General features: G+C 66.1%; 55 protein-coding genes and 1 pseudogene (1 of these 56 only partly in view). 37 read left to right on the top strand and 19 right to left on the bottom strand.

What is annotated here, in order from left to right:
* From BM436_RS37240 to BM436_RS25585, 7 genes and pseudogenes are all read left to right on the top strand, one after another.
* Positions 1-486 (top strand): annotated as a pseudogene (locus BM436_RS37240) (DUF2345 domain-containing protein); the annotation flags it as partial.
* A gap of 10 nt (positions 487-496) precedes the next feature.
* Entirely contained in the window at positions 497-2,458 is a 1,962-nt protein-coding gene (locus BM436_RS25560) for a phospholipase D-like domain-containing protein (protein ID WP_229490710.1), read from the top strand.
* A 1-nt stretch (position 2,459) separates the two neighbouring features.
* A complete protein-coding gene (locus BM436_RS25565) occupies positions 2,460-3,488 on the top strand; it encodes an SEL1-like repeat protein (protein WP_229490712.1) in 1,029 nt (342 codons plus the stop codon).
* A 128-nt stretch (positions 3,489-3,616) separates the two neighbouring features.
* Positions 3,617-4,639: an SEL1-like repeat protein gene (locus BM436_RS25570; protein ID WP_229490714.1), complete on the top strand. Its 1,023-nt coding sequence runs from the start codon at positions 3,617-3,619 to the stop codon at positions 4,637-4,639.
* A 16-nt stretch (positions 4,640-4,655) separates the two neighbouring features.
* Positions 4,656-4,934, top strand: coding sequence for a PAAR domain-containing protein (locus BM436_RS25575; RefSeq protein WP_093558362.1), 279 nt, complete (start codon positions 4,656-4,658; stop codon positions 4,932-4,934).
* 96 nt (positions 4,935-5,030) lie between these two features.
* Positions 5,031-6,137 (top strand): DUF4214 domain-containing protein, encoded by a 1,107-nt coding sequence (locus BM436_RS25580; protein ID WP_143133312.1) that lies wholly within the window; start codon positions 5,031-5,033, stop codon positions 6,135-6,137.
* 271 nt (positions 6,138-6,408) lie between these two features.
* Complete coding sequence (locus tag BM436_RS25585; RefSeq protein WP_177307511.1) at positions 6,409-8,061, top strand: methyl-accepting chemotaxis protein; 1,653 nt, start codon at positions 6,409-6,411, stop codon at positions 8,059-8,061.
* Positions 8,062-8,090: 29 nt separating this feature from the next.
* Here the strand turns inward: BM436_RS25585 and BM436_RS25590 are convergent, their stop codons facing one another.
* The 5 genes from BM436_RS25590 to BM436_RS25610 form a co-directional block, all read right to left on the bottom strand.
* Positions 8,091-8,657 (bottom strand): hypothetical protein, encoded by a 567-nt coding sequence (locus BM436_RS25590; protein ID WP_093558365.1) that lies wholly within the window; start codon positions 8,655-8,657, stop codon positions 8,091-8,093.
* On the bottom strand, positions 8,654-9,190 hold the full coding sequence (locus BM436_RS25595) for an RNA polymerase sigma factor (RefSeq protein ID WP_093558366.1): 537 nt from the start codon (positions 9,188-9,190) through the stop codon (positions 8,654-8,656). The genes BM436_RS25590 and BM436_RS25595 overlap by 4 nt, the downstream gene beginning before the upstream one ends.
* Before the next feature lie 143 nt (positions 9,191-9,333).
* Complete coding sequence (locus BM436_RS25600; protein WP_093558367.1) at positions 9,334-10,503, bottom strand: vWA domain-containing protein; 1,170 nt, start codon at positions 10,501-10,503, stop codon at positions 9,334-9,336.
* A gap of 2 nt (positions 10,504-10,505) precedes the next feature.
* Positions 10,506-11,102 carry a GNAT family N-acetyltransferase gene (locus BM436_RS25605; RefSeq protein WP_093558368.1) on the bottom strand — a complete coding sequence of 199 codons (597 nt, stop codon included), beginning with the start codon at positions 11,100-11,102 and terminating at the stop codon, positions 10,506-10,508.
* On the bottom strand, positions 11,102-11,968 hold the full coding sequence (locus BM436_RS25610; RefSeq protein ID WP_093558369.1) for an AAA family ATPase: 867 nt from the start codon (positions 11,966-11,968) through the stop codon (positions 11,102-11,104). Before BM436_RS25610 ends, BM436_RS25605 begins: the two co-directional genes overlap by 1 nt.
* Positions 11,969-12,153: 185 nt before the next feature.
* On the opposite strand from BM436_RS25610, the gene BM436_RS25615 reads away from it, so the two are divergent.
* Together BM436_RS25615 and BM436_RS25620 are read left to right on the top strand one after the other, a co-directional pair.
* Positions 12,154-12,489: a c-type cytochrome gene (locus BM436_RS25615; RefSeq protein WP_093558370.1), complete on the top strand. Its 336-nt coding sequence runs from the start codon at positions 12,154-12,156 to the stop codon at positions 12,487-12,489.
* 11 nt (positions 12,490-12,500) lie between these two features.
* Positions 12,501-12,854, top strand: a complete 354-nt coding sequence (locus BM436_RS25620) for a c-type cytochrome (protein WP_093558371.1) — start codon at positions 12,501-12,503, stop codon at positions 12,852-12,854.
* Between the two features lie 112 nt (positions 12,855-12,966).
* On the opposite strand, the gene BM436_RS25625 is transcribed toward BM436_RS25620, so the two are convergent.
* The gene (locus BM436_RS25625; RefSeq protein WP_093558372.1) at positions 12,967-13,395 is read right to left on the bottom strand and encodes a DUF1841 family protein; all 429 of its coding nucleotides are present in this window, start codon (positions 13,393-13,395) and stop codon (positions 12,967-12,969) included.
* Positions 13,396-13,473: 78 nt separating this feature from the next.
* Positions 13,474-14,151 (bottom strand): RNA pyrophosphohydrolase, encoded by a 678-nt coding sequence (locus tag BM436_RS25630; protein WP_229490716.1) that lies wholly within the window; start codon positions 14,149-14,151, stop codon positions 13,474-13,476.
* A gap of 203 nt (positions 14,152-14,354) precedes the next feature.
* Between BM436_RS25630 and BM436_RS25635 the strand changes: the two genes are divergently transcribed.
* The 4 genes from BM436_RS25635 (at position 14,355) to BM436_RS25650 (ending at position 19,607) form a co-directional block, all read left to right on the top strand.
* Complete coding sequence (locus tag BM436_RS25635; protein ID WP_093558373.1) at positions 14,355-16,079, top strand: proline--tRNA ligase; 1,725 nt, start codon at positions 14,355-14,357, stop codon at positions 16,077-16,079.
* Between the two features lie 56 nt (positions 16,080-16,135).
* Positions 16,136-16,744: a lytic transglycosylase domain-containing protein gene (locus BM436_RS25640; protein ID WP_093558458.1), complete on the top strand. Its 609-nt coding sequence runs from the start codon at positions 16,136-16,138 to the stop codon at positions 16,742-16,744.
* Positions 16,745-16,806: 62 nt separating this feature from the next.
* Positions 16,807-18,192, top strand: a complete 1,386-nt coding sequence (locus tag BM436_RS25645; RefSeq protein WP_229490718.1) for an alkaline phosphatase — start codon at positions 16,807-16,809, stop codon at positions 18,190-18,192.
* Between the two features lie 17 nt (positions 18,193-18,209).
* On the top strand, positions 18,210-19,607 hold the full coding sequence (locus tag BM436_RS25650) for an alkaline phosphatase (protein WP_093558375.1): 1,398 nt from the start codon (positions 18,210-18,212) through the stop codon (positions 19,605-19,607).
* 164 nt (positions 19,608-19,771) lie between these two features.
* Here the strand turns inward: BM436_RS25650 and BM436_RS25655 are convergent, their stop codons facing one another.
* On the bottom strand, positions 19,772-20,143 hold the full coding sequence (locus BM436_RS25655; RefSeq protein WP_093558376.1) for an SWIB/MDM2 domain-containing protein: 372 nt from the start codon (positions 20,141-20,143) through the stop codon (positions 19,772-19,774).
* 202 nt (positions 20,144-20,345) lie between these two features.
* Positions 20,346-21,713: a signal recognition particle protein gene (gene ffh, locus BM436_RS25660; protein WP_093558377.1), complete on the bottom strand. Its 1,368-nt coding sequence runs from the start codon at positions 21,711-21,713 to the stop codon at positions 20,346-20,348.
* 245 nt (positions 21,714-21,958) lie between these two features.
* Between ffh and BM436_RS25665 the strand changes: the two genes are divergently transcribed.
* From BM436_RS25665 to BM436_RS25715, 11 genes are all read left to right on the top strand, one after another.
* On the top strand, positions 21,959-22,945 hold the full coding sequence (locus BM436_RS25665) for an ABC transporter substrate-binding protein (protein ID WP_093558378.1): 987 nt from the start codon (positions 21,959-21,961) through the stop codon (positions 22,943-22,945).
* A 9-nt stretch (positions 22,946-22,954) separates the two neighbouring features.
* The gene (locus BM436_RS25670; protein WP_093558379.1) at positions 22,955-23,770 is read left to right on the top strand and encodes an ABC transporter permease; all 816 of its coding nucleotides are present in this window, start codon (positions 22,955-22,957) and stop codon (positions 23,768-23,770) included.
* A 14-nt stretch (positions 23,771-23,784) separates the two neighbouring features.
* Positions 23,785-24,582 carry an ABC transporter ATP-binding protein gene (locus BM436_RS25675; protein ID WP_093558459.1) on the top strand — a complete coding sequence of 266 codons (798 nt, stop codon included), beginning with the start codon at positions 23,785-23,787 and terminating at the stop codon, positions 24,580-24,582.
* An 80-nt stretch (positions 24,583-24,662) separates the two neighbouring features.
* On the top strand, positions 24,663-25,466 hold the full coding sequence (locus BM436_RS25680) for a cytochrome C assembly family protein (RefSeq protein WP_093558380.1): 804 nt from the start codon (positions 24,663-24,665) through the stop codon (positions 25,464-25,466).
* On the top strand, positions 25,463-25,810 hold the full coding sequence (locus BM436_RS25685) for a PP0621 family protein (protein ID WP_093558381.1): 348 nt from the start codon (positions 25,463-25,465) through the stop codon (positions 25,808-25,810). The genes BM436_RS25680 and BM436_RS25685 overlap by 4 nt, the downstream gene beginning before the upstream one ends.
* A 3-nt stretch (positions 25,811-25,813) precedes the next feature.
* Complete coding sequence (locus BM436_RS25690; RefSeq protein ID WP_093558382.1) at positions 25,814-27,514, top strand: sensor histidine kinase; 1,701 nt, start codon at positions 25,814-25,816, stop codon at positions 27,512-27,514.
* Positions 27,515-27,524: 10 nt separating this feature from the next.
* The gene (locus tag BM436_RS25695) at positions 27,525-29,171 is read left to right on the top strand and encodes a sigma-54-dependent transcriptional regulator (protein WP_093558383.1); all 1,647 of its coding nucleotides are present in this window, start codon (positions 27,525-27,527) and stop codon (positions 29,169-29,171) included.
* A gap of 384 nt (positions 29,172-29,555) precedes the next feature.
* Entirely contained in the window at positions 29,556-32,507 is a 2,952-nt protein-coding gene (locus BM436_RS25700) for a ribonucleoside-diphosphate reductase subunit alpha (protein WP_093558384.1), read from the top strand.
* 144 nt (positions 32,508-32,651) lie between these two features.
* Positions 32,652-33,749 (top strand): ribonucleotide-diphosphate reductase subunit beta, encoded by a 1,098-nt coding sequence (locus tag BM436_RS25705; RefSeq protein ID WP_177307513.1) that lies wholly within the window; start codon positions 32,652-32,654, stop codon positions 33,747-33,749.
* Positions 33,750-33,862: 113 nt separating this feature from the next.
* Positions 33,863-34,921 carry a PDDEXK nuclease domain-containing protein gene (locus BM436_RS25710; RefSeq protein ID WP_093558386.1) on the top strand — a complete coding sequence of 353 codons (1,059 nt, stop codon included), beginning with the start codon at positions 33,863-33,865 and terminating at the stop codon, positions 34,919-34,921.
* Between the two features lie 29 nt (positions 34,922-34,950).
* The gene (locus BM436_RS25715) at positions 34,951-35,334 is read left to right on the top strand and encodes a hypothetical protein (RefSeq protein ID WP_143133313.1); all 384 of its coding nucleotides are present in this window, start codon (positions 34,951-34,953) and stop codon (positions 35,332-35,334) included.
* Here BM436_RS25715 and BM436_RS25720 read toward each other — a convergent pair.
* Complete coding sequence (locus tag BM436_RS25720; RefSeq protein WP_093558388.1) at positions 35,331-35,723, bottom strand: RidA family protein; 393 nt, start codon at positions 35,721-35,723, stop codon at positions 35,331-35,333. The two genes, BM436_RS25715 and BM436_RS25720, sit on opposite strands and share 4 nt — an antisense overlap.
* Before the next feature lie 141 nt (positions 35,724-35,864).
* On the opposite strand from BM436_RS25720, the gene BM436_RS25725 reads away from it, so the two are divergent.
* The 5 genes from BM436_RS25725 (at position 35,865) to BM436_RS25745 (ending at position 40,038) form a co-directional block, all read left to right on the top strand.
* A complete protein-coding gene (locus tag BM436_RS25725) occupies positions 35,865-36,773 on the top strand; it encodes a LysR substrate-binding domain-containing protein (protein WP_093558389.1) in 909 nt (302 codons plus the stop codon).
* Positions 36,770-37,201, top strand: a complete 432-nt coding sequence (locus BM436_RS25730; protein ID WP_093558390.1) for a YeeE/YedE family protein — start codon at positions 36,770-36,772, stop codon at positions 37,199-37,201. Before BM436_RS25725 ends, BM436_RS25730 begins: the two co-directional genes overlap by 4 nt.
* An 8-nt stretch (positions 37,202-37,209) precedes the next feature.
* Positions 37,210-37,629 carry a DUF6691 family protein gene (locus BM436_RS25735; protein WP_093558391.1) on the top strand — a complete coding sequence of 140 codons (420 nt, stop codon included), beginning with the start codon at positions 37,210-37,212 and terminating at the stop codon, positions 37,627-37,629.
* Positions 37,630-38,360: 731 nt separating this feature from the next.
* Complete coding sequence (locus BM436_RS25740) at positions 38,361-39,431, top strand: transcriptional regulator (RefSeq protein ID WP_093558392.1); 1,071 nt, start codon at positions 38,361-38,363, stop codon at positions 39,429-39,431.
* 94 nt (positions 39,432-39,525) lie between these two features.
* Positions 39,526-40,038 (top strand): YggT family protein, encoded by a 513-nt coding sequence (locus BM436_RS25745; RefSeq protein ID WP_093558393.1) that lies wholly within the window; start codon positions 39,526-39,528, stop codon positions 40,036-40,038.
* Positions 40,039-40,107: 69 nt separating this feature from the next.
* Here the strand turns inward: BM436_RS25745 and BM436_RS25750 are convergent, their stop codons facing one another.
* The 8 genes from BM436_RS25750 to BM436_RS25785 all read right to left on the bottom strand — a co-directional run bounded on the left by BM436_RS25750 (position 40,108) and on the right by BM436_RS25785 (position 47,349).
* A complete protein-coding gene (locus BM436_RS25750; RefSeq protein ID WP_093558394.1) occupies positions 40,108-41,046 on the bottom strand; it encodes a carbohydrate kinase family protein in 939 nt (312 codons plus the stop codon).
* A 6-nt stretch (positions 41,047-41,052) separates the two neighbouring features.
* Positions 41,053-42,690, bottom strand: coding sequence for a DUF3426 domain-containing protein (locus tag BM436_RS25755; RefSeq protein ID WP_093558395.1), 1,638 nt, complete (start codon positions 42,688-42,690; stop codon positions 41,053-41,055).
* Between the two features lie 15 nt (positions 42,691-42,705).
* On the bottom strand, positions 42,706-43,641 hold the full coding sequence (gene prmA, locus BM436_RS25760) for a 50S ribosomal protein L11 methyltransferase (RefSeq protein WP_093558396.1): 936 nt from the start codon (positions 43,639-43,641) through the stop codon (positions 42,706-42,708).
* On the bottom strand, positions 43,638-44,996 hold the full coding sequence (gene accC / locus BM436_RS25765; protein WP_093558397.1) for an acetyl-CoA carboxylase biotin carboxylase subunit: 1,359 nt from the start codon (positions 44,994-44,996) through the stop codon (positions 43,638-43,640). Before accC ends, prmA begins: the two co-directional genes overlap by 4 nt.
* 112 nt (positions 44,997-45,108) lie before the next feature.
* Positions 45,109-45,576, bottom strand: a complete 468-nt coding sequence (accB, locus tag BM436_RS25770; protein WP_093558398.1) for an acetyl-CoA carboxylase biotin carboxyl carrier protein — start codon at positions 45,574-45,576, stop codon at positions 45,109-45,111.
* A 79-nt stretch (positions 45,577-45,655) separates the two neighbouring features.
* Positions 45,656-46,093 (bottom strand): type II 3-dehydroquinate dehydratase, encoded by a 438-nt coding sequence (aroQ, locus tag BM436_RS25775; RefSeq protein WP_093558399.1) that lies wholly within the window; start codon positions 46,091-46,093, stop codon positions 45,656-45,658.
* An 84-nt stretch (positions 46,094-46,177) separates the two neighbouring features.
* Entirely contained in the window at positions 46,178-46,723 is a 546-nt protein-coding gene (locus BM436_RS25780; RefSeq protein ID WP_229490730.1) for a TlpA family protein disulfide reductase, read from the bottom strand.
* On the bottom strand, positions 46,723-47,349 hold the full coding sequence (locus tag BM436_RS25785; RefSeq protein WP_093558460.1) for a hypothetical protein: 627 nt from the start codon (positions 47,347-47,349) through the stop codon (positions 46,723-46,725). Before BM436_RS25785 ends, BM436_RS25780 begins: the two co-directional genes overlap by 1 nt.
* A gap of 82 nt (positions 47,350-47,431) precedes the next feature.
* Between BM436_RS25785 and mpl the strand changes: the two genes are divergently transcribed.
* The 8 genes from mpl to BM436_RS25825 all read left to right on the top strand — a co-directional run bounded on the left by mpl (position 47,432) and on the right by BM436_RS25825 (position 55,006).
* A complete protein-coding gene (gene mpl, locus BM436_RS25790) occupies positions 47,432-48,802 on the top strand; it encodes a UDP-N-acetylmuramate:L-alanyl-gamma-D-glutamyl-meso-diaminopimelate ligase (RefSeq protein WP_093558401.1) in 1,371 nt (456 codons plus the stop codon).
* On the top strand, positions 48,799-49,383 hold the full coding sequence (locus BM436_RS25795) for a YqiA/YcfP family alpha/beta fold hydrolase (protein ID WP_093558402.1): 585 nt from the start codon (positions 48,799-48,801) through the stop codon (positions 49,381-49,383). Before mpl ends, BM436_RS25795 begins: the two co-directional genes overlap by 4 nt.
* Positions 49,380-49,985 (top strand): chorismate--pyruvate lyase family protein, encoded by a 606-nt coding sequence (locus BM436_RS25800; RefSeq protein WP_093558403.1) that lies wholly within the window; start codon positions 49,380-49,382, stop codon positions 49,983-49,985. The genes BM436_RS25795 and BM436_RS25800 overlap by 4 nt, the downstream gene beginning before the upstream one ends.
* A 2-nt stretch (positions 49,986-49,987) precedes the next feature.
* Complete coding sequence (locus BM436_RS25805) at positions 49,988-52,057, top strand: ribonuclease catalytic domain-containing protein (RefSeq protein ID WP_093558404.1); 2,070 nt, start codon at positions 49,988-49,990, stop codon at positions 52,055-52,057.
* An 86-nt stretch (positions 52,058-52,143) separates the two neighbouring features.
* On the top strand, positions 52,144-53,028 hold the full coding sequence (locus BM436_RS25810; RefSeq protein WP_093558405.1) for a TonB family protein: 885 nt from the start codon (positions 52,144-52,146) through the stop codon (positions 53,026-53,028).
* Entirely contained in the window at positions 53,028-53,858 is an 831-nt protein-coding gene (aroE, locus tag BM436_RS25815) for a shikimate dehydrogenase (RefSeq protein WP_093558406.1), read from the top strand. The genes BM436_RS25810 and aroE overlap by 1 nt, the downstream gene beginning before the upstream one ends.
* On the top strand, positions 53,855-54,577 hold the full coding sequence (gene mtgA, locus BM436_RS25820; protein ID WP_093558407.1) for a monofunctional biosynthetic peptidoglycan transglycosylase: 723 nt from the start codon (positions 53,855-53,857) through the stop codon (positions 54,575-54,577). Before aroE ends, mtgA begins: the two co-directional genes overlap by 4 nt.
* A gap of 24 nt (positions 54,578-54,601) precedes the next feature.
* Complete coding sequence (locus BM436_RS25825) at positions 54,602-55,006, top strand: hypothetical protein (protein WP_093558408.1); 405 nt, start codon at positions 54,602-54,604, stop codon at positions 55,004-55,006.
* Positions 55,007-55,046: 40 nt separating this feature from the next.
* Here BM436_RS25825 and BM436_RS25830 read toward each other — a convergent pair whose 3' ends face one another.
* A protein-coding gene (locus tag BM436_RS25830; RefSeq protein WP_093558409.1) for a methyl-accepting chemotaxis protein crosses the window boundary here: on the bottom strand, positions 55,047-55,467 show its end. Its footprint extends 1,283 nt past the window's final position; the window shows 421 of its 1,704 coding nt (coding positions 1,284-1,704); its start codon lies off the right edge, out of view — the gene reads right to left on this strand; its stop codon occupies positions 55,047-55,049.

Consider the following 55,467-nt stretch of genomic DNA (forward strand, 5'->3'; position numbering starts at 1 on the left):
TTCAGTGAAGGCGGCATCGAGCTGGGCACGACCGGCGACTTCGTCGCGCACGCGGCGAAACACAGCCTGCCGGGGCCGAAGAACGTGGCGGTGTCGATGGCGATGCCGGAGCTGTCAGATCCGAAGGGAGAGGGCGCCCTGAACCTGGGCAGTCATCCCACCGCCGGGGGACGGGCATTCGGCGGCGCGCCTTACAAACTGTTCAAGGACGACGTCTTGCTGGAGCAAGGCCAGTTCGACGAAGAGGGCAACTTGGTTTTCACGCATGACCTTGAGGCGCAAGCGGCCTACAAGCTGGAACTGGCCAATGGCCAGCGCTACGCCATCGATCCGGACGAGCAGGTGGAGCAATCCAGAATCAGCGCGGCGATCGGTTTCCATGGCTACCAGAACGCCGGCGGATATTTGAACGACGACGCGATGTCCCTGGACGAGGACAGATTGGCCTGCAACCCCGCCGCGTGCGGCAAGAAGCGGGCGTCTTGAAGGAGAAAACATGGCCAGCATGAACGAGAACGCGGATCTCTACGACCTTTCGCTGTACTACAACCGCCACGCGGCGCCGTATCAATGCCTGGTGCTGCCATGGTGGGTACGTGCGCCCCACCCTGTGTATTCGCCACGCCATCGCTGCCAGATCGAACTGCTGAATTGCGGCCAGAAAGTGTTCGGGCGGATCGCCGAGGATATTCGCAAGGCCAAGCACAGCGTGGACATTATCACCTGGGGTTTTGATCCAGGCATGGTGCTGGAGCGCGACTCCACCGCCGAAGCGGGCCAGCGGTTTGGCGATTTGCTGAAGGAAGTCGCACTGTGCAGGGCGCCGGAGGTGCAGGTCAGGCTGCTGGTATGGCACGACGATCCCTTGTCGCAGATGAAAATGAAAAACATACCGGGCTATTATGGCCGGCGCTTCTCCGCCTATGGCTCCGGGGCCACCAGCTTTTACAGCGAACAGCACATGCGATACAACGCCGAGTGGTTCGAGCAAATATGCGCCGGCGAGATCCCCAACATCCGCTTTCATGTGCGTTCGGTTCCCGGCAGCGCGAGGGCTCCATGTCTGCGGGGCGAGTCGGTTCCGAAAGGCCTGATGGCCGACGTGAGCAAACTGTACGCGGCGCATCACCAGAAGATGATCCTCATCGACTACGAGCGGCCGCCGCTCGCGGTCGGCTATGTGATGGGCCACAATTCGACCACCGATTTCTGGGACACCGAGGAGCATGTGTTTCGCGATCCCAGGCGGGAACGCCTCTACTACAACGACCCCATCAGCACACACAAGGAGGCCTGGGAGCAGGGACCATCGCTCAACCCCTCGGCGCCGGGGTATAAACCCACGGAATACGAACTGGCTCAGAAGGAACGCGCGGTCAAGGCTTATCTGGACAAGCATAGCTTTGTCGCCAAACCCTATCAGGACGTCTCCTCCCGCTTGCGGGGGCCGGTGCTGGCGGACATCAACCATAACTTTTGCCAGGCTTGGGAAGAGTCGGAGCCTCCCAGCTCGATGTTTCTTGACGCATTCCGGATCGTGGCCAGAGTGCCGCTTATGCAGAAATTGAAGGATGCGACGAGCAAGGTGGCCGCCAAGATTTATGGCGATGCCGAGGAGCCGTTTATCCAGCGGCGCAAGGCGATTCCAGCGGAAAAATTCCAGGTGCCTGGTGGCCAGCACAGCGTCCAACTGCTGCGCACGCAGCCGATGCATGGCGAGAAGGCCATCAAGGAATGCTACGCGAATCTCACACGGCAAATGCATCACTACATGTTCATCCAGAACCAGTACGTGCAGTACGAAACCTGGGCGGAGCACTTGTGCGAATGTGTGGAACGGATGCGGGCCGGTGGATACAGGAAGCAGGTCTACGTCTTCATCTTGACTTCCACTCCCGAGATTAATGGCATGGATTTGCCGACCTACGATGTGGCCAGGACGATCGGACTAAGCGACGCCATGGTGCAGGAGCACAACGAGGCCCTGGCAAAAGAGCGCAAAGGCAAGGGGCCCAAGCCCATCTCTCCCAAAGATATGGCGAGGCGTGGCATCAATGTTGTTATGGGGTCTCTGTGGACATGCGCCGAGCCGCTGGCGAATGGCCGGCTGCGCCCGGACCAGTATGAGGAAATCTACATTCACGCCAAAGTCGCCATCGTCGATGATGCGGCGTTCACGATCGGTTCCGCCAACTTGAATTTGCGCAGTATGGCGTTGGACAGCGAACTAAACGTTCTGAGCGACGCGCGGGAGGTCGCTTATCAGCTTCGCTGCGACCTGTTTCGGCAGTGTACTGGTCAAGCTGGTCCACAGCAGTTTGCCGATATGGATGAAACATTCCGGGAATGGACAGCATTGACGGCCTCGAATTTCGCTCTTAAAAAGAAAAACGAACTGATTTCTTCCCAACTATTGTCTTTTTACGTCGACAGAAAACCTGGTTCTCCAGTGGTGTGAGATGGTTTCTAACCCTAAATGTTATTTTTTTGCGAGCGTTCTAGCTGCTGCGGTTATTGGTGGCGGCCATTTCTTTGATTTCTATATGGAGCGCAGATCTATGCATGCTATCCCACAGGGGCTAACCCGCTTCAACGTAACTGATCCTATCCCGCATTGTGGCCGCTGGAAGGAAAACATGCCCGCCACTCGTGATCCGGAAGTTTATCGCCTATATATTCAAGCGCGCAAGCTTTGGCGAAGCAAGATCGAATGGGAACTTAGCCGTACTGAAGCTCAGCAGATACTGGCTGATGTTGAACTGGCATCGAAAAAAGGTGATTGGGGTGCACGGGCGTTGCTGGCATATTTTTATCGAAGCGGCTTGGGGCCTCTCTCATCAAACAAGGTACTCGACCAGGACGCAGACAAGACAGTGGCTATTGCGCGCGAGGCTGCGGCCGCAGGTCAACCGTGGGGACTCTACGATTTGGGTGTCGCTCACGAGCATGGCTATGGTGGTGCTGCCAAAGACCTGGAAATCGCTTGGGCCTACTACTTGAAGGCCGCACGACTTGGCAGCCCGGATGCGCAACTGGCTTTGGCTGATGCCTACAGCGAAGCAGGCCGGTCGGATGCTGAGGATGCCATGGTGCAGTGTGCTTATCAGCAGGGGCATGGGGCTGCCGCATACAGGCTGGCGATTGATGCGAAGGTTCGAAAGCAATATCGCGAAGCGCTTGCGACGTACCAGGCTGGGATTACGTTTGGTGACAAAGACTGCGCCGATGCGCTTTTCCTGCTGTTCTCCAGAGGATATTGGACTGGCGCCTCATCAAAAGAAAGAGAGGCGCTGAGTGCGATAGGAATTGCAGCAGATCCAGAACGGAAGGCTAGGTATGACGCGATCAGCAACGCGCTTCAAATCAACCCCGATCTGAAGTTAGGTCGGCTGGATGAGTTCCTGCCGCTGCCTCCAGCGAAGCTTCCGGAATGGCGAGGTGTTTCCGATGTGGTTACGCCAGAATCGGACGGGCCGCCGACCTATTAATTAGCGGAGGACACACACATGCCTTTGAAAATCATCACAGTCGGCAATTGCTCCGACCATGGCGGTAAAGTCATCGGTGGCTCACCCATGCGTGGCATAGTCTGCTTCCCAGGAAGTCCTGTGACCTGATGAACCATATCAAGCGGAACGGTTGGTTGATAAAGGGCGGCCTCATGCTTGTCATGGGGATCGCCATCTTTTCTTTCATCGATTATCTGAGGGAGATGGCTATGCACCGCATGCCAGAAGGACTTCATGAATTCCGAGTGGCCGATCCAATTCCTGATTGCAGTCGCTGGAAGCAGCATATGCCTGCTACTCGCGATCGGGCTACGTATGATTTGTATATGCAAGCGCGCAAACTTTGGCGGAGCAAGATTGAATGGGAACTCACCCATTCTGAAGCTCGGAAGATATTGGATGATGTCGATCTGGCATCGAAAAGAGGTGATTGGGGCGCGCGTGCTTTGATGGCCTATTTTTATCGAACTGGACTAGGGCCTCTTTCGTCAAACAAGGTGCTCGACAAGAATGCAGACAAAGCAGTTGAGATCGCGCGTCAAGCTGCGGCTGCAGGTCAGCCGTGGGGATTTTACGATTTGGGTGTCGCGCACGAACATGGCTATGGCGGTGCGATATACGACCAGGATATCGCGTGGGCCTACTATTTGAAGGCGGCGCGGGTCGGCAGTCCCGATGCGCAGATGGCGCTGGCCGAGGCGTATCAGAATGCTGGTCGCTCAGACGCTCACGATGCGATGTGGCAATGCGCGTTTCAGCAAGGGCACGGCCCTGCCGCCTATAAGCTGGCTCTCCGCGCAGAGGTGAGGGGGAAGTACTGGGAATCACTTAATTTATACCAAGAGGGCGTGAGGTTTGGTAGCCGAATATGTGCCGATAATTTATATCTGATGTTCAACCCAGATGTGCGGATGGCAGAGAGAAAGGAGATATTCGAGGCCACGGGAATAACGACGGATCAGGAACGAGGCCGACGTTATCTAGCCATCAGCGAGGCTTTACAAGTTAACCCTGACTTGAGGCTAGATAGACTGAATGAGTTCCTGCCACTGCCACCAGCGAAGCTTCCGGAGTGGCGGGGCGTTTCCGATGTGATCACGCCCGAATCGGACGGGCCGCCGACCTATTGATTAGCGGAGGACATACATGCCTTTGAAAATCATCACAGTCGGCGACAGTACCGACCATGGCGGCAAGGTCGTCAGCGGATCGCCCACGCACGACATAGCCGGCCGCGCCATCGCCCGACTTGGCGACGAGGTCGCCTGTCCCCAGTTCTATCCCGGCGGGCGGCCCCACGGCGTCAACAAAATCATCACCGCGCACGCGACGCTGACCGCCGGCGGCATCCCCGTCGCCGTGCACGATTGCCGGACCGAATGCGGCTGCAAACTGATAGGCAGCGTCGGCGCGACGGTGGGATAGCCACCCCCGCGAAACAAAATGTAATTGTTTCCATCCGGACCAGAAGCGCATCCTAAGATTAGCCATCGGTTGTCAAAGCACGCACTTCTGGAGACCATGATGAGCTACAGCATACTTCCCAACTACGGCAGCCTGACCGCGCGCGAGATGGCGGACGCGTCGTACCTGCCGCTGCCGGCCTACACCCCCAGCAGCGGCAACGGCGCCGGTTACGACAACGCGGCGCTGTTCCGCGCCGACTACGCGGGCGCCGAGAACGACGCCGTGTTCAGCTGGACCGGCATCGCCGGCGCCGTCTATTCCATCACGTCCAGCAGCCACTTCGACCCGGCCGTCCTGCTGGTGTTCGACGCCTACGGCGACCCGATCGCCGAGGACGACCGCGGCGGCTGGGCCGGCGAGGACCATCTGACCTTCGTCGCGCCGTATTCCGGCACTTATTACGTGGACGCCTCCTGGGACCAGGGCGGCTTCTCCAGCCAGCAGCGGGTCAGCCTGCAGATCCTGGAGGACGTGAGCCCCGCCAACGTGCAGGTGATCAGTGGCACCTCGCGCGCCGATGACCTCGACGGCACGGCCGGCGCCGACGACATGTTCGGCTTCGGCGGCGACGATTCGCTCTTCGGCGGCCGCGGCGACGATTACCTCGACGGCGGTTCCGGCATCGACGAGGCCTTCTACAACGGCAGCCGCGCCGAATACACGGTGCACGCGGACGGCGACCGCTTCTGGGTCTACGACAACTACGGCACGGATGGCGACGACCTGCTGTCGGACATCGAGCGCATCGACTTCAAGGACGTGTCGCTCGCGCTGGACATCAACGGCGAGGGTGGCCAGGCCTACCGCCTGTACCAGGCCGCCTTCGACCGTGTGCCGGACAAGGTGGGACTGGGTTACTGGATCGCCCAACTGGACCAGGGCGCCAGCCTGCGCGAGGTGTCCGGCGCGTTCGTGGCATCGGACGAGTTCCGCGCGCTGTATGGCGCGCGCCCGACCAACCTGGCGATCGTCAACGAGTTCTACGAGAATGTGCTGAACCGCGCGCCCGACCAGGCTGGCCTGGACTACTGGGTGAACATCCTCGACACCCGGCAGGACACGGTCGCCGGCGTGTTGAGCTATTTCAGCGAGAGCCGCGAGAACTACGCCCAACTGGTCGGCGCCATGGTCAACGGTGTCGAATACCAGCCCTGGGCTTGATCGGGATTTGTATCGCGCCATATTTCTTGCCTTTGTTACAAAGCGCGTATTTCTTTTCGAAATGAAATACTAGAATGAATTCTTGCGGCTGGGAATGATCTCCCGCGCCGCCACGATGGCACGCGCCGGCGGCTTCGCGCTCCGGCCCCACGCTTTTCCAGTTTCGTCCTGTGTCCGCCGCGCGCTTCGCGCGCGCGGCACGCCGTCGTCCAGTTCCGGCAATTCCGTTTTTTCTACCGATCAGTGCTTAACCTCGGCAAGGAGTAATGCGATGAATTGGTCCAATTTACGTATCGGCGTGCGACTGGGCGGCTGCTTCGCCCTGGTGCTGGTGTTGATGACGGTGTTGATGGGAACGGCCGTGTGGCTGCTGGCGCGGTTGGGGAGCGCCACCGATTTCATGCTCAATGACGCCGTCGCGAAGGAGCGCCTGGTGGTCGAGTGGTACCACGCGACCCGCTTGAACAGCATGCGCACCCTGGTGGTGGCGCGCAGCGGCAATCCAGAGGAGCAAGAGCGCATCGAACGCGATATCAAGGCGACCAGCGCCACCATCAGCCAATTGCAAAAGCAGCTGGAATCAACGCTTCTCAGCGCCGCTGGCAAGGAACTGTACGCGGCGGTGTCATCGCGCCGGCAGGACTACGTGCAGGCGCGCGCCACCGTGTTCCGCGCCAGGCAGGATGGCAGGCTCGCCGAGATGAACCAGTTGATAGAAAGCCGGTTCGCACCCACGCTGGCCGCCTACCTCGCCAGCATCGATGCGTTGGCGCGGCATCAGCAGGACAGGGCGGCGGGCGTCGCGCGCGAGGTCGGGGCGCAAAACGCCGGTGGCCAGGCCTTTCTCGCCGGCGCCTGGCTGTTCGCCTTGCTGGCGGGGACCGCGGGCGCGGCGTGGACCACGCGCTCCATCACCCGCCCGCTGCGGCGCGCCATGGAGATCGCGCAGACCATCGCGAAGGGGGACCTGACGTCGCGGATCGTCGCGCCGTCGCGCGACGAGACCGGCCAGCTGATGGCGGCGCTGGCGGAGATGAACAACAGCCTGGTGCGCATCGTCGGCGAGGTGCGCGTCAGCTCCGACACCATCTCCGCCGCCTCGAAACAGATCGCGTCCGGGAACATGGATCTGGCGACGCGCACCGCCGAGCAATCGAGTTCGCTGGAGGAGGCGTCGGCCTCGCTGGAAGAGCTGGCGTCGGCTGTCAAGCACCATTTCGGCATCGCCAGGAACGCGCAGGACATCGCCCGCTCGTCGTCCGACATCGCCCTGCGGGGCGGTGCCGTGGTGGCCGAGGTCAGGGCCACGATGGCCACCATCAACGAATCGTCCAGGAAGATCGCCGACATTGTCGGGGTGATCGATGCCATCGCGTTCCAGACCAATATCCTGGCCTTGAACGCGGCGGTGGAGGCCGCGCGCGCCGGCGAGGAGGGGCGTGGTTTCGCCGTGGTGGCCTCGGAGGTGCGCAATCTCGCGCAGCGCTCGGCTGTCGCGGCCAGGGAGATCAAGGCGCTGATCGCCGATTCGGTCGCGCGGGTGGAGGCTGGCGGCCGGCTGGTCGACCAGGCCGGCGCGACGATGGACCAGATCGTCGACAGCACGGGCCATGTCAACCGCATCATGGGCGAGATCACGTTGGCCGGCGCCGAGGAAAGCTCGGGCATCGAGCAGATCAGCCAGGCCGTCATGGAACTGGACAGCACCACCCAGCAGAACGCGGCGCTGGTCGAGGAGGCCGCGGCCACGGCGGACGGGCTGCAGGAGCGGGCGACGCGGCTGGTGGCGCTGGTGGGGCAATTCGAGTTGGGCTCGGCGCGCCAGTCCGGCGCCGCCATTCCCCTGCCCCGCGCGGGCGCGGGCAGGAAAGCCATCGCCGCGCCGGCCGGCCAGTCGGACCAGGGATGGGCGCGCGTCGCCTGATCCGGCCCTTGAATGTCCTCCCCCGGCGGTCAGCTTTCGGCGTCCAGCTGGTCGATCTCGCGCTGCAGGCGGCGGGCGGAGTAGAGGTTGATCAGGAAGATGGACAGCAGCACGCCGGCGATCCCCAGGTTGGCCCCGAGGCCGCGGGCGAAGGGCGCGGAGGCGTCCAGGCTGGTTTCCACGCCCCAGCGGAACAGCGCCATGCCGGGAACGAAGGGCGCGATGTACCAGAGCCACACGGAGCGCAGCGCGTCGCGCTGGCGCACCAGTTGCGCGCGGTGGAAGTCGCGGCTGGGCAGGGCGGCGTCCGCGCTTGGCGGCGGGCCGCCGGACGTCCTGCGGTACAACTGGTGGATCACGACGAAGGTGGCGAGGATGATCAGCGCGCTGCCCAGCTGTATCAGCGGCTGCGGGTAGGTCCAGATGTAGCGCCCGAAGCAGTAGACCACGAAGACGGCGGCCAGCACCTCGATCAGGTTGCGCAGCCTGATCCCGCGCTGGAAACCGCTGGCGCGTTTTTTCAATTCCTCTTCGGTGAGAGGAGCGGTTGCCGCGGGCTGGGTTTTCCACAGCTGTTTCGGATCCTGGTCGTTCATGTCTTGCTCCCGATTTGTTTGGCCAGCAGGGCCTTGATGCGGTGCACCTTGGTGGCGACGTTGCGCGCCGAGATGCCGGTGATCTCGCCGATGCCGGCCGCGTCCAGGTCCTCCAGGTACAGCAGCATGACTTCGCGGTCCAGCGGCGCGAGGCGGTGGATCAGGGCGAGCAGGCGCTCCATGTCGAGGCGGCGTTCGGTGTTGGCGATGTCGGCCCGTTCGTCGGCGACGGCTTCGGCCTCGTCGAGGTCCAGACTGATGCGGTCGGCCGCGCGGAAGCTGCGCTGGATGTGGGTGACGCCGATGTTGTGGGCGACGCGGTAGACCCAAGTGCGCAGCGAGCACTGGTCCTTGAAGCTGGCGAAGCTTTGCCACAGGGCGACGTGGATTTCCTGCAGCAGTTCCCGGCGCTTGGCGGCGTCGCGTTCGTAGCCCATGGCGAAGCGGGCGATGTCCGGGCCGTGGCTGGCGATGGCTTGCCGGTAGCGGCTGTCCTGGCCGGCGGCGGCGGCGGAGGGCGGGCGTGCTGTCATGGTGTGGTGTGTAAGAGCTGTTCTTAGCAAGGTAGTCACTCGCCGGACGGGTTTCTTACAGCGGCGGCGTTTTTTTCGCCAAACCCAAGCGCAAAGGCCGGGGTCAGACCCGCCGGGTCTGACCCCGGGGGGAGGTCCCGGGTTTATTTGCTCAGCATGCGCATGGCCCGCTCCAGGCCTTCTATCGTCAGCGGGAACATGCGGTTGTTCATGATCTGACGGATCACGGCGATCGATTGCCGGTATTGCCACAGGCCTTCCGGTTCCGGATTGAGCCAGATGAACTTGGGGAAGGCGTGCGTGAAGCGCGCCAGCCATTCGGCGCCGGCCTCCTCGTTGTTGTACTCGACCGAGCCGCCCGGTTGCAGGATCTCGTAGGGGCTCATGGTGGCGTCGCCCACGAAGATCACCTTGGTGTCCGGCGTGTACTTGCGCAGCACGTCCCAGGTGGGGAAGCGTTCGGCGTTGCGGCGGCGGTTGTTCTTCCACAGGTAGTCGTAGACGCAGTTGTGGAAGTAGAAGAACTCCATGTTCTTGAATTCCGTCTTCGACGCCGAGAACAGCTCCTCGGTGCGCTCGATGTGGTCGTCCATGGTGCCGCCCACGTCCAGCAGCATCAGCACCTTGATGTTGTTCTTGCGCTCGGGCTGCATCTTGATGTCGAGGAAGCCGGCGTTGTTGGCGGTGGCGCGGATGGTCTGGTCCAGCGCCAGTTCGTCCTCGTGGCCCTCGCGCGCGAACTTGCGCAGGCGCCGCAGCGCGACCTTGATGTTGCGCGTGCCCAGTTCGCGCTCGGAGTCGTAGTCCTTGTAGGCGCGCGCCTCCCACACCTTGACCGCGGTGCGGTTGCCGCCCTTGCCGCCGATGCGGATGCCTTCCGGATTGGTGCCGCCGTTGCCGAACGGGGAGGTGCCGCCCGTGCCTATCCATTTGCTGCCGCCCTCGTGGCGCTCCTTCTGTTCCTTCAGCAGCTCGTTGAGGCGGTCCATCAGCTTGTCGTAGCCGAACTTCTCCAGCGCGGCCTTCTGCTCGTCGGACAGTTCGCGTTCCATGCGCTTGATCAGCCAGTCCAGCGGGATGGCGCTGTTGGTCTCGAAGGCGCCGTTGATGCCCTTGAAGTACTGGGCGAAGGCGCGGTCGAACTTGTCGAAGTGGGCCTCGTCCTTCACCAGCGTCAGGCGGGACAGGTAGTAGAAGTCGTCCATCGAGGAGTCGATGACGTTTTTTTGCATCGCCTCCAGCAGGGTCAGGAACTCCTTGATGGAGACGGGGATCTTCGCGTCTTTCAGCGTGAAGAAGAAATCGATCAGCATGATCAGTCCCTGCTTAACTTGTAGCGCAGATGCGCGCGCACCTCGGGCCATTCGCCGCGCGCGATGCTGTACATGACGGTGTCGCGCACGGTGCCGTCGCGCCGCGGCGCGTGGTGGCGCAGCACGCCATCCTTTTTCGCGCCCAGACGCTCGATGGCGGCCTGCGAGGTGTGGTTGTAGTTATCGGTGCGGAAGCCCACCAGCGCGCAGCCCAGCGTGTCGAAGGCGTGCGACAGCAGCATCAGCTTGCAGCTGGTGTTGACGTAGGTGCGCTGGCGGCTGCGCGCGTACCAGGTGTAGCCGATTTCGAGGCGGTCGATGGCGGGCACGATATCGTGGTAGCTGGTGGTGCCGATCACGGCGCCGGCGCCGTTGCCAACACCTGCGTCGATCACGGCGAAGGCCAGCCGGCCCGGTCGCATCGCGAGCGCGGTGGCGATGTAGTCCTCCACGTCGGCCGGTTCCGGCACGGACGTGATGCGCAGCCTCCATAGTTCGCCGTCCCTGGCGGCCGCGCGCAGGCCCTCGGCGTGGCGCGGCTCCAGCGGTTCCAGCCGCACGCCGTCCAGTTCCAGCGTGATCGCTTTGACCTCGTCCATCAGCGGTTGGTCCGGTTCATGAACACCAGGCGCTCGAACAGGTGCACGTCCTGCTCGTTCTTCAGCAGCGCGCCGTGCAGCGGCGGCACGACGGCCTTGGCGTCCTTGCTGCGCAGCGCCTCGGGCGGGATGTCCTCGGCCAGCAGCAGCTTGAGCCAGTCCAGGAATTCGGAGGTGGACGGCTTCTTCTTCAGGCCCGGGACGTCGCGCACCTCGTAGAAGGTCTGCAGCGCCTGGGCCAGCAGCTCCTGCTTCAAGGTCGGATAGTGGACCTTGACGATGGCCTCCATCGTGTCCTTGTCCGGGAACTTGATGTAGTGGAAGAAGCAGCGGCGCAGGAAGGCGTCCGGCAGTTCCTTCTCGTTGTTGGAGGTGATGATGACCAGCGGGCGGTGCTTGGCCTGCACCATCTCGCGCGTCTCGTACACGTAGAACTCCATGCGGTCCAGCTCGCGCAGCAGGTCGTTCGGGAACTCGATGTCGGCCTTGTCGATCTCGTCGATCAGCAGCACCACCGGTTCCGGCGCCGTGAAGGCCTGCCACAGCACGCCCTTGACGATGTAGTTGTGGATGTCGCGCACGCGCTCGTCGCCCAGCTGGGAATCGCGCAGGCGCGACACGGCGTCGTATTCGTACAGGCCCTGCTGCGCCTTGGTGGTGGACTTGATGTGCCACTGCATCAGCGGCATGTCCAGCGCGGCGGCCACTTCCTCGGCCAGCATGGTCTTGCCGGTGCCCGGTTCGCCCTTGATCAGCAGGGGGCGTTGCAGGGTGAGCGCCGCGTTGACGGCGAGTTTCAGGTCGCCGGTGGCGACGTAGTTGTCGGAGCCCTCGAAACGCTGGCCCTGGCCCTTGTTAGCATGCATACGTGATATCTCATAATGGGAAACGATCCCTTGAGTATATGCCAGAACGCTATACCACACTGCGGGCGGATGATGTGGACTCGCCCCCTGTAAACGTTTAGAATCGCGAGTTGGTAGCGTAAAAGTCAACTTTTATGCCCTCGCGGTATCACATTTTACTGACGCTCGTTAACCTCGCCATCACCATGAAAAAAATCTACGCAGTTCTCGCGCTTGCCGGCATCGCCAACGTGGCCGCGGCAGCGGACATCGTTGGAGACGCCAAGGCGGCTCCAGCCAAGATCGAAATGTGTATCGGTTGCCACGGCATTCCAGGCTACAAAGCAACGTTCCCTGAGGTGTTCCAGGTGCCCATGATCGGCGGCCAGTCGGCGAAGTACATCGAGAACGCGTTGAAGGGCTATCAGAAGGGCGAGCGCAAGCACCCGTCGATGAAGGGCATCGCCGTCAGCCTGTCGGACCAGGACATCGCCGACATCGCCGCTTACTACTCGCAGCAAACCAAAACCGCGCAGAAATGAGGCACCGAAACATGAATAACAAGGTAAACAAGCTGATCGTCGCTCTGTTCTGCTCCGCCGTCTCGTTCGGCGCCTCCGCCGGCGGCAATGTGGACGCGGGCAAGGCCCTGGCCGAGAAATACAGCTGCGCCGCCTGCCACGGCAAGGACTACAATTCGCCGATCGACCCGAGCTATCCGAAGCTGGCCGGCCAGCACAAGGACTACCTGCAGCACGCGCTGACCGCCTACAAGCGCGGCGACGCCGCCAACGGCCGCAGCAACGCCATCATGACCGGCCAGGTCAAGCCGCTGACCAACCAGGACATCAAGGACCTGGCGGCCTACCTGCACAGCCTGCCGGGCACCATGGCGGTCCATCGCTGATCGCCGCCGCCGCAAGGAAAAAAGCCACGCATCGCGTGGCTTTTTTTTACCCCAACCTGAAGCGAAGGCTGGGGACAGACCCGCGGGTCTGTCCCCGGATTCCGCCTTTGGTTTAGCGGATCCGGCGCTTGACGGCCTCGACGTAGGCGTCGCCGTCCAGCGGCAGGCCGTTGCGCTGGGCGTTCCAGATCATCTCGCCCAGGCATTCCATGATCTGGTGCTGCGCCTCGTGCGCGGAGTCGAGCCTCAAGGTCAGCGCGGTGGCCGCCTCGCGGATGCCGGGCGGCTGGTCGATCGAGATCTGCTCGTCGATCGACAGGTGCATGGACAGGTGCAGGAAGGGGTTGGTCTGGCCGCCGTCGACCGGAAATTCGCGCGCCAGCGCGGCCTCCTCGTCGGCCAGCACGTCCTCGTACTCGGGGTGGTGGCGGATCCAGTCGCCGGCCATGGTTTCGAGCGGGGTCAGCACTTCGCGGGCGCGCTGCTTGCGGAACACGCCGCAAAAGAAGCGGCGCACGTCGTCGGAGGAGGGATTGAACATGGGTTGCTGGCCGGACCGGGGAAACAATCCGCCATTGTACCGCGCATGAAAAACGGACGCCGCGGCGTCCGTTTTCGCTCACTCCTTGCCGGCCTCCGCGATCCCGGGCGGATCGCAGTCGCACGGCGCCTCGCCGCTGGCCGCCACCAGTTCCGGCCGGGTGGCGGCCGTGGCGCCGCTTGCCTTTCCGGCACTGTTGCCGTTCTGGCCATTGATGCCGCGCGGCGCGTGCGGCTGGCGCAGGTAGCGCGAGGTGTGGTGCCGGTGCCCGTTGCCGTGCGCCGGCCACGTCAGGAAGCGCGACAATTCCTGCAGCGCGCGCTGGTAGACGTCGCGCTTGAACTCGATCACCACGTCCAGCGGCACCCAGTACTCGTGCCAGCGCCAGGCGTCGAACTCCGGGTGGTCCGTCAGGCGCAGGTTGACGTCGTTGTCGCGCGCGCACATGCGCAACAGGAACCAGATCTGCTTCTGGCCACGGTAATGGCCGCGGATTTCCCGCTTGATGAAGTGGTCCGGCACCTCGTAGCGCAGCCAGTCCCGCGTGCGGCCGATGATCTTGACGTGCTCCGCCCGCAATCCTATTTCCTCTTCCAACTCCCGGTACATTGCTTGTTCTGGCGTCTCTCCATACTTGATCCCGCCTTGCGGGAATTGCCACGAGTGCTCGCGCACCCTTTTGCCCCACCACACCTCGTTATGGGCGTTGAGCAGGATGATGCCGACGTTGGGCCGAAACCCTTCACGGTCGAGCATAGTGCACCTCAAACTTTCTGCCGCCGTGCGCCCTTCTTATATTTTTGCCCACAAACATGCGTGCCGATCCAGCTTTCCGGGTACGAAAGCCGTCGGCAAGCCATCTAATGAACGCATTTGTATAAAGTTTGGACGCATCAGCCAGCTAATCCTTTAAAATTAGGTTGATTATAACTCTCTCTTTTTAAAAAAGAATTCACCGTATGCGTGCCTCCCGATTTTTTATTTCAACTCTCAAAGAAGCACCGTCCGACGCCGAGATCGTCAGCCACCAGCTGATGATGCGCGCGGGCATGATCAAGCGGCTCGGCTCGGGGATCTACACCTACATGCCGATGGGCTTGAAAGTGATCCGCAAGGTCGAGGCCATCGTGCGCGAGGAAATGAACAACGCCGCCGCCATCGAGCTGCTGATGCCGCTGGTGCAGCCGGCCGAGCTGTGGCAGGAGACCGGCCGCTGGGACAAGATGGGGCCGGAGCTGATGCGCGTGAAGGACCGTCACGGCCGCGAGTTCGCGATCCAGCCGACGTCCGAGGAGGTGATCACCGATGTCGTGCGTTCGGAAATTAAGTCCTACAAGCAGCTTCCGTTGAATTTTTACCACATCCAGACCAAGTTCCGCGACGAGCGCCGTCCCCGCTTCGGCCTGATGCGCGGCCGCGAGTTCACCATGAAGGACGCCTATTCCTTCGACCGCGACCTGGCCGGCATGCAGCAATCGTACAAGGTGATGTTCGACGCCTACACCCGCATCTTCACGCGCTTTGGCCTGAAGTTCCGCGCGGTGGCGGCCGACAACGGCGCCATCGGCGGCACCGGCTCGCACGAGTTCCACGTGATCGCCAGCACCGGCGAGGACGCGCTGGTCTACTGCCCGGACTCGGACTTCGCCGCCAACATGGAGGCGGCCGAGGCGGTCGCCACCGGTGAGCGTCCGGCCGCGTCGGCCGCGCTGGTCAAGACCTCCACGCCGAAGGCGCAGAAATGCGAGGACGTCGCGGCGCTGCTGAAGATCGACCTGAAGCAGACCCTCAAGACCTTGGCGCTGACCGTCGAGAAGGATGGGGGCGGGAAGGAATACTTCATGCTGCTGTTGCGCGGCGACCATGAGCTCAACGAGATCAAGGTGGGCAAGGTGGCCGGCCTGGCCAACCACCGCTTCTCGACCGAGGCGGAAATTCTGGAAGTGTACGGCTGCGTGCCCGGCTACCTGGGCCCGATCGGCACCAAGGCGCCGGTCACCGTGGTGGCCGACCGCACCGTCGCGCTGATGGCGGACTTCGTCACCGGCGCCAACGAGGCGGACTACCACTACACCGGCGCCAACTGGGGCCGCGACGTGGCCGAGCCGGCCATCGTGGCCGACCTGCGCAACGTGGTCGAGGGCGACCCGTCGCCGGACGGCAAGGGCGTGCTGGCGATCGAGCGCGGCATCGAGGTGGGCCACGTGTTCCAGCTGGGCACCGCCTACTCGGAGGCCATGAAGGCCACCTTCCTGGACGAGAACGGCAAGGCCGCGCCGCTGCAGATGGGCTGCTACGGCATCGGCGTGACCCGCATCCTGGGCGCCGCCATCGAGCAGAACTTCGACGACAAGGGCATCATCTGGCCGGCGTCGCTGGCGCCGTTCGAGCTGGTGCTGTGCCCGATGGGCTACGACCGCAGCGAGCTGGTCAAGGAAGCCACGGACAAGCTGTACGCCGAGGCGCAAGCGGCCGGCGTCGACGTCATCGTCGACGACCGCGGCCTGCGTCCGGGCGCCATGTTCGCCGACTGGGAACTGATTGGCGTGCCGCACCGCGTCGTCATCGGCGAGCGCGGCTTGAAGGAAGGCAACCTGGAATACCAGGGCCGCCGCGACACCGAGGCGACCGCCGTGCCGGTGGCCGACACCATCAACTTCGTCAAGGCTAAAGTGCAGCGGTGAACCGTCGACAACACCAGCGGAGTGGCGCCGAGCGGCGCCGGTTCTGGGCGCGCCCCCTGCGCTGGTGGCATGTGCTGGCCTTCGCCGGCGGCGTGCTGTCGGCGCCGTTCGGCTTCGCCGGCAACCAGCAGGAGGAGGCGCTGGCCGATTCGGTGCGGCTGGCGCTGTCGAACGCCATCATGGACGCCCGTCCGCCCAAGCCGGCCTTCACCAGCCTGGCCGACCGCCAGCGCTACGAGCAGTGGCTGGCGCAGATGTCCGAGCGCCTCAGGCGCAAGCTGCCGGACGAGCAGATGCGCACCGAATTCCTCGAAACCGCGTGGTACGAGGCGCGCCGCGCCGGACTCGATCCGGGCCTGGTGCTGGGCCTGATCCAGGTGGAGTCGGCCTACCGCAAGTACGCCGTGTCCGTCGTCGGCGCGCGCGGCTACATGCAGGTCATGCCGTTCTGGACCAACGTGATCGGCGACAGCGACCGCCGCAAACTCTTCAACATGCAGACCAACCTGCGCTACGGCTGCGCCATCCTGCGCATGTACCTGGACATGGAGCGCGGCAACCTGTTCCTCGCGCTGGGCCGCTACAACGGCTCGCGCGGCAAGCCGGACTACCCGAACGCGGTGCTGGCGGCGTGGAACAAGTGGAAGCATTCCCCCTCGTTTTAGCGCTGTATTCCGCGCCCCGGATTTCAGCTAAGATGACAGCCTTTGCGACACAAGGGCCCCACATGAAACACAAGGTATGGTCGGCGGGTTCCGCCGCGATGGCCGCCGCGCTGACGGCCGGCTTGCTGGCCGGCTGCGCGGGCCCCGGCGCCAACAAGGGCGGGCCCGCGCCCGCCGCGCCGGTGCCGCCGTCCATGGCCGGCGAAGAGCAATCGCTCAGGCACATCATCCTGCTGGTCGGCGACGGCATGGGCTTCAACACGCTGACCGCCGCGCGCACCTACGCCGTCGGCGAGGACGGCGACCTCACGCTCGACACGCTGCCCGAATCGGCCTACGTCAAAACCTATTCCAGGGACATGCAGGTGACGGACACCGCCGCCGCGATGTCCGCCTACATGACGGGCGTGAAGACCAACAACGGCCAGCTCTCGATCGGCGGCTGCGGCACCGCCGCGCCGCACACGCCGGCCACCTTGCTGGAGACGGCGCGCAAACGCGGCTGGTCGGCGGGCGTCGTGAACGCGGCCAGCGTGACCGATCCATTGACGGCGGCCGGCTACGCGCACGCCTGCCAGGCCGCGCGCGGCGACGACATCGCCGCAGCGCTGGTGCCCGGCGGCGCCGGCTACAACGAGCAGCTGACCGGCGGCCTGGACGTGGTGCTGGGCGGCGGCGCCCAGCATTTCCACAAGCGCGCCGACGGCCGCGACCTGCTGGCCGAGCTGCGCGCGCAAGGCTACACGTCGGTGGCCGACGCGGCCGCGCTGCAGGCGCTGCGGCCCGCCGCCGCGCAGCGCGTGGTGGGCGTGTTCGGCGCCGGCAAGCAGCCCACGCTGCCGCAGATGACGGCGAGCGCCATCGACGTGCTGGCCGCGCGGGGCGCGGGCTTCCTGCTGGTGGTGGGCAACGGCCAGATCGGCCAGGCGCAGCGTTCGTCGACGGCGCGCCGCGCGCTCGATGAAACCGTGGCGCTGGACGCCGCGCTGAAAACCGCCATCGCCAAGATGCAGGCCATCGACCCCGGCCTGAAACGCACGCTGATCGTGATGACGGCCACCAGCGACAGCACGCTGATCCTGAACGGCTACTCCATCCGCACCGGCAAGACCACGCCCACGCAGCCGGGCGTGCTGGGGCTGGTGCGCAAGTACACCAACGGCGCCTACTACAAGGACCTGGACGACGTGCCCTACACCATCATCGGCTACGGCAACGGCACGCACCGGGTGCAGGGCAGCCGCGCCGGCGGGCAGGTGCTGAGCGACGCCATCGTGACGGAGGCCGAATACCGGCAAGAGGCCACGGTGCGCATGGCGCCGGGCGCCACCACCAACGGCGGCACCGACGTCTACCTGGGCGCCATCGGCGCGCGCGCGGCGGACTTCCGCGGCACGCTGGAGAACACGCAGGTGCACACGATGATCAAAACCGCGGCCGGCTGGTGAGGCGCAGGAACCCACACATGAAGAAAATCGCATCCATCACCGGCCTGCTGCTGGCCTCCGCGTCCCTGCACGCCGCCGCCGCCGGCGAGGCGAAAAACGTCATCTTCTTCCTCGGCGACGGCATGGGGCCGACCATCATCACGGCCGCGCGCATCCACCAGTACAAGGAGGAGGGCCTGCTCAAGTTCGAGCGGCTGGACCGCGTGGCGCGCGTCAAGACATATTCGCAGGACGCGCAGACCACCGACAGCGCGCCGTCCATGGGCTCCTACATGACGGGCGTGAAGATCCAGAACGAGGTGATCTCCATGTCGTCCGACACCAAGGCCAGCGCGCCGAAGAAGGACGCGCACGGCAACAACACGGTGGACACCTGCGCCCCCGCCAACGGCAAGCCCGCCGTGACGATACTGGAACTGGCCAAGGCGCGCGGCAAGGCCGTGGGCGCGGTCACCACCACCGAGGCGACCCACGCCACGCCGGCCTCCACCTACGCGCACAGCTGCCACCGCGACAGCGGCTACGCCATCGCCGCGCAGGCGGTGCCGGGCGGCGCCGGCTACAACGCGGCGCTGGGCGACGGGCTCGACGTGCTGATGGGCGGCGGCCGCCACCACTTCACGCCGTACGACGCGCAGGCCAATCCGCGCGGCCGCGCGGACGGGCGCGACCTGCTGGCCGAACTCGCCGCGCGCGGCTACCTGGTGGCCACCGACAAGGCGCGGATGGCCGAGGCGCGCCCGGGCCGCAAGTTCGTCGGCCTGTACGCGAGGCAGGGCCACCTGGCGTACGAGAACGAGCGCGCCGCCGCGAAGGCGGGCTCGGAGGCGGCGGGGCAGCCCAGCCTGTCGGAGATGACGTCCAAGGCCATCGACCTGCTGTCGGCCAAGCGCGAAGGCTTCTTCCTGATGGTGGAGGGCGGCAAGATCGACCACGCGCTGCACGACTCGCAGGCGAAGAACGCCGTGGTGGACTTGGTGGCGTTCGACGACGCGATCCAGACCGCGATCGACCGCATGCAGAAGCTGGACCCGGGCCTGCGCGAGACGCTGATCGTCGTCACGGCGGACCACGACCACACGCTGGCCTTCAACGGCAACGCGCGCCGCGGCAATCCTATCCTGGACATCGTGCGCGACGCCGCCGGCGCGCCGGCGCGCGACGCGGACGGCCGCAGCTACACGGCGCTCAACTTCGGCAACGGCCCGAACCGCCCGAACGAGCGCGCGGAGCTAAGCAGCGAAAAGGTGCTGGCGGACGGCTACCACCAGGAGACCGGCGTGCGCCTGAACGGCGAGACGCACGGCGGCGGCGACGTCAAGCTGTACGCGGTGGGCGCGGGCGCGCGGGACTTCAAGGGGACGATGGAGAACACCAGGGTGTTCGACCTGATGAAGGCGGCTTTCGGCTTCTAGCCTAAACCGCGGACAGACCCTCCGCGCCACGCATCGTCGCAAGTTCATGGGACAGTGAACGCGGGTCTGTCCCCTATGCCGCGACGTCGGTTTTGCTTGGGCGAAAAAAAGGCCCCGGCCGCTCGGCGCGACGGGGGCTTGGCGCGTTGCGCAACGCGCGTTCTTCAGGACAGGTGGTCGGAGATCAGCTTGGTCATCTCGAACATCGAGACCTGCGCCTTGCCGCCGAATACGGCTTTCAGCTTGTCGTCTGCGTTGATCATGCGGCGGTTGGCCGCGTCTTGCAGATTGTGCTTCTTGATGTAGTCCCACACTTTCTTCGTCACTTCGGTGCGTGGCAGCGGATTGGCGCCGACCACGGGAGCCAGCGAGGCCGATGGCTTCATCTCTTTCATGAACGCTGCGTTGGGCTTGCGTGGCGCGGCGGCCTTTTTTGCCGCAGCCGCCGGCTTTGCCGCTGGTGCCGCCTTCGCAGCCGGTTTTGCCGCTGCTGCTTTCTTTGCTGGTGCTGCTGGGGTTTTCTTGGCTGTTGCCATATTCGAGCCTCCTTAACGAACACAGGGAAAAGTTGCGCAATTCAATCGCACGGCTAATATTGGTGGGGATTTGCCCACGATGCAAGTGTTTTTCGTGTTTTTTCTCGGAAACGACACGTAAAGCCCGCCATTGCTGGGCCGCTGGCCCGCGGCGGGCGAAAAAAAGCCGGCGCGCGGCCGGCTCCCATAGGCAAAACCCGTATCAGCGCAGGCCCGGCATCATGCCCTTCATCGAGCGCATCATCTTCATCATGCCGCCGCCGGACAGCTTTTTCATCATGGTCTGCATCTGCTCGAACTGGTTCAGCATGCGGTTCACCTCCTGCACCTGCACGCCGGCGCCGGCCGCGATGCGGCGCTTGCGGGTGGCCTTGATCAGCTCCGGCTTGGCGCGTTCGGCCGGCGTCATCGAGTCGATGATGCCGACCATGCGGCGCACCTGCTTGTCCGCCTGGTCCATGTTGGCGCCGCCGGCGGCCTGCTGGAACTGGGCCGGCAGCTTGTCCACCAGGCCGGCCATGCCGCCCATCTTCTTCATCTGGCCCAACTGCGACTTGAAGTCGTTCATGTCGAACTTGCCGCCGGACTTGACCTTGGCCGCCAGGTCGGCCGCCGCCTTCTGGTCCACGCCCTTGCGCGCCTCCTCCACCAGCGCCAGGATGTCGCCCATGCCCAGCACGCGGTTGGCCATGCGGGCCGGGTCGAAGGCCTCCAGGCCGTCCAGCTTCTCGGACACGCCGGCGAACTTGATCGGCTTGCCCGTCACGTGGCGCACCGACAGCGCGGCGCCGCCGCGCGAGTCGCCATCGAGCTTGGTGAGCACGATGCCGGTCAGCGGCAGCGCGTCGTTGAAGGCCTTGGCGGTGTTGATGGCGTCCTGGCCCAGCATGGCGTCGACCACGAACAGCGTCTCGATCGGCTTCACGGCCGCGTGCACGGCGGCGATCTCGCGCATCATCTCCTCGTCGATGCCGAGGCGGCCGGCGGTGTCGATGATCAGCACGTCGTGGTAGTGCTTCCTGGCCCAGTCCAGCGCGGCCAGCGCGATGTCGACCGGCTTGTCCTGCGCGGTGGAGGGGAAGAAGTCGGCGCCGACCTGGCCGGTCACCGATTGCAGCTGGGCGATCGCGGCGGGACGGTACACGTCGGCCGAGACGGTCAGCACCTTCTTCTTCTTTTCCTCCTTGAGGTACTTGGCCAGCTTGCCGACGGTGGTGGTCTTGCCCACGCCCTGCAGGCCGGCCATCAGGATGATGGCGGGCGGCTGCTGCGCGAAGCTCAGTTGCGCGGCCTCGGGACCGAGGTCCGCGCCCATCAGCGAGGCCAGCTCGCGCTGCACCACGCCGACCAGCGCCTGGCCCGGCGACAGCGACGAGAGCACCTCCTCGCCCAGCGACTTTTCCTTGACCTTGGCGATGAACTCGCGCACGGCGGGCAGGGCGACGTCGGCCTCGAGCAGCGCCATGCGCACCTCGCGCAGCATCTCGGCGGTGTTGGCCTCGGTCAGGCGCGCCTCGCCGCGCATGGTCTTGACGACCTTGGCGAGGCGTTGAGTCAGATTGTCTAGCATGTTCTACCTACTATATATATAGATGGATGCGGTGGCCGCGGCCGGAACGAAAGCGCCATTCCAGGATGGATGCGGTGGCCCCGGCCGGGACGAAACCGCCATTCTACCTTAGTGCGGCGGCGCCAGTTTCGGCATCCGCGTTCCCGGTTTCCCCACTGTTCTTGCTTTTTGTCTACAGTCGCCTCCCGCGATCTGGGCACAATCCGGCTTGGCGCAAGGCATTCATCGATAACCGGGGAGGCGGCATGGGACTGATAGCGATCGGCAAGGCACTGGCGGTGGCGGCATGGGTGGCGGGGGTGGCGGCGGCGGCGCCGGCCCGGGCGCAGGAGGTGGTAAGGCTGGGCAATCTGAAGTTCGCGCATTTCGGCGCGGTGTCCTATATGAAGGAGCTGGGGCCGAAATGCGGCATCCGGGTCGAGGAGCACATGTTCGCCAAGGGCCTGGACGTGATGCAGGCGATGATCGCCGGCGAACTGGACGCCGGCGCCACCGCGTCGGAGGCGGCCATCTCCGGCCGCGCGGGCGGCGCGCCGATCTATGTGGTGGCCGGCTTCGCCAAGGGCGGCGCGCGCCTGGTGGGCCGCGCCGACCTGAAAATGACGGCGGTGCGGGACTTGCGGGGCAAGCGGGTGGGCGTCACGCGCGGCGCCATCCAGGAGGTGCTGCTGCTGGCCGAGCTGCAGCGCGCCGGCTTGACGGCGTCCGACCAGCCGGGCAAGGACGTGCAACTGGTGTTCCTGGCGTACGCCGACCTGAACCAGGCGCTGCTGGGCAAGAACATCGACGCCATGATGCAGTCCGAGCCGCAGTCGTCGCAGGCGCTGAACAAGGGCTTCGGCAACGAGATCGTCAAGCCCTACGGCACGCCGATCGGCGAGCCGGTGCGCACCATGGTGATGACCGAGCGCTTCTACAAGGACAAGCCGGCGCTGGCCGCGAAGTTCATGCGCTGCTTCGTCGAGGCCACCCGGACCTTCATCGAGCAGCCCGCCACGGCCGAGAAGTACGTGCGCGAGGTGGTGTTCAAGGGCCAGATCAGCGGCGACGACTTCCGCGACGCGATCGGCAACGCGCCGTATTCCTACGACATCACGCCGGAGCACATCCAGGTCACCACCGACGTCATGGTCAGGACCGGCGTGGGGCGCATGGCCAGGCCGCCGGTGGCCAGCGACTGGGTCAAGACCGACCTGCTGCTGGCGGCCAAGAAAAGCCTGAACGTCAAATAGGGGGCGGCCATGGCGAACATCGAATGGCGTGAAATCGGCGTGGGCATGGTGGCGCCGGCGCTCGTCGTCGCCTGCTGGCAGGCGGTGGCGATGCTGGGCTGGGTCAACCCGCAGGTGCTGCCGGCGCCGCTGGCGGTGGTGGAGAAGTGGTTCGGCTACCTGCTGCCGACGCAGGCCTACGCCGGCGGCGGCTGGCTGGCGTGGGCGCTGTCGGGGGAGTTGATACACGACGCGCTGGGCAGCTTGTACCGCGTCGGCCTCGGCTTCGCCATCGGCGCCGGGCTGGCGCTGCCGCTGGGGCTGGCGATGGGCGCCAGCCCGCGCGCGTACGCCTGGATGAATCCGCTGGTGCAGCTGCTGCGGCCGATTCCGCCCATCGCCTACATCCCGCTGTCCATCCTGTGGTTCGGCCTGGGCGATCCGCCGGCCGTGTTCCTGATCGCGCTGGGCGCCTTCTTCCCGGTGTTGATGAACACCATCGCCGGCGTGCGCCAGCTGGACGGCATCTACATCCGGGCGGCGCGCAACCTGGGCGCGTCCGGCCGCGTCATGTTCCTGCGCGTGATGCTGCCGGCCGCCGTGCCTTATATCTTGTCGGGCGCGCGGATCGGCATCGGCACCGCCTTCATCGTCGTCATCGTATCCGAGATGATCGCCGTGAACAACGGCCTGGGCTTCCGCATCCTGGAGGCGCGCGAGTACTTCTGGTCCGACAAGATCATCGCCGGCATGGCCACCATCGGCATGCTGGGGCTGGCGATCGACGCGGGCGTGAACCGTTTGAACAACCATTTGCTGCGCTGGCACCGCGGCCTGGAGCACTGATGAGGGACCCGCACATGGACGCGCCGCATATCGTCATCGACAATGTCAGCAAGGTGTACCAGAGCGGCGGGCGCGAGGTGGTGGCGCTGCGCGGCATCGGCCTGGCGGTCCCGCGCGGGCAGTTCGTCTGCCTGCTGGGGCCCTCCGGCTGCGGCAAGTCGACCCTGCTGAACGCGGTGGCCGGCTTCGCCCCGCCCAGCGCCGGCCGCGTCGTCGCCGACGGCCGGGAGGTGGCCGGGCCGGGGCCGGACCGGGGCATGGTGTTCCAGGAGTACGCGCTGTTCCCGTGGATGACGGTGGCCGACAACATCGCCTTCGGGCTGGAGATCAAGGGCGCGCGCCGGGCCGAGATCGACGCCACCGTGGCGCGGCTGCTGTCGATGCTGTCGCTGGGCGACTTCGGCCAGCGCTATCCGAAGGACCTGTCCGGCGGCATGCGGCAGCGGGTGGCGATCGCGCGCGTGCTGGCGCTCGATTCGCCGGTGATGCTGATGGACGAGCCCTTCGGCGCGCTGGACGCGCTCACCCGGCGCAACCTGCAGGACGAGCTGCTGCGCATCTGGGCCGAACTGGGCAAGACCATCCTGTTCGTCACCCACAGCATCGAGGAGGCGATCTACCTGGCGGACCGGGTGGTGGTGATGACGTACCGGCCCGGCACCGTCAAGCGCGACCTGATGGTCGAACTGCCGCGGCCGCGCGATCCGGCCGCGCCCGGGTTCAACGCCCTCGCGCGCGAGCTGGGGACGCTGGTGATGGAGGAGCAGCGGCGCCACCAGCACGACGAGCTGCGGCGGGAGGCGGCGGACTAGCGCGCCGCGGGGGGCGGGAGGGGCCGGCGGGCGGCGCGGGCGGACCCCGGCCGGCCGATTCTGGTTTAAACTCGACCCCCATGCAGACTTACTTTCTGATCGCAGCCACGCTGCTGTATATATTGTGCGCCGTCCTGCCGTCCCGCCTGGGGGCGGCCATCTCCGCCGCCACCGCCGCCGCCTGGCTGCTGCACGGCGCCAGCCTGTGGCTGGGCGTGCTCACGCCGGGCTTCCTGCGCATCGGCTTCGCCACCATGCTGTCGTCGGCGCTGTGGATCTCGGTGGGAGCCTACTGGCTGGAGAACCGCAACTTCTCGCTGGACGGCCTGCGCCGCATCGTCATGCCGCCGGCCGCCGCCGCCGTGGCGCTGCAGGGCCTGTTCCCCGGCGCGCTGCTGGCGCTGGACGACAGCTCGGCCACCCTGGGCTGGCACGTGGCCATCGCCACGCTGGCCTACAGCACGCTCACCATCGCCGCCTTCCACGCGGTGCTGATGGCGCTGCAGGAGTCGCGCCTGCACACGCGCGGCGAGGGCGCGTCCTTCTTCTCGGCCGCGCTGGACCAGCTGCCGGCGCTGCTGACGATGGAAAAACTGCTGTTCCGCCTGATCGCCTTCGGTTTCGCGCTGCTCAGCCTGACCGTGCTGTCGGGGATCGTTTTTTCCGAGCAATTGTTCGGCAAGGCGCTGAAGTGGGACCACAAATCCGTCTTCACGCTGTTGTCGTGGCTGCTGTTCGCGGCCTTGCTGGCCGGCCGCCATTTCCGCGGCTGGCGCGGCAAGACCGCGCTCAGCTTCACGCTGGCCGGTTTCGCCACCTTGCTGCTGGCCTATGTCGGCAGCCGTTTCGTGCTGGAAGTGGTCCTGCACCGGGGTATCGCATGAGTCGTATTCTGTTCTGGCTGGCGCTGGCCTTCCTGGTCGTCGCCGCCATCCGCACCAAGCTGCGCCAGGCCAAGCGCCAGCAGCAAATGAGGGACGACCCGCGCGAGGCGGCCCGGGTCGAGGCCGAGCGCGCGGCCGCCGCGCGCGCCGAGGCCATGCGCGACGCGGCCGATCGCGGCCCGTCGATGCGTGCCGGCGCCCGCGCCGCCGTCGACCAGGCCGGGCCGGCCGAGACCATGCTGTGCTGCGCCCACTGCGGCGTGTATTTCCCCGCCTCGGAGAACGTGGCGGTGGACGGCCGCGACTTCTGCAGCCAGGCGCACGCCCCGCTGCCGGCGCGCTGAGCGGTGGTCGCGCGCCTGCACGCACTGACGGCCGAGTCGCGCGAGACCTTCTGGCGCTCGCTGCAGACCCTGAACGGCACGCGGGTGGTGATCGCCGTCGTGCTGCTGGTCTATCTGAGCTTCGACGCGCGCGGCCTGCGCGTCAGCGGCCAGTTCATCTACGCCGAGGTGTGCCTGGTGTACCTGCTGCTGGCGGCGGTGTTCGCGCTGCTGACGGTGTACGCGCGCCGGCGCTTCCTGCTGCAGCTGCTGGCGCAGATCGCCTGCGACCTGGCCATCATCTCGCTGCTGTACCTGGCCGCCGGCGGCGTGCGCAGCGGCCTGGCCATTCTGTACCTGTTCCCGCTGGCCGGCATGGCCATCCTGGCGCCGCTGCTGCTGGCGCTGTTCTCGGCCTCGCTGGTGGCGCTGTTCATGCTGGGCGAGAGCGCCTGGCAGATCGTCACCGACGGCGACACCACCATGCTGCTGGCCGGCCTGTCCGGCGCGGCCTTCCTGGCGGTGGTGGTGGTGGTCAACCGCATGGCGGCCAAGCTGATCGGCCAGGAGGAGCTGGCGGTGCGCCGCGGCGTGGAGATCGGCGTGCAGCAGGCGGTGAACCGGCTGGTGATGTCGCACATGAGCGACGGCATCGTGGTGCTGGGCGTGGACGGCCAGGTCCTGGCCGGCAACCCGGCCGCGCAGCAGATGCTGGGACTGGTGGGCCAGGACTTGAACTTCCGCCTGGCCAGCGCGCCGGCGCTCGAGCCGCTGGCCCAGGCCTTCGACGAGTGGCACGCCGACGCCACCCAGCACACCGCCTTCGTCACCATCAAGCCCTATATGGACCCGGCGCTGCAGGGCGTGACGGCGGCGTGGAGCGCGCGGCGCGACCTGGCGGCGCACCTGAAGGCGCGCTTCGCCGCCGTCGACACCTCGGGCCTGGGCGTGGAGCGCAGCGTGATCTTCCTGCAGGACGTGACCGGCATCGAGAACCAGGCGCAGGAACTGAAGCTGGCCTCGATGGGCCGGCTCACGGCCAGCATCGCGCACGAGGTGCGCAACCCGCTGTCGGCGATCGGCCACGCCACCTCCCTGCTGAGCGAGGACCTGGCCACGCCGGTGCAGCAGCGGCTGCTGCGTATCGTCGGCGACAACGTGGCGCGCGTGAACCGCATGGTCGAGGACATCCTGCAGCTGTCGCGCAAGGTGCAGCCGCACAGCGAGCCGCTGGCGCTGGACGGCTTCCTGGCCGAGCTGGTGGCCGAGTTCGAGGAGACCCACGCGCTGGCGCCCGAGGTGGTGCGCCTGGGCGGCGCGGCCAGGGTCATGGTGCGCTTCGACGCGCTGCACCTGCGCGAGGTGGTGCTGAACCTGCTCAACAACGCGGTGCGCTACGCCAGCGGCGCGGCCGGCAGCATCCGCCTGTTCGTGGTGCACGACCGCGTGCGCCGGGTGGAGCTGCACGTGCAGGACGACGGCCCCGGCATCTCGTCCGAGGTGCGCTCGCACCTGTTCGAGCCGTTCTACACCACCTCCAGCAAGGGCACCGGCCTGGGACTGTATCTGGCGCGCGAATTGTGCTTGAATAACGAGGCCATGCTGGACTACGAGTACCGCTTCGACTCCGACGCGCAGCCCGACGGCAGCCGCAAGTCCAGCGGCCGCTTCGTGATCACCTTCGCCCGCGCCGCCGCCAAGCCGGGCCCGCAACCATCCATATAGAGAGACCGACATGAACGCTCCCCGCGGTTGCCCGCGCGTGCTGGTGGTCGACGACGAGGCCGACCTGCGCGAGCTGCTGGAAATCACGCTGCTCAAGATGGGGCTGGACGTGGACGGCGCCGAGAACCTGGCGCAGGCGCGCGCGCTGTTGGCGCGCGCCGAGGGCCTCGGCGGCTACGCGCTGGTGCTGACCGACATGCGCCTGCCGGACGGCCTGGGGCTGGAACTGGTGCGGGAGGTGTCGGCCGCCTTCCGCAACACGCCGATCGCGGTGGTGACGGCCTACGGCAGCACCGACAACGCGGTGGTGGCGCTGAAGGCGGGCGCGTTCGACTACATCAGCAAGCCGGTGGCGCTGGACCAGCTGCGGCTGATGGTGCAGTCGGCGCTGCGCCTGAACGCGCCGGCCGCCGACGCGCCCGGCGCCGGCGAGGGCAGCCGGCTGAAGGGCGAGTCGGCCGTGATCCAGGCGCTGCGCGCGCAGATCGGCCGGCTGGCGCGCTCGATGGCGCCGATCGCCATCACCGGCGAGTCGGGCAGCGGCAAGGAGCTGGCGGCGCGCGAGATCCACGCGCAGTCGTCGCGGGCCGGCAAGCCCTTCATCGCGGTCAACTGCGGCGCCATCCCCGAGGCGCTGATGGAGGCCGAGTTCTTCGGCTACAAGAAGGGCGCCTTCACCGGCGCCAGCGACGAGCGGGACGGCTTCTTCCACGCCGCCAACGGCGGCACGCTGATGCTGGACGAGGTGGCGGACCTGCCGCTGGCCATGCAGGTGAAGCTGCTGCGCGCGATCCAGGAGCGGCGCGTGCGCAAGATCGGCGCCACGGCCGAGGAGCCGGTGGACGTGCGCCTCATCAGCGCCACCCACAAGCACCTGGAGCGGCTGGTCGAGCAGGGGCTGTTCCGGCAGGACCTGTTCTATCGCCTGAACGTGATCGAGCTGGCGCTGCCGCCGCTGCGCGACCGGCTCGACGACCTGGGCGTGCTGACCGACGCCATCCTGGAGCGGCTGGGCACCTTCGACCAGAAGGTCAGGCTGGGGCCGGGCGTGCTGGAGGCGCTGCGCGGCTATTCCTTCCCCGGCAATGTGCGCGAGCTGGAGAACATCCTGGAGCGGGCGCTGGCCTTCGCCAACGACGGCGTGATCGAGGTGCGGGACTTGGCGCTGAAGGGCGCGCGCCTGGCCGAGGCGCCGCCCGGCTACCTGCCGCCGCCGCACGAGCCGGATCCGGCGGGGCGGGGCGCGGCTCCGGCCTGGGCCAGCGCGCCGGAGGCCGCCGCCGCCGCGATCGCCGGGCGGCACGCGGCCGTCCATGCGCCGGCCGGCCAGCCGGCGGCGCCGGCGTTCGGCGCGCACCAGGCGTTCGGCGTGCACCAGGCGTTCGGCGTGCCGCCGGTGGCGCCGTCCGCGCCGCCCCCCGCGGCGCCCCCGGTGCCGGAGGAGGCGCCGCCGCGCGCCATGCCCCCGCTGCCCCTGCTGGACGTGCTGCCCAGCAACCTGCCCGAATACCTGGCGGCGGTCGAGCGCGAGATCATCCAGCGCGCGCTGGCGCAGACCCAGTACAACCGCACCCAGGCCGCCAGCCTGCTGGGCATCAGCTTCCGCCAGTTGCGCTATCAGATGCAGAAACTCAACATCCAGGAACCGGACGGCTGACGCGCCGCGCCGATCCGCCGGCTTGGACTATAATGCTGACCCGTCCCGGCCCGGGCGGCGGGAAACACGGCGTGAGCGCTTGCTATCCCGCTACGCCCCGGCGCGTATGGCGTCCCCAAAAGTCAACAGAAAAATCGTCCGTTTCGGTCAATTTCCCTCTTGTCTACCTTGGGGATGGTCACTACAATTAGTGCCAACTTTTGTACTCCTTACTAGATGTAGTGCAAAAGCTTGCCATAACTTCAAAGCTGCTTTTCGGCAATGAATGAACTTTATTCGCAATAATCGCTGTACAGCCAGCTGAAGCACGGGTTGGCCGTTTCATATTGTCTTTTTAAAACAAATACGCCGCGCTCGCGCAACGGCGGTTCCTCGGGAGCTTAAATGCAATCAACTCAAGACATCACCACGAACCAGGCACCGCATGTGCCGACGTCGACGGGCGCCGCCAGCGGCCTGGCCACGACCGCGAGCGCACTGGGCGATTACCGCATCATCCGCCGCAACGGCGCCGTGGTCGCGTTCGAACCGTCCAAGATCGCCGTCGCCATGACCAAGGCCTTCCTGGCGACCCACGGCGGCCAGAGCGCGGCTTCCGCGCGCGTGCGTGAGATCGTCGAGGAGTTGACCAACAACGTGGTGTCGGCCCTGGTGCGCCGCCAGCCATCGGGCGGCACCTTCCATATCGAGGACGTGCAGGACCAGGTGGAACTGGCGCTGATGCGCTCCGGCGAGCACGACGTGGCGCGCGCCTACGTGCTGTACCGCGCCAAGCACATGGAGGAGCGCCGCGCCAAGAACGCGGCGCAAAGCGCTGCGACCGGCGGCGCGGGTTCTATTGAGCCCGAACTGAGCGTGACCGAGAACGGCGTGCGCCGTCCGCTGGTGATGCAGGAGGTGCGCGACCTGATCAACGCCGCCTGCTCCGGCCTGGAAAAGCACGTCGACGCCGACGCCATCCTGGCCGAGACCGTGAAGAATCTGTACGACGGCGTGCCGGTCGAGGAACTGCACAAGTCCGCCATCCTGGCCGCCCGCGCGCTGATGGAAAAGGACCCGGCCTACTCGCAGGTGACGGCCCGCATCCTGCTGCACACCATCCGCAAGGAGGTGTTCGGCCACGAGGTGGCGCAGGCCAAGGCCGCCGCCGAGTACGTGACCTATTTCCCGCAATACATCGCCAAGGGCATCGAGGCCGAGCTGCTGGACCCCAAGCTGGCCGAGTTCGACCTGGCCAAGCTGGCCAAGGCCCTGGTGGCCGACCGCGACCTGCAGTTCGGCTACATCGGCCTGCAGACCCTGTACGACCGCTACTTCCTGCACGTGCGCGAAGTGCGCATCGAAATGCCGCAGGCCTTCTACATGCGCGTGGCCATGGGCCTGTCGCTGAACGAGGCGAACCGCGAGGCGCGCGCCATCGAGTTCTACAACCTGCTGTCGACCTTCGACTTCATGTCGTCGACCCCGACCCTGTTCAATTCCGGCACCCTGCGTTCGCAGCTGTCGTCGTGCTACCTGACCACCGTGTCGGACGACCTGGAGGGCATCTACGACGCCATCAAGGAAAACGCGCTGCTGGCCAAGTTCGCCGGCGGCCTGGGCAACGACTGGACCCCGGTGCGCGCGCTGGGCGCCCACATCAAGGGCACCAACGGCAAATCGCAGGGCGTGGTGCCGTTCCTGAAAGTGGTCAACGACACCGCCGTGGCGGTCAACCAGGGCGGCAAGCGCAAGGGCGCGGTGTGCGCCTACCTGGAAACCTGGCACATGGACATCGAGGAATTCCTCGACCTGCGCAAGAACACCGGCGACGACCGCCGCCGCACCCACGACATGAACACCGCGAACTGGATTCCCGACCTGTTCATGAAGCGCGTGATGGAAAAGGGCGACTGGACGCTGTTCTCGCCGTCCGAGACGCCGGACCTGCACGATAAAGTGGGCAAGGCGTTCGAGCTGGCCTACACCGGCTACGAGGCGCGCGCCGCCGCCGGCGACATCCGCGTGTTCAAGAAGATCGCCGCGCTGGACCTGTGGCGCAAGATGCTGTCCATGCTGTTCGAAACCGGCCACCCGTGGATCACCTTCAAGGACCCGTGCAACATCCGCTCGCCGCAGTCGCACGTGGGCGTGGTGCACTCGTCCAACCTGTGCACCGAGATCACGCTGAACACCGGTCCGGACGAGATCGCCGTCTGCAACCTGGGCTCCGTTAACCTGCCGGCCCACATGAAAGAGGGCAAGCTGGACCACGTGAAGCTGCAGAAGACCATCCGCACCGCGATGCGCATGCTCGACAACGTGATCGACATCAACTACTACGCCGTCGACAAGGCCCGCAACGCCAACATGCGCCACCGTCCGGTCGGCCTGGGCGTGATGGGCTTCCAGGACTGCCTGCACATGATGCGCGTGCCGTTCTCGTCGGACGCCTGCGTGTCCTTCGCCGACACCTCGATGGAGGCGGTGTGCTACTACGCCTACCTGGCCTCGACCGAGCTGGCCGAGGAGCGCGGCCATTATGAATCGTACAAGGGTTCGCTGTGGGACCGCGGCATCCTGCCGCAGGACTCGATCGCGCTGCTGGCCGAGGAGCGCGGCGGCTACCTGGAGCAGGACCGTTCGGAATCGATGGACTGGTCCGTGGTGCGCAACCGCATCAAGCAGTTCGGCATGCGCAACTCGAACTGCGTGGCGATCGCCCCGACCGCGACGATCTCGAACATCATCGGCGTGTCGGCCTGCATCGAGCCGACGTTCCAGAACCTGTACGTGAAGTCCAACCTGTCCGGCGAGTTCACCGAGATCAACTCCTACCTGGTGCGCGACCTGAAGGCGCGCAACCTGTGGGACGAGGTCATGATCGCCGACCTGAAATACTTCGACGGCTCGCTGACCAAGATCGACCGCGTGCCGCAGGACCTGCGCGACATCTACGCCACCGCGTTCGAGGTGTCGCCGACCTGGCTGGTGGAAGCCGCCTCGCGCCGCCAGAAGTGGATCGACCAGGCGCAGTCGCTGAACATCTACATGGCCGGCGCCTCGGGCAAGAAGCTGGACGAGACCTACAAGCTGGCCTGGCTGCGCGGCCTGAAGACCACCTACTACCTGCGCACCATCGCCGCCACGCACATGGAGAAATCCACCTCCAAGACCGGCGCGCTGAACGCGGTGGCCGTGGACGGCGGCATGTCCGCCAGCGCGATCGCCGCCGCCGCCTCGGCCGCGCCGGCCGTGTCGGCAGCTCCAGCCGCCGCGCCGGCGGTGGAGGACGGCGCCGCCTGCTACCTGCGTCCGGGCGACGACGGTTTCGAGGAATGCGAAGCCTGCCAGTGATGGCGAGGTAAAGGCCACACGGCGGATCGCGCGCGGGTGAGTCCACCCGGCCGATCCGCCAAGCCGGCGCCCGAGGGCGCGAGAATTCAACGGGACCGCGCCACGTGCGCGGTTCGGCTACTATATTAGAAGAGGAAAACCATCATGCTATCCTGGGACGAAGAAACCGCGCCAGCCGCGCCCATCCACGCGCTGAACGCCGAAGGCACCGCCGAGCAGATCGCCCGCCGCGTGAACGCCGACGACAAGCGCGTCATCAACGGCCAGACCGACGTCAACCAGCTGGTGCCGTTCAAATACAAATGGGCCTGGGACAAATACCTGGCCGGCTGCGCCAACCACTGGATGCCGCAGGAAGTGAACATGCAGCGCGACATCGAGCTGTGGAAGAACCCGAACGGCCTGTCCGAGGACGAGCGCCGCCTGGTGAAACGCAACCTGGGCTTCTTCGTCACCGCCGACTCCCTGGCCGCCAACAACATCGTGCTGGGCACCTACCGCCACATCACGGCGCCGGAATGCCGCCAGTACCTGCTGCGCCAGGCGTTCGAGGAGGCGATCCACACCCACGCCTACCAGTACATCGTCGAATCGCTGGGCCTGGACGAGCAGGAGATCTTCAACGCCTACAACGAGGTCAAGTCGATCCGCGACAAGGACGAGTTCCTGATTCCGTTCATCAACACGCTGACCGACCCGGCCTTCACCACCGGCACCGTGGAAAACGACCAGAAGCTGCTGAAATCGCTGATCGTGTTCGCCTGCCTGATGGAGGGCCTGTTCTTCTACGTCGGCTTCACCCAGATCCTGGCGCTGGGCCGCCAGAACAAGATGATGGGCGCCGCCGAGCAATACCAGTACATCCTGCGCGACGAATCGATGCATTGCAATTTCGGCATCGACCTGATCAACACGATCAAGATGGAAAACCCGCAGCTGTGGACGCCGGCCTTCAAGGAAGAGATCAAGGGCCTGTTCATGAAGGCCGTGGAGCTGGAATACGCCTACGCCGAGGACACCATGCCGCGCGGCGTGCTGGGCCTGAACGCGGCCATGTTCAAGGGCTACCTGCGCTTCATCGCCAACCGCCGCGCCACCCAGATCGGCCTGGAAACGCTGTTCGACCAGCCCGAGAATCCATTCCCATGGATGAGCGAGATGATCGACCTGAAGAAGGAGCGCAACTTCTTCGAGACGCGCGTGACCGAATACCAGACCGGCGGCGCGCTGAACTGGGATTAAGTTCCAGCCTTGGATTTGCATCTGGAAGCCCCGCACATGCGGGGCTTCTTGGTTTTCAGAGGTGTTTTTTCTACTGTATGCTAGATTCAATACGTCTCGTTCAAGGTGAATGCATGACAGAGAGAAATCTGGTTTCCGCTAACGCTCTAGCGTCGCTGCATGCTGAGCTGCGAAGCTTGATTGCCGCCAGTCGTCAGCGCTTGGCGGGAGCCGTCAATGCGGAGCTCACGTGCCTGTACTGGGCAGTGGGGCGGCGCTTGGTTACCGAAGTGCTGGGCGGCGACCGTGCGCAATATGGCACGCAACTAATGGATCGGTTGGGTGAACAGCTGGCCCAGGAGTTTGGCCGTGGTTTTGAAACCAAAAACCTGCGTCGTATGGTGCAGTTTGCCCAAGGGTTTGCGGAGTCCGAGATTGTCGTGACGCTGTCACGACAATTAAGCTGGAGCCATATCGTGGCGTTGTTGCCTTTGAAGGTGCACGAGGCTAGACGGTATTACGCAGAGCAAGCCGCGCTGGAGCAATGGAGTGTGCGCGAACTGCGTGTTCAGATCGAGCGCAAAGCCTACGAGCGCCGAGTGATTGCCAGTGTACAGGCGCCAGAATTAACCACCTCGATGCCGGCCGGGAGTGGTCCGGCCCTGGTGTTCAAGGATCCCTATTTCCTGGACTTCCTGGGCTTGAACCAAGGTCATGATGAGGCCGACCTCGAATCGGCTATCCTCCGCCAGTTGGAGGCATTCATTCTGGAACTGGGCCGTGGTTTTGCCTTTGTCGAACGTCAGAAGCGGATGGTGATCGATGGTGAGGATTTCTACCTCGACCTTCTATTTTTCCATCGCCGCCTGCGTCGGCTAGTGGCTATCGAACTCAAGCTCGGCCGCTTCAAAGCCTCCCACAAGGGCCAGATGGAGCTGTATTTGAAATGGCTGGACAAGCACGAACGCCAGCCTGGGGAGGAGGTCCCCATAGGCTTGATCCTGTGCGCGGAGTCCAGCCGTGAACAAGTGGAGTTGCTGCAAATGCATAAAGACGGGATCACCGTGGCGGAATACTGGACGGAACTTCCACCCAAGGATGAACTGGAGCGCAAGCTGCATGCCGCGCTCACGGAGGCGCGCGAGAGCTTGGCCCGACGAGGAGTGCTGTTGGCTGTAAGTGAGGATGACTAAACTGCCACGAGTCCGGCAGCCGCGTGAGGATGCACCATGATGCTCGCTGTCACTACGCCGAAGTGAATGGCGAGGACTTGCTCTACCTGGGCCGGCCGGTGTCGCCCAGGCAATTCACCCTCATGGTCGCCGGCCCCGGCCGCAACGCCTGGCGCGAGCTTTGGGTGCGTCTGAACGGCGAAAAGAACTGGGTGCGGGCGTCCAAACTGCGGAGCGACCTGGAACAGCGCGCGACGCCCGCGTCGCCGGCCGAGGTGATGGCCGTCGCCGCGAGAGGCATGAGCGCGGCCTTGCACACCACCTTGGCCCTGATGGAGCACGCCAGCCACGAGGCGGCGAAGATACCCGAGCGCCGCCTGCCCAAGCATCGGCGGCTCGAAGACTACATGATCGACGACTGCAAGGCCGATTAGCCGCCGGCCACCGCCGCGATGGCCTCGATCTCTATCATCGCGTCCGGCGAGTACAGCGCCGAGACCTCGACGATGGTGTCGGCCGGGTAGGGCGGGGCGAACCAGCGGCGGCGCAGTTCGACGATCTTGCCGAAGTTCGCCATCGAGGTCAGGAAGATCGTCACCTTGACCACGTGCCGCAAGCTGGACCCGCCCGCCTCCAGCGCGCGCCGCAGATTGCTGAAGGCCTGCTCGGCCTGCGCGTCGAAATCGTCCGCGCCGACGATGGCGCCGTCATCCCCCACGCCGGCCTGGCCGGACACATACACCAGCCCTCCCGCGCGTATGGCCTGCGACAGCAGGTAGGGCGCGTACGGGTCCGGCCGCGTATGGACTTGTTCGATTTTCATGGCTGCTCCTTGCGATAGTTGAGATAGAATCAACCGAACATCCCTGCGTTCGGTCGCCTGCACCCATTATGGAAAAGCGCTGAAACGCCGGCAAATGATCGTTTCTCACCATATAGATGAGAAAAACTAATCCATGACGCCATGAGGAAATTGCCAGCGCTCGGTGCCCTGCGCGTGTTCGAAGCGGCCGCGCGCCGCCTGAGCTTCAAGGACGCGGCCGAGGAATTGAGCGTCACGCCCACCGCCGTCAGCCACCAGATCAAGCATCTGGAGCAGGCCATCGGCGTCCCCTTGTTCGAGCGCACGCCGCGCAAGGTCGCGCTCACCGCCGCCGGCCGCCTGCTGTTCCCGACCCTGCGCGACGGCTTCGACGGCTTCGAGCGCGCCATCGAACAGGTGCGGCGCGCGCAGGGATCGCAGGTGGCCACCTTGTCGTCCACGGTGGCCTTCATGGCGCGCCGCCTCGCCACCCGCGCCGGCTCGTTCCGGGACGCGTACCCGGACTGGACGCTGCGCCTGGACGCGTCCAACAAGCTGGTCGACCTGGACTCCGACGCGGACGCGGCGATTCGTTATGGCAATGGCCGCTATCCCGGCCTGCTGGTCGAGCACTTGTTCCAGGACCGCTTCGCGCCCGTGTGCAGCCCGCGCCTGAACATCCGTACGCCGCGCGACCTGCGCAAGGCGACGCTGATCCATTTCGAATGGGGCGAGGGCGCGCGCGACGACGAGCGCGCCGTCGTGTGGCGGCAGTGGCTGGACGGCGCCGGCGTGCAGGGCGTGGACGCGGACGCGGGCCTGGCCTTCACGGAAGAGCTGCACGCGGTGCAGGCCACCATCGCCGGGCAGGGCATCGGTCTGCTCAGCCTGACGCTGGTGGCGGAGGAGCTGGCCGCCGGGGTGCTGGTGCGCCCGTTCGAGCTGTCGCTGGAGAGCTTCCATTACGACCTGGTGTGCAGTCCGCGCGCGGCGGCGCGGCCGGCGGCTATGATATTGAGAGAGTGGGTGGCGCGCCAGTTCGGCGGCGCACAAAACGAGGAGCTGGCATGAGCATCGATTGGACTGGTTTCACACCACTGGCCGCGGCGGCGGGCGGCGTGTTGATCGGGAGCGCGGCGGCGATGATGCTGCTGCTGAATGGACGCGTCGCCGGCGTCAGCGGCATCGTCGCCGGCGTGCTCGCGCCGCGCAAGGGCGACACGGGTTGGCGCGTGGCCTTCGTGCTCGGCCTCGTCGCGTCGCCGCTGCTGTATAGCGTGTTCGTGGCCTTGCCGCCGGCGCGGATCGACGCAGGCTATGGCGCGCTGATCGCGGCCGGCCTGCTGGTGGGCGTGGGCACGCGCTACGGCGCGGGATGCACCAGCGGCCACGGCGTGTGCGGCGTGTCGCGCTTGTCGCCCCGCTCGGTGGTGGCGACGCTGGTGTTCATGGCGGCGGGCTTCGCCACCGTCCATGTGCTGCGTCACCTGATCGGATGAGGCGCGCCATGCTGATCGTGACCGCCTTGCTGGCCGGCCTCGTGTTCGGCTTCGGCCTGATCGTCTCCGGCATGGCCAACCCCGCCAAGGTGCTCGGCTTCCTCGACCTGGCCGGCGCGTGGGACCCGTCGCTGATGTTCGTGATGGTGGGCGCGATCGCCGTCGCGTCGTGCGCCTTTCTCGTCGCGCGGCGGCGCACGGTGTCGCTGCTGGGCGCCGACATCGCGATACCGTCGCGGCGCGATATCGACCGCCGCCTCGTGCTCGGCAGCGTGGCGTTCGGCGTGGGCTGGGGACTCGCCGGCTATTGCCCGGGACCCGCGCTGGTGTCCTTGGGGACCGGCGAGATCAAGGCCATCGTGTTCGTGATCGCCATGCTCGCGGGCATGGCGATCCACGCGTTGATCGAGCGTCGCGGGGCCGCTTAGGCAATCGATTTTTTTCGCGCCTCGATGCCTCGTCGCGCGCGCAAGCGCGCCTTTTCGCGCGCGTGTTTTGAGCGCGGACACACGCCGCTCGCGCATGCTTGAAGAGCGCGTCGCGCGCCGCGCGTGAACGCCTTCATCGATCATCGCGCGCGCGCTTGACGACGCGCGACACGTCTATTTGACGCGCGAATGTGCGATAGGGAGCTTATCGTGTAAAAAACAGTGTGAAAAGCTATCGTGCTGGTTGCGCATTAACAAGGTTTTCGTGTACTTTACGAATTTGAATTTGCGTGAATTTTCACGCGCGGTTTTTGAAGCTGCGCGAGCCCGCAAAACGATGAACAAAATGGGATACAGACACGCACAAGTATGCACAAGACCACACCGTTTTCATTAAGCCGCCTCGCCTGAAACTTGCTCAGGTCGGGCGGTTTTTTCTTTGAAAAAGAAAACCGTGATGTGGCTGCGATGTGGAGATCGGCGCTGAGCGCACGCCCGTGACGACACATGCATCGAACAAGATTTAGATAGCCGCCGCGTGCCTGTGAGTGCCGCGTCGGTATCGATGGCTGAAGTGCTGCAGACGTGAGGAGTTGCAGCAGTTCAGCTGGTGCCGAATTCATTAGCGCAAACCGTCGTTTGTGCCGATGAATAATTCGCCTGGCCCATGGGGGCCGGACGGGTTTAAATCTTGTGCGTAATTCTCATCTCTAGATGAAGGAGAGACCAAAATGGCTACAGCAAAAAAAGAAGTGAAGAAACCGGTGGCAGCGAAAGCTGCCGCTCCAGCAGCGGCGAAGAAAGCCGCCGCCAAACCAGCGGCCAAAGCGGCTGCGAAACCAGCGGCAAAGCCCGCGGCGAAAGCGGCGGCTAAACCTGCGGCCAAGCCTGCGGCGAAGAAAGCGGCGGCCAAGCCTGCGGCGAAAGCGGCGGCAAAGCCAGCGGCCAAACCGGCAGCGAAGAAAGCAGCAGCCAAACCGGCGGCTAAACCGGCAGCGAAGAAAGCAGCCGCCAAGCCAGCGGCTAAACCGGCGGCGAAGAAGGGCTCGACTGACAAGCCGAGCGCCAAGCCAGCGGCTAAACCGGCAGCGAAGAAAGCCGCCGCCAAGCCAGCGGCCAAACCGGCGGCCAAGAAAGCCGCCGCCAAGCCAGCGGCTAAACCGGCGGCCAAGAAAGCCGCCGCAAAGCCAGCGGCCAAACCGGCAGCCAAGAAAGCCGCCGCCAAGCCAGCAGCTAAACCGGCAGCCAAGAAGGCCGCCGCCAAGCCAGCGGCCAAACCGGCAGCGAAGAAGCCCGCCGCCAAGCCAGCAGCTAAACCAGCAGCCAAGAAAGCCGCCGCCAAGCCTGCGGCCAAGCCAGCAGCTAAATCAGCCGCCAAACCAGCGGCCAAACCAGCGGCCAAGCCAGCGGCCAAGAAAGCCGCCGCCAAACCGGCAGCCAAGCCAGCGGCTAAACCGGCCGCCAAGCCGGCCGCCAAGAAAGCCGCCGCCAAGCCAGCAGCGACCGTAGCCGCCACCCCGGCAGCCGCGCCAGCCGCCAAACCCGCAGCGAAGCCTGCAGCAAAAAAAGCCGCGGCTAAACCGGCTGCAGCACCGGCCGCCGCACCAGCACCAGTAACCGCTGCCGCACCAGAAGCAACCGCCCAACCGGCGGAGAAGAAAGCCGCGCCGAAGAAAGCCGCCGCTCCCAAGAAGGAAGCAGCTGCCAAACCGGCCGCCGTCCCAGCACCAGCTCCAGCCGCCAAAACCGTGCTGACGCCCGCTGCCGCATGGCCTTTCCCAACCAGCACCCGTCCTTCCTGAGCTTGAGCCCAGGAGCCTTACGGGGCGAGGCCGCTGTGTGAGACAATCGCACAGCGGTTTTTTTTATGGAGGGACCTTTGTGCTAAGTATCGTCATGCTGATTGTAGACACCATCGCCGGTTTGCTCGGGGCGGTGCTGTTGCTGCGCTTCTGGATGCAAGCCATCCGCGTCCGTCCGCCATCGTCGGTGGCCCAATTCACGTTTCAATTGTCAGACTGGCTGGTGCGACCGCTGCGCCGCCTGGTCCCCGGTGTGGGCGGCTACGACTGGGCCAGCCTGATCGGGGCTTTCCTCATCGTCTTCCTGGCCACGTCGGTGCTGTTCATCGCCGGCCTGTCGCTGCAGACCGTGCTGCTGATGGCGCTGCACCGCTTCCTTCAATGGGTGCTGTACGGCTTCATGGCCATGCTGGTGATCGAGGCGATCTTCAGCTGGGTCAACCCGCACGCGCCGCTGGCGCCCTTCATCCGCGCGCTCAACGAGCCGCTGCTGCGTCCCCTGCGCAAGGTGGTGCCGCTGGTCGGCAACCTGGACCTGTCGCTGCTGGTGGCGCTGATCCTGCTGCAGATCGCGCAACTGGTGCTGACGATGCTGTTCAAGGGTTAGCGGCCAGGGACACGAGACACGCATGAAAAAAGGGCAGCCGAGGCTGCCCTTGTTTTTGGCGCGCGCCGCTTAGTAGCGGTAGCCGAAGGCCGCCTCGAAGCGGTCGCCGATTTCCTCCTTGGTCAGCGCGTGGTTCTGGCCGCCCTTGTGGGCGATCTTGATCGCGCCCAGCAGGCTGGCCAGGCGGCCGGTGGTTTCCCAGCCCAGGTCGTGCGTGATGCCGTACAGCAGGCCGGCGCGGTAGGCGTCGCCGCAGCCGGTCGGGTCCAGCACCGCCTCGGCCTTCACGGCCGGGATGTCGATGCGCTTGCCGCCCGTGTGGATCTCCGAACCCTGCTCGCCGCGCGTGACGATCAGCGCCTCCACGCGGCCCGCGATCTGCTCCAGCGACAGGCCGGTGCGCTGCACCAGCAGTTCGATCTCGTAGTCGTTGCAGGTCACGTAGGTGGCCTTGTCGATGAAGCCAGTCAGCTGCTCGCCGTTGAACATCGGCAGCTGCTGGCCCGGGTCGAACATGAACGGGATCTCCAGCGCGGCCAGGTCCTCGGCGTGCTTGAGCATGCCCAAGTGGCCGTCCGGCGAGATGATGGCCACGCGCGCGGGACCGGCGTTGGCCACCGGGTTCTCGTGCGCGAACGACATCGCGCCCGGGTGGAAGGCGTTGATCTGGTTGTTCTCGCTGTCGGCGGTGACGAAGCACTGCGCCGTGTAGGCGTCGCCCTTGACCAGGATGTTGGCGGTCGAGATGCCCAGCTTCTGCAGGCGCGCCAGATAGGGGCCGCTGTCCTGGCCCATCACGCCGACGATGCGGCCCTCGCCGCCCAGCAGCTTCAGGTTGTAGGCGATGTTGCCGGAGCAGCCGCCGAATTCGGTGCGCATGGTCGGCACCAGGAACGAGACGTTCACTTTGTGGAGCTGGTCCGCCAGCAGCGTGTCGGAGAAGCGGCCTTCGTGCGTCATGATGAAGTCGATGGCGAGCGAGCCGCAAATCAGGGAGGTCTGGTTCATAGTTTCTTAAGGGTAGAAAACAGCGATGTGATAGCCCGATGCTTTGACCTGGGCCAGTTCGAAGTACAGTTTGACCGATTGTTCGGAGCGGGGCAAGAAGCCTTGCTCCACCTCGGCCCGCGACGACAAATATTCGCGCGGCGCGAACACGCGGCGCAACACCGGCTTGTCGGCGCCGTCGTTGAGGATCAGTTCTATGTGCGGCCAGGCCTGCGCGCTGGCCGACTGGTTGCGCAGCGAGGTGGCGAAGCTGAACACGTTGTCGGCCATGGTCTGCAGCTCGCCCTGTTCGATGCTGAGCGCGTCGATCTGCGACGGCAGCTCGACCTTGCAGCCGGCCAGCGCGCAGGCCGACACCAGCGCCGGCTTGAGCGCCGGCACGGCGGCGGCCAGCGGGTTGCGGAAGGTGCCCACCACCTGCGCCGCGATGCCGGCCAGCAGCAGCGGGATGGCGCAGATCATCAGCACGCGGCCGGTCTTGCCGAAGCGCTCGCGCCGCCGGCTGCGCTTGACGAAGCCCGGTTCCTCGGGCGCGCCCGCGGAGACCGGCGTGGCGGCGGCGGTGGGATCGGCGGCGGCCGGCGCGTCGTCGGCGGCGTCCCGGCCGAGGTCCGCGCCGTCCGTGTCCGCGCCGTCCAGTGCGGCGGCCAGCGCCGTGCCGCCGGAGAGCGTGACCACGTGGGCGTCGTCCTCGTCTTCCTCGTCGTCATGGATGGCGGGCGGGCGGGCGTCGCCGTCGTCCTCCGCGTCTCGTCTCTCATCGCGCTGTTCATCGCGCAGATGCGGATAGGCGTCCAGCTCGAAGCTGTCGTGCAGCGCCACGGCGGTCAGGTGCTCGTCGGGGATGTCCAGCGTCGGTTCCACGCGGCCGTCGTAGGCGGGGACGGGGGAGGCGTCGAACGCGGCGTCCATGTCGCGCGTGGCCTCGGTGCTGGCGTCGGTGTCGGCGCCGGCGTTGGCGTGGTCGGCGTGGTCGGCTTCGGCGGGGGCGCTCGGGTGCGTTGGCGCGTATGGCCACGCGCTATGGGCGCCCTCGGGCTCGGGAAGCGCCGCGTCGCCGTCCGGCTCCACGTCGAGCTCCAGGACGTCCTCCAGGGGCTCCGGCACGGTCTCGCGCTCCTCGCCGATGGATAGCGCGTCCTCCGGCTCTGGCTCAACGTCCAGGTCCAGGTCGAAGACTTCCTCCTCCGGCGCGGCGGCCACGGGCTCGGGCAGGTCGAGCCGCGGTTCCGGCTCGGGCATGGAGTTTGTCGCCGGCTCGGGCGTCGGCTCGAGCCCGGACCGGGACTCCGACCGGGACTCGGACGCGGGCGCCGGCTCGGCCCCGGAGGCCGGCTCCGGCTCGAACCCGGGCGCGGCCACGGCCATCGGGCCGGCTTCCGGCTCGCCATGCTCCTCCGCCGCGTGGATCGTATCCAGCGTCGAGATCAGGGCGTCGAGTTCTGGGGAGGTGGCGGGCGTCGGGGACGCCGCCGGGATGTCGATGATGACGGGCTGCTTGGGCGTGGGATCGACCAGCGCGGCGTTGCCGTCGAAGACCTCATTGCAGGCGCCGCAGCGCACTATGCCCCCGCGCAGCTTGAGCTGGTCGTGCGCGACGCGAAATATCGTGTTGCAGTGGGGGCATTTGGTGGCGAGCGCCATCGTTGCTGGCTGTGCTTAGCGCGCCGGCGGAACGGTATCGGCGCCCAGCACGCCGTGCAGCGCGACCCAGCCGTCGTGCTCGGCCCAGACGCCCAGCTTGATGAACGGCGCGTAGGCGGCCGCCACCTCCTCGGCCTGGCGCGCCAGCACGCCGGACAGGATCAGCGCGCCGCCGTCGGCCACGCGGCCGGACAGCATCGGCGCCATCAACTTCAATGGGCTGGACAGGATGTTGGCCACCACCACGTCGAAGCGCGCGTTGGCGTGCGCCGACTGCGCGAAGGCGTCCGGCAGGAAGTACTCGATCTCGCCGACCTTGTTGCGCTCGGCGTTGTCGCGCGCCGACTCGATCGCCTGCGGATCGATGTCCACGCCGGCCACCGCGCCCGCGCCCAGCTTGCGGGCCACCATGGCCAGGATGCCGGAGCCGCAGCCGTAATCGAGCACGGTCTTGCCCGGCGCCGGGTGCGCCTCCAGCCACTCCATGCACAGCCGGGTGGTGGGGTGCGAACCGGTGCCGAAGGCCAGGCCGGGGTCCAGTTCCAGGATCAGCGCGCCGGGGTCCGGCGCCTCGTGCCAGCTCGGCACCACCCAGATGTTCGTGCCGATGTGGATGGGATCGAACTGCGACTGCGTCAGGCGCACCCAGTCCTGCTCCTCCACGCCGCGCAGCGCGTACTTCGGCGCCTCGGCCAGGCCGACCGACGCGGCCGCGTCGGCCACGATGGCGGCCTGGTCGGCGTCCTCCGCCGTCAGCGCCACCACGCGCGAATGGTCCCACGCCGCCTCTTCCGGCTCCATACCCGGCTCGCCGAACAGGGGCTTCTCGGCGTCGGTGCCCTCGTCGGCGTCCTCCACCGAGACCGACAGCGCGCCCGCCTCCATCAGCGCGTCCGACAGCGCCTCGGCGTGGTCGCGCGCGACCTCGATGACGATCTCGACGTAGTTCATGCGCCCGCCTTGGGCATCGCCGCCAGTTTCTGTTCCAGGTAATGGATGTTGGTGCCGCCCTCGATGAAGCGGGCGTCGACCATCAGCTCGCGGTGCAGCGGGATGTTGGTCTGGATGCCCTCGACCACCATTTCCGACAGCGCGATCTGCATGCGGCGGATGGCCTGCTCGCGGGTCGCGCCGTAGGTGATGACCTTGCCGATCATCGAATCGTAGTGCGGCGGCACATAGTAGCCCGCGTACGAGTGCGAGTCCACCCGCACGCCGGGGCCGCCCGGCGCGTGCCAGGAGGTGATGCGTCCCGGCGACGGCGTGAACTTGAACGGGTCCTCGGCGTTGATGCGGCACTCGATGGCGTGGCCGGCCAGCATCACGTCGCGCTGGCGGAAGCGCAGCTTCTCGCCGGCGGCGATGCGGATCTGCTCCTGCACGATGTCGATGCCGGTGATCATCTCCGTCACCGGATGCTCCACCTGCACGCGGGTGTTCATCTCGATGAAATAGAACTCGCCGTTCTCGTACAGGAACTCGAAGGTGCCGGCGCCGCGGTAGCCGATCTTGCGGCAAGCCTCGGCGCAGCGGTCGCCGATCTTCTCGATCAGCTTGCGCGGAATGCCCGGCGCCGGCGCCTCCTCGATGACCTTCTGGTGGCGGCGCTGCATCGAGCAGTCGCGCTCGCCCAGCCAGACCGCGTTCTTGTGCTCGTCGGCCAGGATCTGGATCTCCACGTGGCGCGGATTCTCCAGGTATTTCTCCATGTAGACTTCCGGATTGCCGAAGGCCGCGCCGGCCTCCGCCTTGGTCATGGCCACCGCGTTGATCAGCGCCGCCTCGGTGTGCACCACGCGCATGCCGCGTCCGCCGCCGCCGCCGGCTGCCTTGATGATGACCGGATAGCCGATCTTGCGCGCCATCTGCACGATCGCCTTCGGGTCCTCCGGCAGCGCGCCCTCGGAACCGGGCACGCAGGGCACGCCGGCGCGTATCATGGCCTGCTTGGCCGACACCTTGTCGCCCATCAGGCGGATCGACTCGGCGCGCGGGCCGATGAACACGAAGCCCGACTTCTCGACGCGCTCGGCGAAGTTGGCGTTCTCCGACAGGAAGCCGTAGCCGGGGTGGATCGCTTCCGCGTCCGTCACCTCGGCCGCGCTGATGATGGCCGGCATGTTCAGGTAGCTCAGCGTGGAAGCGGCCGGGCCGATGCAGACCGATTCGTCGGCCAGCTTCACGTATTTGGCGTCCTTGTCCGCTTCGGAGTGGACCACCACCGTCTTGATGCCCATTTCACGGCACGCGCGCTGGATGCGCAGCGCGATTTCACCGCGATTGGCAATGAGGATTTTTTCAAACATGGCAGGTTTGTGTGTTTGTGCGGAGCCTTGGCTCCTGGGTGTAGAGGGGTTGCGGAACCAGATCGGGGCGGCCGGCGATCCCACGGGGACCCGCCATGGCCGCGCGGCCGATTTAGCCGATCACAAACAGGGGTTGGCCGAACTCGACCGGTTGGCCGTTTTCCACCAGGATCTGGGTCACGACGCCGGACTTGTCCGAGTCGATTTCATTGAGCAGCTTCATCGCCTCGATGATGCACAGGGTGTCGCCTTCCTTGACGGTCGCGCCGACCTCGACGAAGGCGGCGGCGCCGGGCGCGGACGAGCGGTAGAAGGTGCCGACCATCGGCGATTTCACCACGTGGCCGGTCGGCTCGGCGGGGGCGGCCGGCACGGCGGCCACGGGGGCGGCGCCGGCCGCCGGCGCCGGGGCGTGGTATTGCGGCTGCATGCCCTGCGGCTGCATCATCACAACCTGGTTCTGCGGCATGGCGGAGGATTTGACGATGCGCACCTTGCTCTCGCCTTCGGTCACTTCGAGTTCTGCGATATCCGATTCGGCGACCAAGTCTATTAAGGTCTTGAGCTTGCGTAGATCCATCTGGGACTCCCTGGGTTCTGTTTTGTGATTGTGGGGCAGCGGCGGTCTCGCCGCTATAAATGCGCGCAGATCGCGTAGATTAACGTTTTTTAATTGCAAAGTCGATGGCTAAGCGATATCCCTCGATGCCGAGGCCGCAGATCGTCCCTTGCGCGATCGCGCTTAAGAATGAATGGTGGCGAAATTCTTCGCGCTGGTAAATGTTCGAAATATGGACTTCGATGAACGGTATCGCCACCCCCGCCAGCGCGTCCCGCAGCGCCACGCTGGTGTGGGTCAAGCCCCCCGGGTTGATGACGATCATGTCCACGCCCTCGCCGCGCGCGGCGTGGACGCGGTCGATCAGCGCCCCCTCGTGGTTGCTCTGGAAACAAGAAAGCTGCGCGCCGGCCGCCGCGGCCTGGGCTTGCGCCGCCTGTTCCACGTCCGCCAGGGTGCTCGCGCCGTACACGCCCGGCTCGCGCGTGCCCAGCAAATTCAGGTTGGGGCCATTCAACAGCAGGATGTTTTTTGCCATGGGTCTGACACCGTTGTCCACAAAAGTTCCGCATTTTGCCGTCAACAGCGACCCTTGGCAAGTAAAAACATATTGCCTAAATTCTCACAACCTTGCAAGATCTGCACGCAACTCGTCGAATTTCAGCCGGCCCAGATAGGTCTTCAGCACTTGCCCGTCGGCGCCGATCAGCACCGTGTAGGGCAGGCCGCCCTGGTTGTTGCCGAACTTGCGCGACAGCTCCGTGCCGCCCATGCCGGCCACGTAGACGGGATAGGAAATTTTGTTCTTCTCGCTAAAATCGGCGATATTGCTCGGCGTATCAATGCCGATGCCGATAACTTGCACGTTCTTGGCGCTAACTTCGGCCTGCAGGCGGGACAGCTCCGGCATCTCCTCCACGCACGGGCCGCACCACGGCGCCCAGAAATTGACCACCAGGTGCCTGCCCTTCCACTGCGCCAGCGCCTGTTTGGCGCCCTTGGCGTCGTTCAGCTGCGCCAGGAACAGTTCGTCGACCGGGCCGCCGGGCTGGACGGCGGCCGCCTTCGGGGCCGGGATGGGCGCTTTTTCTGCCTGCTGGAACCAGGCGCCGGCCGCGGCGCAGCCTATAGCGGCTATCGCGTATATAAGATAGTTCTTTTTGACGATCATATCGCTTCGTGGGTGCTTGCTATTAATAGGGAGCGCACGCCGGCCGCGTCGGCGCGCAGTTGTTTGCCATCGCCGCGCGCCTTGACGGCGCCGCGCAGGTCGTCCAGCTCGTACAGCGCGGCGTGCACGCCCTCCTTGTTCCACAGGAAGCTGACGGTTTCCACGGGCGCGAAGCGCGGGCCCTTGAAATGCGGCGTCTCGGAGATGTCGATGTTGACGTTCTTATTCAGCAGGAAGATCTCGACCTCCTTGGCGCTGTCGGCGAACAGCTGCAGGTGGATGTCGTCGTGCGGCCCGGCGGTGCCGTTCAGCACGGCGCCGGTGAGGTAGGGCTGGAATCGCTCCAGCGCCTCCATCACCTGCAGCGCGACGGTGCGCAGGCGGAACAAGCGGGCCGGCTGGGTGTCGGCGTTGAACAGCGCGTGGTACAGCCGCAGCTCGCCCTCGATCTGATCGTTGTCCGGCAGCGCGTTGCTGTTGGCCTGCGACTCGCCCAGGATCTGGCGCGCCGCCTTGCGTTTCGCCGTCAGGTAGTCGTGGCCGTCCTGCGCGATCAGCCGCGCGGCGGCCGCCGCGATCTCCGCGCGCAACAGTTGGACTTCATCGAAATGGGGGGACGTCATGACCGTGATCATACTCTGAACCGGAAGAGGCCACCTGTCAGGTAAAATCGCACTCTTGATCCAACGCTTGCGCACTCTCAACATGCATATTCATATATTAGGTATTTGCGGCACCTTCATGGGCGGCCTCGCCGTGCTGGCCAAGGAGGCGGGCCACCGCGTCACCGGCTGCGACGCCAATGTCTATCCCCCCATGAGCACCCAGCTGGAAGCCCAGGGCATCGAACTGATCCAGGGTTTCGGGCCGGAGCAGGTGGCGCTCGATCCGGATCTGTATGTAATAGGCAACGTCGTCTCGCGCGGCAACCCGCTGGTCGAGGAAATCCTGAACCGCAGCCTGCCCTACGTGTCCGGCCCGCAATGGATCGGCGAGCACATCCTGCGCGACAAATGGGTGCTGGCCGTGGCCGGCACGCACGGCAAGACCACCACCTCGGCCATGCTGGCCTGGATCCTGGAGGACGCCGGCTACGCGCCCGGCTTCCTGATCGGCGGCGTGCCGATGAACTTCGGCGTCTCGGCCCGCCTCGCGGGTCCGGGCGCGGAGTCCGACTTCTTCGTCATCGAGGCGGACGAGTACGACACCGCCTTCTTCGACAAGCGCAGCAAGTTCGTGCACTACCACGCCAAGACGGCCGTGCTGAACAACCTGGAGTACGACCACGCCGACATCTTCCCCGACTTGGGCGCCATCGAAACCCAGTTCCACCACCTGGTGCGCACCGTGCCGGGCATCGGCCGCGTGATCGCCAACGCCAACGAGCCGGCCCTGGACCGCGTGCTCCAGCGCGGCTGCTGGAGCGAGCGCGAGCGCTTCGGCGACGCCGACGGCGCCGCCTGGCGCGTGCGCGAGCACGCCGATGGCGGCTTCGACGTGCTGTTCAACGGCGACACCGCCGGCACCGTGCGCTGGGAGCTGACCGGCAAGCACAACCGTTTGAACGCGCTGGCCGCCATCGCCGCCGCGCGCCACGTCGGCGTGCCGATCGCGCAGGCGGCCGAGGCGCTGGGCCGCTTCGTCAGCGTCAAGCGCCGCATGGAGGTGCGCGGCGTGGTCGGCGGCGTCACCGTCTACGACGACTTCGCCCACCATCCCACCGCCATCGCCACCACCGTCGGCGGCCTGCGTCAAAAGCTGGGCAAGGACGGTCGCATCCTCGCCGTGCTGGAGCCCCGCTCCAACACCATGAAGCTGGGCGCGATGAAGGACGCGCTGCCCGGCAGCCTGGTGGACGCCGACCTGGTGTTCGGCTTCGGCAGTGAAAAGGCGCTGGGCTGGAGCCTGGCCGCGGCGCTCGCGCCCATGGGCGCCACCGCCACCGCCCACGAGGACATCGACGCCATGGTGCGCGCCATCGTCGCGCAGGCGCGGCCGGGCGACCACGTCGTCGTCATGAGCAACGGCGGCTTCGGCGGCGTGCACCAGAAACTGCTCGAGGCGCTGGCCCGATGATCCTGTACCTGCACGGATTCCGCTCGTCCCCGCTGTCGATGAAGGCCCGCCTGCTGGGCGCGCGCATGGCCGAACTGGGCCGCGGCGCCGACTATGTCTGCCCGCAACTGCCGGCCTCGCCGAAGCTGGCGATGGAACTGGCGCTGTCGCTGGTGGACGGCGTGCCCGCGGGCGAGCTCGCCATCGTCGGCTCCTCGCTGGGCGGCTATTACGCGACCTGGATGGCCGAGCGCCTCGGCTGCCGCGCGGCGCTGCTGAACCCGGCCATCGTGCCGCAGCTCAGCCTGGACCAGCACGTGGGCGTCACCACCGCGTTCCACTCGGACCAGCCCTTCGAATTCAAGCGCGAGTATATAGCGGAGTTGCGCGCGCTGGCCGTGCCGGCGATCACCCGGCCCGAACGCTACTTCCTGCTGGCCGCGACCGGCGACGAAGTGCTGGACTACCGCGACATGGTGGCGCACTATGCCCATGCGCGCCAACACGTGATACAGGGCGGCGACCACGGCATCGGCGAATTCGCCGACCACATGGACGAGGTGCTGGCCTTCTGCGGCGTGGACCTTGGCGGTGCGCGGTGAAGGGCCGCTCGCTGCGGCAGGCCCTGTGGCATCCGCACGTGAACGCCGTCAACGCGCCGCCGCGGCTGGCGCGCTGGCTGACCGCCGGCGGCTCGCTGACCGCCATGCTGAGGGAGCACAGCGCGGCCTTCCGCGTGCAGAAGCTGCACCAGCGGCCGGCGCTGTGCCTGAACGACGAGGCGGCCGTGATCGGCCTGCACCGCTCCAGCCGCGTGATGGAACGCGAGGTCTTGCTGCGGTGTGATAATACGCCCGTGGTGTTCGGCCACACGGTGGTGCCGATGACGGCGACCGCCAGCGACTGGCCGGCCTTCAGCTCGCTGGGCGAGCGCTCGCTGGGCAGCACGCTGTTCGGCGATCCGCGCGTGCGGCGCGGCGGACTGGAGTTCGCCCGCCTGCGCGCCAGCCACCCGCTGGCCAAGCGCGTGCGCGCGGCGGCGGGATCGCCGGGGGCGGACGACGCCGATGAGGCGATAATGTATGCAAGGCGCTGCCTATACCGGCGCCACAATGGATTGCTGCTGGTGACCGAGGTATTCTTGCCATCGGTGCTGAAGCTGGTGAAAGCCGGTGCGATCGCGACTTTTGAGAACAGAACATAATAATGAACGTATTTTTTGAAGAATCCGGCGATTTCAAGGTCGGCACCGTACTGTCCACCGCCGGCGAGGCCCACCAGGTGGAGATGGCCAGCGGCAAGCGCACCAAGGTCAAGACCAAGGACGTGCTGCTGCAATATGAAAAGCCCACCCCCGGCGAACTGCAGGAGCAGGCCAGGGCCGTCGCCGCCGAGATCGACCTGGAATTCCTGTGGGAAGTGGCCGGCGAGGACGAGTTCGGCTTCGCCGAGCTGGGCGCCGAGTACTTCGGCCACGCGCCGCTGCCCTTCGAGGCGGCCGGCCTGATCCTGGCGCTGCACAACGCGCCCATCTATTTCTATAAGAAGGGCCGCGGCCGCTACAAGAAGGCGCCCGAGCAATCGCTGCGCGCCGCGCTGGCCGGCATCGAGAAGAAGAAACAGCAGGCGCTGGTGCAAGCCCAGTACGTGGAGGAGCTGAAGGCGAACAAGCTGCCGGCCTCCATGCAGCACATCGTCCAGCAACTGCTGTTCAAGCCGGACAAGAACACCATCGAATACAAGGCGCTGGAGGCGGCCTGCAACGAGCTGCGCCAGAGCCCGCAGCGCCTGATGCTGGCCGTCGGCGGGGTCGCCTCGCCGAAGGACCTGCACATGTCGAAGTTCCTGTTCGAGAACTTCCCCAAGGGCGCGGGCTTCCCGGACGTGCCGGTGCCGAAGGCGCCGTCCAACCTGCCGCTGGCGGCCGTCGAGGCCTTCTCCATCGACGACGTGACCACCACCGAGATCGACGACGCCTTCTCCATCACCCACCTGGCGGACGGCAAGCTGCGCGTGGGCATCCACATCGCCGCGCCCGGCCTGGGCATCCGCCCGGACGACGCGGTCGACAAGATGGCGCGCGCGCGCATGTCCACCGTCTACATGCCGGGCGATAAGATCACCATGCTGCCGGACGCCATCGTCGAGGCCTTCACCCTGGCCGAGGGCAAGACCTGCCCGGCGCTGTCGCTGTACGCCACCCTGGACCCGGCCGACTGGAGCGTCGTGGGCACCGAGACCCGCGCCGAGATGGTGCCGATCGCCAACAACCTGCGCCACAACGACCTGGACGACCTGGTCAACGAGGAAACCCTGGCCAGCGGCGAAGGCGAGTACCCGCGCAAGGCCGAGCTGGCGCTGCTGTGGCAATGGGCGCTGCAGCTGGAGGCCGGCCGCATGAAGAAGCGCGAGGCCTTCGGCCTGAAGCCGGAGCAGAACAACCGCGTGGACTTCAACTTCTACGTCGAGGACGACGTGGTCACCATCTCGCGCCGCAAGCGCGGCGCGCCGCTGGACAAGATCGTGGCCGAGCTGATGATCTTCGCCAACAGCACCTGGGGCAAGCTGATGCACGACAACGGCGTGCCCGGCATCTACCGCAGCCAGGGCGCGGGCGGCTGGGCCGCCAAGATGCAGGTGCGCATGCTGACGCAGGCCGCGCCGCACCAGGGCCTGGGTGTGGACCAGTACGCGTGGAGCACCTCGCCGCTGCGCCGCTACACCGACCTGGTCAACCAGTGGCAGATCCTGGCCGTGGCCGAGAAGGGCGTGGCCGCGCCCTTCGTGGCGCCGTTCAAGCACAAGGACGCCAACCTGTTCGCCATCGTCTCCGCCTTCGACGCGGCCTACTCGGCCTATAACGACTTCCAGGGCAATATGGAGCGCTATTGGTGCCTGCGCTGGCTGGGCCAGGAGGGCGCCAAGCGCGTGGACGCCGTGGTGCTGAAGGACGAGGTGCTGCGCCTGACCGAGATTCCGTTGATCATCCGCCTGGCCGGCATGCCGCCGGCCGCCCGCGGCGCCCAGGTCAAGCTGGACGTCATCGGCTGGGACGAGGTCGAACTGGGCGTCGAGGCGCGCCTGCTGGAGATCGTGGCCGCGCCCGCCGCCGACTTGGGCGAGGAGGAGGAAGAGGAGGCAGCCGAGGGCGCCGACGCGTCCGCCGACGCCGACGCCGCGGCCGATCCCGCCGCCCCGCCGGACGACCAGGCCGAAATCGCCGAGCTCGCCAGTGAAACGGCCGTCACCGAACCGGCCCCGGAACAAACCACGTAGGGCGGGGTAAGCAAAGCGCAGCCCGCCATGGCGCCGTCCGCGGCCATGGCATCGTCAATCCAGCAACCTGACTCAATCGAAACCGCGTGAAGTCCTTCAAAGAAAACCGCTTCCTGTACCTGGCCCTCGGCGTCTCGCTGGTGGTCCACGGCGCGTTGCTGGCGGTGAACTTCGTGGCGCCCAGGAACTTCAAGGTCGAGCCGACCGATCCCGGCCTGGAAGTCATCCTGGTCAACGCCAAGCACGCGAAAAAGCCGCTGAAGGCGGACGTGCTGGCGCAGGCCAACCTGGACGGCGGCGGCAGCGCCGACGCGGGCCGCGCCAAGTCGCCGCTGCCGGACATGCGCAAGAACGAGACCGGCGAAAGCGTGAAGGCCACCAAGCGCCGCATCGCCGAGCTGGAGGAGCGCCAGCAAAACCTGCTGACCCAGGTGCGCAAGACGCCGTTCGCCGCCGCGCCGGTCACCGAGAAGAGCAAGCCCGACCCGAAGCCCACCGGCGCCGACCTGATCGACAGCAGCAAGGCCATCGCCCGCATGGCCGCCGAGATCACGCAGACCATCGACGACCAGAACAAGCGGCCGAAGAAAACCTTCATCACGCCCAGCACGCGCGAGGTCGGCTACGCCATGTATTACAAGCAGATGCAGCGTCGCGTGGAGGAGATCGGCACGCTGAACTTCCCGCAGAAGAATGGCCGCAAGCTGTACGGCGAGCTGGTGCTGCACATCCCCATCTTCCAGGACGGCAGCATCTACGAGAAGGATGGCGGGGTGCGGGTGGACCGCAGTTCGGGCAACGCCGCGCTGGACGCGGCCGCCGTCGCCATCGTGCGCCGCGCCGCGCCCTTCGGCAAGTTCCCGCCCAACATGCTGTCGGACGAGCGGGACGACCTCTGGATCATCACCACCAGTTTTAAATTCACACGGGAAGAGAAAATGGAAGCCAACCTGAGCGGCGGAGCGAATTGATGGACCGAACTGTTGACAAGTACTGCGTTTTCGGCAACCCCATCGCCCACAGCAAGTCGCCCGACATCCACGCCGCCTACGCCGCCCAGACCGGCCAGGCGCTGAGCTACGACAAGCGCCTGGCGCCGCTGGACGGCTTCGCCGCCGCCGTGCGCGACTTCATCGCCGAGGGCGGCAAGGGCGCCAACGTCACCGTGCCGTTCAAGCTGGAGGCCCACAAGCTGGCCCGCGCGCTGACCATGCGCGCGCAGGCGGCGGGCGCCGTCAACACGCTGTTGTTCACGGACGAGGGCATCGTCGGCGACAACACCGACGGCGCCGGGCTGGTGACGGACATCGTCGTCAACGCCGGCGTGCCGGTCACCGGCAAGCGCGTGCTGCTGCTGGGCGCGGGCGGCGCGGCGCGCGGCGTGGTGCTGCCGCTGCTGGAGCACAACCCCGCCCAGTTGACCATCGCCAACCGCACGGTCGCCACCGCCGAGGCGCTGGTGGCGCAGTTCGCCGCGCTGTCCAGCGGCGCGGCCTTGTCCGCCCGCGGTTACGCCGGGGTGCAAGGCCAATACGATATCGTCGTCAACGCCACCTCCGCCAGCCTGAGCGCGGACTTGCCTCCCGTGCCGCCCTCCGTGTTCGCCCCCGGCGCGCTGGCGCTGGACATGATGTACGGCAAGGAGCCGACCGTGTTCATGCGCTTCGCCGCCGAGCACGGCGCGATCGCGCGCGACGGCCTGGGCATGCTGGTCGAACAGGCGGCCGAGGCCTTCCTCGCGTGGCGCGGCGTGCGTCCGCACACCACCGAGGTACTGGCCCGGCTGCGCGCGACGCTATGACAACGGCGCGCAAACCTGCCGCGTCCGGTGGCAAGTGGCGCTGGGTCAAATGGCTGTTCATCGTCCCCGCGCTGCTGTTCATCGGCGTGCAGCTGTATTTCCTGATCCAGATCTGGTGGTGGGTGGACCACAACCCCACCATGACCTCGTTCATGCGCGAACAGCAGTCGGCGCTGCGCGAAAAGAACCCCAAGGCCAACATCCAGCAGCAGTGGGTGCCGTACAAGCGCATCTCGGGCAACCTGAAGCGGGCCATCATCGCCTCCGAGGACGCCAATTTCTCCGACCACGAGGGCGTGGACTGGGAGGCGCTGCAAAAGGCCTATGAGAAGAACAGCAAGAAGAAGAAGGTCGTGTCCGGCGGTTCCACCATCACCCAGCAGCTGGCCAAGAACCTGTTCCTGTCCGGCTCGCGCAGCTACCTGCGCAAGGGCCAGGAGCTGATCATCACTTATATGCTGGAGGCGCTGATGGACAAGGAGCGCATCTTCGAGATCTACCTGAACGTGGTGGAATTCGGCAAGGGCATCTTCGGCGCCGAGGCGGCCGCCCGGCACTATTACCGCACCAGCGCCGCCAACCTGGGCGCCGCGCAGGCGGCCAAGCTGGCCGTGATGCTGCCCAATCCGCGCTATTACGACGCCCATCGCGACACCAACTACCTGGCCCGCCGCACCGGCGTGATTCTCAGACGCATGGGCTCGGCTGAGTTACCATAAGGCATTACAACTGGGGAGGTCGACATGATGCAACGCCAGCGTGGCTTGAGCCTGATCGCGGTCGCATTGCTGATGGGCGGGCTGGCCGCCGCCGTGATGGCGGCGCTGTTTTCCATGCGCCACGAGCGCAACCTGTTCGCCGAGGGGGCGGACAAGCTGATGAGGAAGAGCGGCGCCGAGGCCGTCGTGAAGCAGGCGGCGCCGGCGGCGGCCCCGGCCGCGCCGCTGCGCCGCTGCGTCATCGACGGCCGGACGGTGGTCTCGAACACCGAGTGCAAGGACGGCAATCCGACCAGCAAAACCATCCAGGTGCGCGAGACCCGCGGCATCGAGGCGCCCAGGGTTCCCAAGCCCGATCCGGCCGAATCCGGCGCGCCTTCGCTGCGCGAGAAGATGATCAACCAGGGCGTGGAAAAGGCCACCCGCTAAGCCGCGGGCGGCCGGTGTGGCGCCGCCGGACGGCAGCCGCTTAAAACTCTTCCCACTCGTCGATGGCGGCCGGCGTGCTGGCGACCTGCTTCACCGGCGCCGCGCGCCGCGCCGGGTGGCTTGCCGGGCGAGCGGAGGATGGTTGCGCGGCGCTACCGGCCCGCCGGCCGGCCGTCATTGGCGGCGCCGTGCCCGCCACGCCCTGGTCGACCTTGAATTGGCTGACCGCGCGCGCCAGGCTGGCGGCCTGGTCCTGCAGCGCGCCGGCCGCCGCCGCCGCCTGCTCCACCAGCGCCGCGTTCTGCTGGGTCGTCCGGTCCATCTGCGTGATGGCATGGTTGATCTGCTCGATGCCCGAGGTCTGCTCCTGGGTGGCGGCGGTGATCTCGGCCATGATGTCGGCCACGCCTTTGATGCTGTCGACGACGGCCCGCATGGTCGAGCCGGCCTCGTCCACCAGC

Source organism: Pseudoduganella namucuonensis (assembly GCF_900116645.1).
Lineage (GTDB): Bacteria > Pseudomonadota > Gammaproteobacteria > Burkholderiales > Burkholderiaceae_D > Rugamonas > Rugamonas namucuonensis.

What these genes read in the sequence shown, in the direction of transcription:
- BM436_RS25625 (WP_093558372.1), bottom strand. Translation starts at nt 13,395, where the DNA reads ATGTTCAATCCCTCCTCCGACGACGTGCGCCGCTTCTTTTGCGGCGTG.
- BM436_RS25615 (WP_093558370.1), top strand. Translation starts at nt 12,154, where the DNA reads ATGAAAAAAATCTACGCAGTTCTCGCGCTTGCCGGCATCGCCAACGTG.
- BM436_RS25680 (WP_093558380.1), top strand. Translation starts at nt 24,663, where the DNA reads ATGCAGACTTACTTTCTGATCGCAGCCACGCTGCTGTATATATTGTGC.
- accC (WP_093558397.1), bottom strand. Translation starts at nt 44,996, where the DNA reads ATGTTTGAAAAAATCCTCATTGCCAATCGCGGTGAAATCGCGCTGCGC.
- BM436_RS25740 (WP_093558392.1), top strand. Translation starts at nt 38,361, where the DNA reads ATGGCTACAGCAAAAAAAGAAGTGAAGAAACCGGTGGCAGCGAAAGCT.
- mpl (WP_093558401.1), top strand. Translation starts at nt 47,432, where the DNA reads ATGCATATTCATATATTAGGTATTTGCGGCACCTTCATGGGCGGCCTC.
- BM436_RS25785 (WP_093558460.1), bottom strand. Translation starts at nt 47,349, where the DNA reads ATGACGTCCCCCCATTTCGATGAAGTCCAACTGTTGCGCGCGGAGATC.
- BM436_RS25600 (WP_093558367.1), bottom strand. Translation starts at nt 10,503, where the DNA reads ATGCTGATCGATTTCTTCTTCACGCTGAAAGACGCGAAGATCCCCGTC.
- BM436_RS25685 (WP_093558381.1), top strand. Translation starts at nt 25,463, where the DNA reads ATGAGTCGTATTCTGTTCTGGCTGGCGCTGGCCTTCCTGGTCGTCGCC.
- BM436_RS25730 (WP_093558390.1), top strand. Translation starts at nt 36,770, where the DNA reads ATGAGCATCGATTGGACTGGTTTCACACCACTGGCCGCGGCGGCGGGC.
- BM436_RS25650 (WP_093558375.1), top strand. Translation starts at nt 18,210, where the DNA reads ATGAAGAAAATCGCATCCATCACCGGCCTGCTGCTGGCCTCCGCGTCC.
- BM436_RS25705 (WP_177307513.1), top strand. Translation starts at nt 32,652, where the DNA reads ATGCTATCCTGGGACGAAGAAACCGCGCCAGCCGCGCCCATCCACGCG.
- BM436_RS25715 (WP_143133313.1), top strand. Translation starts at nt 34,951, where the DNA reads ATGCACCATGATGCTCGCTGTCACTACGCCGAAGTGAATGGCGAGGAC.
- BM436_RS25610 (WP_093558369.1), bottom strand. Translation starts at nt 11,968, where the DNA reads ATGCATGCTAACAAGGGCCAGGGCCAGCGTTTCGAGGGCTCCGACAAC.
- BM436_RS25665 (WP_093558378.1), top strand. Translation starts at nt 21,959, where the DNA reads ATGGGACTGATAGCGATCGGCAAGGCACTGGCGGTGGCGGCATGGGTG.
- BM436_RS25700 (WP_093558384.1), top strand. Translation starts at nt 29,556, where the DNA reads ATGCAATCAACTCAAGACATCACCACGAACCAGGCACCGCATGTGCCG.
- BM436_RS25695 (WP_093558383.1), top strand. Translation starts at nt 27,525, where the DNA reads ATGAACGCTCCCCGCGGTTGCCCGCGCGTGCTGGTGGTCGACGACGAG.
- mtgA (WP_093558407.1), top strand. Translation starts at nt 53,855, where the DNA reads ATGACAACGGCGCGCAAACCTGCCGCGTCCGGTGGCAAGTGGCGCTGG.
- BM436_RS25570 (WP_229490714.1), top strand. Translation starts at nt 3,617, where the DNA reads ATGAACCATATCAAGCGGAACGGTTGGTTGATAAAGGGCGGCCTCATG.
- prmA (WP_093558396.1), bottom strand. Translation starts at nt 43,641, where the DNA reads ATGAACTACGTCGAGATCGTCATCGAGGTCGCGCGCGACCACGCCGAG.
- BM436_RS25805 (WP_093558404.1), top strand. Translation starts at nt 49,988, where the DNA reads ATGAACGTATTTTTTGAAGAATCCGGCGATTTCAAGGTCGGCACCGTA.
- BM436_RS25755 (WP_093558395.1), bottom strand. Translation starts at nt 42,690, where the DNA reads ATGGCGCTCGCCACCAAATGCCCCCACTGCAACACGATATTTCGCGTC.
- BM436_RS25585 (WP_177307511.1), top strand. Translation starts at nt 6,409, where the DNA reads ATGAATTGGTCCAATTTACGTATCGGCGTGCGACTGGGCGGCTGCTTC.
- BM436_RS25745 (WP_093558393.1), top strand. Translation starts at nt 39,526, where the DNA reads ATGCTGATTGTAGACACCATCGCCGGTTTGCTCGGGGCGGTGCTGTTG.
- aroQ (WP_093558399.1), bottom strand. Translation starts at nt 46,093, where the DNA reads ATGGCAAAAAACATCCTGCTGTTGAATGGCCCCAACCTGAATTTGCTG.
- BM436_RS25580 (WP_143133312.1), top strand. Translation starts at nt 5,031, where the DNA reads ATGATGAGCTACAGCATACTTCCCAACTACGGCAGCCTGACCGCGCGC.
- BM436_RS25710 (WP_093558386.1), top strand. Translation starts at nt 33,863, where the DNA reads ATGACAGAGAGAAATCTGGTTTCCGCTAACGCTCTAGCGTCGCTGCAT.
- BM436_RS25720 (WP_093558388.1), bottom strand. Translation starts at nt 35,723, where the DNA reads ATGAAAATCGAACAAGTCCATACGCGGCCGGACCCGTACGCGCCCTAC.
- BM436_RS25675 (WP_093558459.1), top strand. Translation starts at nt 23,785, where the DNA reads ATGGACGCGCCGCATATCGTCATCGACAATGTCAGCAAGGTGTACCAG.
- BM436_RS25735 (WP_093558391.1), top strand. Translation starts at nt 37,210, where the DNA reads ATGCTGATCGTGACCGCCTTGCTGGCCGGCCTCGTGTTCGGCTTCGGC.
- BM436_RS25560 (WP_229490710.1), top strand. Translation starts at nt 497, where the DNA reads ATGGCCAGCATGAACGAGAACGCGGATCTCTACGACCTTTCGCTGTAC.
- BM436_RS25565 (WP_229490712.1), top strand. Translation starts at nt 2,460, where the DNA reads ATGGTTTCTAACCCTAAATGTTATTTTTTTGCGAGCGTTCTAGCTGCT.
- BM436_RS25620 (WP_093558371.1), top strand. Translation starts at nt 12,501, where the DNA reads ATGAATAACAAGGTAAACAAGCTGATCGTCGCTCTGTTCTGCTCCGCC.
- BM436_RS25750 (WP_093558394.1), bottom strand. Translation starts at nt 41,046, where the DNA reads ATGAACCAGACCTCCCTGATTTGCGGCTCGCTCGCCATCGACTTCATC.
- aroE (WP_093558406.1), top strand. Translation starts at nt 53,028, where the DNA reads ATGGACCGAACTGTTGACAAGTACTGCGTTTTCGGCAACCCCATCGCC.
- BM436_RS25670 (WP_093558379.1), top strand. Translation starts at nt 22,955, where the DNA reads ATGGCGAACATCGAATGGCGTGAAATCGGCGTGGGCATGGTGGCGCCG.
- accB (WP_093558398.1), bottom strand. Translation starts at nt 45,576, where the DNA reads ATGGATCTACGCAAGCTCAAGACCTTAATAGACTTGGTCGCCGAATCG.
- BM436_RS25605 (WP_093558368.1), bottom strand. Translation starts at nt 11,102, where the DNA reads ATGGACGAGGTCAAAGCGATCACGCTGGAACTGGACGGCGTGCGGCTG.
- BM436_RS25635 (WP_093558373.1), top strand. Translation starts at nt 14,355, where the DNA reads ATGCGTGCCTCCCGATTTTTTATTTCAACTCTCAAAGAAGCACCGTCC.
- BM436_RS25595 (WP_093558366.1), bottom strand. Translation starts at nt 9,190, where the DNA reads ATGACAGCACGCCCGCCCTCCGCCGCCGCCGCCGGCCAGGACAGCCGC.
- BM436_RS25725 (WP_093558389.1), top strand. Translation starts at nt 35,865, where the DNA reads ATGAGGAAATTGCCAGCGCTCGGTGCCCTGCGCGTGTTCGAAGCGGCC.
- BM436_RS25575 (WP_093558362.1), top strand. Translation starts at nt 4,656, where the DNA reads ATGCCTTTGAAAATCATCACAGTCGGCGACAGTACCGACCATGGCGGC.
- BM436_RS25825 (WP_093558408.1), top strand. Translation starts at nt 54,602, where the DNA reads ATGATGCAACGCCAGCGTGGCTTGAGCCTGATCGCGGTCGCATTGCTG.
- BM436_RS25630 (WP_229490716.1), bottom strand. Translation starts at nt 14,151, where the DNA reads ATGCTCGACCGTGAAGGGTTTCGGCCCAACGTCGGCATCATCCTGCTC.
- BM436_RS25590 (WP_093558365.1), bottom strand. Translation starts at nt 8,657, where the DNA reads ATGAACGACCAGGATCCGAAACAGCTGTGGAAAACCCAGCCCGCGGCA.
- BM436_RS25655 (WP_093558376.1), bottom strand. Translation starts at nt 20,143, where the DNA reads ATGGCAACAGCCAAGAAAACCCCAGCAGCACCAGCAAAGAAAGCAGCA.
- ffh (WP_093558377.1), bottom strand. Translation starts at nt 21,713, where the DNA reads ATGCTAGACAATCTGACTCAACGCCTCGCCAAGGTCGTCAAGACCATG.
- BM436_RS25645 (WP_229490718.1), top strand. Translation starts at nt 16,807, where the DNA reads ATGAAACACAAGGTATGGTCGGCGGGTTCCGCCGCGATGGCCGCCGCG.
- BM436_RS25795 (WP_093558402.1), top strand. Translation starts at nt 48,799, where the DNA reads ATGATCCTGTACCTGCACGGATTCCGCTCGTCCCCGCTGTCGATGAAG.